The 55,935-nt window shown below is 72.9% G+C and carries 50 protein-coding genes and 3 pseudogenes (2 of these 53 only partly in view); 24 read left to right on the forward strand and 29 right to left on the reverse strand.

The window, feature by feature from the left end; all coding sequences use genetic code 11:
- Positions 1 to 344 carry the 5' portion of an ABC transporter ATP-binding protein gene (locus ACFVX6_RS02120; protein WP_389687020.1) on the reverse strand. 1,519 nt of this gene lie to the left of the window's left edge, so 344 of the gene's 1,863 nt are visible here — the first part of the coding sequence; its start codon is at positions 342 to 344; the stop codon falls past the left edge of the window.
- 308 nt (positions 345 to 652) lie between these two features.
- Between ACFVX6_RS02120 and ACFVX6_RS02125 the strand changes: the two genes are divergently transcribed.
- Entirely contained in the window at positions 653 to 1,867 is a 1,215-nt protein-coding gene (locus tag ACFVX6_RS02125) for a tryptophan 2,3-dioxygenase family protein (protein WP_389687022.1), read from the forward strand.
- Positions 1,868 to 1,990: 123 nt separating this feature from the next.
- The gene (locus tag ACFVX6_RS02130) at positions 1,991 to 3,295 is read left to right on the forward strand and encodes a sulfite oxidase (RefSeq protein ID WP_389687024.1); all 1,305 of its coding nucleotides are present in this window, start codon (positions 1,991 to 1,993) and stop codon (positions 3,293 to 3,295) included.
- A gap of 28 nt (positions 3,296 to 3,323) precedes the next feature.
- On the opposite strand, the gene ACFVX6_RS02135 is transcribed toward ACFVX6_RS02130, so the two are convergent.
- Entirely contained in the window at positions 3,324 to 6,272 is a 2,949-nt protein-coding gene (locus tag ACFVX6_RS02135) for an FAD-binding and (Fe-S)-binding domain-containing protein (RefSeq protein WP_389687026.1), read from the reverse strand.
- An 84-nt stretch (positions 6,273 to 6,356) separates the two neighbouring features.
- Positions 6,357 to 6,854, reverse strand: a complete 498-nt coding sequence (locus ACFVX6_RS02140; protein WP_389687028.1) for a MarR family winged helix-turn-helix transcriptional regulator — start codon at positions 6,852 to 6,854, stop codon at positions 6,357 to 6,359.
- Positions 6,855 to 6,961: 107 nt separating this feature from the next.
- Here ACFVX6_RS02140 and ACFVX6_RS02145 point away from each other — a divergent pair, with 107 nt between their 5' ends.
- Together ACFVX6_RS02145 and mltG are read left to right on the forward strand one after the other, a co-directional pair.
- On the forward strand, positions 6,962 to 8,911 hold the full coding sequence (locus ACFVX6_RS02145; protein ID WP_389687030.1) for an ABC transporter ATP-binding protein: 1,950 nt from the start codon (positions 6,962 to 6,964) through the stop codon (positions 8,909 to 8,911).
- Positions 8,912 to 8,974: 63 nt separating this feature from the next.
- Complete coding sequence (gene mltG / locus ACFVX6_RS02150) at positions 8,975 to 9,814, forward strand: endolytic transglycosylase MltG (RefSeq protein WP_389687031.1); 840 nt, start codon at positions 8,975 to 8,977, stop codon at positions 9,812 to 9,814.
- Positions 9,815 to 9,897: 83 nt separating this feature from the next.
- On the opposite strand, the gene ACFVX6_RS02155 is transcribed toward mltG, so the two are convergent.
- The 13 genes and pseudogenes from ACFVX6_RS02155 to ACFVX6_RS02215 all read right to left on the reverse strand — a co-directional run bounded on the left by ACFVX6_RS02155 (position 9,898) and on the right by ACFVX6_RS02215 (position 22,092).
- A complete protein-coding gene (locus ACFVX6_RS02155) occupies positions 9,898 to 10,971 on the reverse strand; it encodes an FAD-dependent oxidoreductase (protein ID WP_389687033.1) in 1,074 nt (357 codons plus the stop codon).
- A 92-nt stretch (positions 10,972 to 11,063) separates the two neighbouring features.
- Positions 11,064 to 12,124, reverse strand: a pseudogene (locus ACFVX6_RS02160) (LLM class flavin-dependent oxidoreductase); the annotation flags it as partial.
- A pseudogene (locus tag ACFVX6_RS02165) lies at positions 12,124 to 13,165 on the reverse strand (ABC transporter substrate-binding protein). The pseudogenes ACFVX6_RS02165 and ACFVX6_RS02160, both read right to left, overlap by 1 nt.
- Positions 13,166 to 13,229: 64 nt before the next feature.
- A complete protein-coding gene (locus ACFVX6_RS02170; protein ID WP_389687034.1) occupies positions 13,230 to 14,006 on the reverse strand; it encodes an ABC transporter ATP-binding protein in 777 nt (258 codons plus the stop codon).
- Positions 13,979 to 14,855, reverse strand: a pseudogene (locus ACFVX6_RS02175) (ABC transporter permease). Before ACFVX6_RS02175 ends, ACFVX6_RS02170 begins: the two are co-directional and overlap by 28 nt.
- Before the next feature lie 250 nt (positions 14,856 to 15,105).
- Positions 15,106 to 15,207: a putative leader peptide gene (locus ACFVX6_RS02180; RefSeq protein WP_389687036.1), complete on the reverse strand. Its 102-nt coding sequence runs from the start codon at positions 15,205 to 15,207 to the stop codon at positions 15,106 to 15,108.
- A gap of 68 nt (positions 15,208 to 15,275) precedes the next feature.
- The gene (locus ACFVX6_RS02185) at positions 15,276 to 16,643 is read right to left on the reverse strand and encodes a cytochrome P450 (RefSeq protein ID WP_389687038.1); all 1,368 of its coding nucleotides are present in this window, start codon (positions 16,641 to 16,643) and stop codon (positions 15,276 to 15,278) included.
- A 92-nt stretch (positions 16,644 to 16,735) separates the two neighbouring features.
- A complete protein-coding gene (locus ACFVX6_RS02190; RefSeq protein ID WP_389687040.1) occupies positions 16,736 to 17,413 on the reverse strand; it encodes an HAD family hydrolase in 678 nt (225 codons plus the stop codon).
- Positions 17,414 to 17,465: 52 nt separating this feature from the next.
- Positions 17,466 to 17,945 carry an Lrp/AsnC family transcriptional regulator gene (locus ACFVX6_RS02195; protein WP_249764881.1) on the reverse strand — a complete coding sequence of 160 codons (480 nt, stop codon included), beginning with the start codon at positions 17,943 to 17,945 and terminating at the stop codon, positions 17,466 to 17,468.
- Between the two features lie 37 nt (positions 17,946 to 17,982).
- Positions 17,983 to 18,729, reverse strand: a complete 747-nt coding sequence (locus ACFVX6_RS02200; RefSeq protein WP_389687223.1) for a DUF1295 domain-containing protein — start codon at positions 18,727 to 18,729, stop codon at positions 17,983 to 17,985.
- 56 nt (positions 18,730 to 18,785) lie between these two features.
- A complete protein-coding gene (locus tag ACFVX6_RS02205; protein WP_389687042.1) occupies positions 18,786 to 20,048 on the reverse strand; it encodes a class I SAM-dependent methyltransferase in 1,263 nt (420 codons plus the stop codon).
- Complete coding sequence (locus ACFVX6_RS02210) at positions 20,045 to 20,803, reverse strand: DUF1365 domain-containing protein (RefSeq protein ID WP_389687044.1); 759 nt, start codon at positions 20,801 to 20,803, stop codon at positions 20,045 to 20,047. The genes ACFVX6_RS02205 and ACFVX6_RS02210 overlap by 4 nt, the downstream gene beginning before the upstream one ends.
- Positions 20,800 to 22,092 carry an NAD(P)/FAD-dependent oxidoreductase gene (locus ACFVX6_RS02215; protein ID WP_389687046.1) on the reverse strand — a complete coding sequence of 431 codons (1,293 nt, stop codon included), beginning with the start codon at positions 22,090 to 22,092 and terminating at the stop codon, positions 20,800 to 20,802. Before ACFVX6_RS02215 ends, ACFVX6_RS02210 begins: the two co-directional genes overlap by 4 nt.
- Positions 22,093 to 22,269: 177 nt before the next feature.
- On the opposite strand from ACFVX6_RS02215, the gene ACFVX6_RS02220 reads away from it, so the two are divergent.
- From ACFVX6_RS02220 to ACFVX6_RS02230, 3 genes are all read left to right on the forward strand, one after another.
- Positions 22,270 to 23,775, forward strand: coding sequence for an SDR family oxidoreductase (locus tag ACFVX6_RS02220; RefSeq protein ID WP_389687048.1), 1,506 nt, complete (start codon positions 22,270 to 22,272; stop codon positions 23,773 to 23,775).
- 189 nt (positions 23,776 to 23,964) lie between these two features.
- Positions 23,965 to 25,425, forward strand: coding sequence for a cryptochrome/photolyase family protein (locus ACFVX6_RS02225; protein WP_389687050.1), 1,461 nt, complete (start codon positions 23,965 to 23,967; stop codon positions 25,423 to 25,425).
- A gap of 35 nt (positions 25,426 to 25,460) precedes the next feature.
- Positions 25,461 to 26,507, forward strand: a complete 1,047-nt coding sequence (locus ACFVX6_RS02230; protein ID WP_389687052.1) for a MerR family transcriptional regulator — start codon at positions 25,461 to 25,463, stop codon at positions 26,505 to 26,507.
- Here ACFVX6_RS02230 and ACFVX6_RS02235 read toward each other — a convergent pair.
- Positions 26,407 to 26,988 (reverse strand): RNA polymerase sigma factor, encoded by a 582-nt coding sequence (locus tag ACFVX6_RS02235; protein WP_389687054.1) that lies wholly within the window; start codon positions 26,986 to 26,988, stop codon positions 26,407 to 26,409. The two genes, ACFVX6_RS02230 and ACFVX6_RS02235, sit on opposite strands and share 101 nt — an antisense overlap.
- A 251-nt stretch (positions 26,989 to 27,239) precedes the next feature.
- On the opposite strand from ACFVX6_RS02235, the gene ACFVX6_RS02240 reads away from it, so the two are divergent.
- From ACFVX6_RS02240 to ACFVX6_RS02255, 4 genes are all read left to right on the forward strand, one after another.
- Entirely contained in the window at positions 27,240 to 27,833 is a 594-nt protein-coding gene (locus tag ACFVX6_RS02240) for a histidine phosphatase family protein (RefSeq protein ID WP_389687056.1), read from the forward strand.
- 45 nt (positions 27,834 to 27,878) lie between these two features.
- Entirely contained in the window at positions 27,879 to 29,477 is a 1,599-nt protein-coding gene (locus ACFVX6_RS02245; protein WP_389687058.1) for an APC family permease, read from the forward strand.
- A gap of 87 nt (positions 29,478 to 29,564) precedes the next feature.
- Positions 29,565 to 29,993: a universal stress protein gene (locus ACFVX6_RS02250; RefSeq protein WP_389687060.1), complete on the forward strand. Its 429-nt coding sequence runs from the start codon at positions 29,565 to 29,567 to the stop codon at positions 29,991 to 29,993.
- A 314-nt stretch (positions 29,994 to 30,307) separates the two neighbouring features.
- On the forward strand, positions 30,308 to 31,819 hold the full coding sequence (locus ACFVX6_RS02255) for an FUSC family protein (RefSeq protein WP_389687225.1): 1,512 nt from the start codon (positions 30,308 to 30,310) through the stop codon (positions 31,817 to 31,819).
- Here ACFVX6_RS02255 and ACFVX6_RS02260 read toward each other — a convergent pair.
- The gene (locus ACFVX6_RS02260; protein ID WP_389687062.1) at positions 31,793 to 32,818 is read right to left on the reverse strand and encodes a LuxR C-terminal-related transcriptional regulator; all 1,026 of its coding nucleotides are present in this window, start codon (positions 32,816 to 32,818) and stop codon (positions 31,793 to 31,795) included. The genes ACFVX6_RS02255 and ACFVX6_RS02260 overlap by 27 nt on opposite strands.
- A gap of 136 nt (positions 32,819 to 32,954) precedes the next feature.
- On the opposite strand from ACFVX6_RS02260, the gene ACFVX6_RS02265 reads away from it, so the two are divergent.
- The 3 genes from ACFVX6_RS02265 (at position 32,955) to ACFVX6_RS02275 (ending at position 35,800) form a co-directional block, all read left to right on the forward strand.
- A complete protein-coding gene (locus ACFVX6_RS02265; protein WP_389687064.1) occupies positions 32,955 to 33,239 on the forward strand; it encodes a hypothetical protein in 285 nt (94 codons plus the stop codon).
- A 259-nt stretch (positions 33,240 to 33,498) separates the two neighbouring features.
- Positions 33,499 to 34,656 carry a nitric oxide synthase oxygenase gene (locus ACFVX6_RS02270; RefSeq protein WP_389687065.1) on the forward strand — a complete coding sequence of 386 codons (1,158 nt, stop codon included), beginning with the start codon at positions 33,499 to 33,501 and terminating at the stop codon, positions 34,654 to 34,656.
- Positions 34,657 to 34,711: 55 nt separating this feature from the next.
- Positions 34,712 to 35,800, forward strand: a complete 1,089-nt coding sequence (locus ACFVX6_RS02275; RefSeq protein WP_389687067.1) for a lactonase family protein — start codon at positions 34,712 to 34,714, stop codon at positions 35,798 to 35,800.
- A 120-nt stretch (positions 35,801 to 35,920) separates the two neighbouring features.
- Here the strand turns inward: ACFVX6_RS02275 and ACFVX6_RS02280 are convergent, their stop codons facing one another.
- Positions 35,921 to 36,835, reverse strand: coding sequence for a sirohydrochlorin chelatase (locus ACFVX6_RS02280; RefSeq protein WP_389687069.1), 915 nt, complete (start codon positions 36,833 to 36,835; stop codon positions 35,921 to 35,923).
- Between the two features lie 120 nt (positions 36,836 to 36,955).
- The gene (locus tag ACFVX6_RS02285) at positions 36,956 to 37,642 is read right to left on the reverse strand and encodes a uracil-DNA glycosylase (protein ID WP_389687071.1); all 687 of its coding nucleotides are present in this window, start codon (positions 37,640 to 37,642) and stop codon (positions 36,956 to 36,958) included.
- A gap of 181 nt (positions 37,643 to 37,823) precedes the next feature.
- Between ACFVX6_RS02285 and ACFVX6_RS02290 the strand changes: the two genes are divergently transcribed.
- Positions 37,824 to 39,458, forward strand: coding sequence for a von Willebrand factor type A domain-containing protein (locus ACFVX6_RS02290; protein WP_389687073.1), 1,635 nt, complete (start codon positions 37,824 to 37,826; stop codon positions 39,456 to 39,458).
- A gap of 54 nt (positions 39,459 to 39,512) precedes the next feature.
- Here the strand turns inward: ACFVX6_RS02290 and ACFVX6_RS02295 are convergent, their stop codons facing one another.
- Positions 39,513 to 40,604, reverse strand: coding sequence for a WD40/YVTN/BNR-like repeat-containing protein (locus ACFVX6_RS02295; protein WP_389687075.1), 1,092 nt, complete (start codon positions 40,602 to 40,604; stop codon positions 39,513 to 39,515).
- Between the two features lie 241 nt (positions 40,605 to 40,845).
- Here ACFVX6_RS02295 and ACFVX6_RS02300 point away from each other — a divergent pair, with 241 nt between their 5' ends.
- Both ACFVX6_RS02300 and ACFVX6_RS02305 read left to right on the forward strand, forming a co-directional pair.
- Complete coding sequence (locus ACFVX6_RS02300) at positions 40,846 to 41,946, forward strand: NADH:flavin oxidoreductase/NADH oxidase (RefSeq protein WP_389687077.1); 1,101 nt, start codon at positions 40,846 to 40,848, stop codon at positions 41,944 to 41,946.
- A 120-nt stretch (positions 41,947 to 42,066) separates the two neighbouring features.
- Complete coding sequence (locus tag ACFVX6_RS02305; protein WP_389687079.1) at positions 42,067 to 42,414, forward strand: ArsR/SmtB family transcription factor; 348 nt, start codon at positions 42,067 to 42,069, stop codon at positions 42,412 to 42,414.
- A 21-nt stretch (positions 42,415 to 42,435) separates the two neighbouring features.
- On the opposite strand, the gene ACFVX6_RS02310 is transcribed toward ACFVX6_RS02305, so the two are convergent.
- Together ACFVX6_RS02310 and ACFVX6_RS02315 are read right to left on the reverse strand one after the other, a co-directional pair.
- On the reverse strand, positions 42,436 to 43,791 hold the full coding sequence (locus tag ACFVX6_RS02310) for an FAD-dependent oxidoreductase (RefSeq protein WP_389687081.1): 1,356 nt from the start codon (positions 43,789 to 43,791) through the stop codon (positions 42,436 to 42,438).
- A gap of 52 nt (positions 43,792 to 43,843) precedes the next feature.
- On the reverse strand, positions 43,844 to 44,497 hold the full coding sequence (locus ACFVX6_RS02315) for a DUF305 domain-containing protein (RefSeq protein ID WP_389687083.1): 654 nt from the start codon (positions 44,495 to 44,497) through the stop codon (positions 43,844 to 43,846).
- Between the two features lie 76 nt (positions 44,498 to 44,573).
- Between ACFVX6_RS02315 and ACFVX6_RS02320 the strand changes: the two genes are divergently transcribed.
- The gene (locus ACFVX6_RS02320; RefSeq protein ID WP_389687085.1) at positions 44,574 to 46,064 is read left to right on the forward strand and encodes an LVIVD repeat-containing protein; all 1,491 of its coding nucleotides are present in this window, start codon (positions 44,574 to 44,576) and stop codon (positions 46,062 to 46,064) included.
- Here the strand turns inward: ACFVX6_RS02320 and ACFVX6_RS02325 are convergent.
- The 4 genes from ACFVX6_RS02325 to ACFVX6_RS02340 all read right to left on the reverse strand — a co-directional run bounded on the left by ACFVX6_RS02325 (position 46,055) and on the right by ACFVX6_RS02340 (position 49,177).
- Positions 46,055 to 46,699 carry a TetR/AcrR family transcriptional regulator gene (locus tag ACFVX6_RS02325; RefSeq protein ID WP_389687087.1) on the reverse strand — a complete coding sequence of 215 codons (645 nt, stop codon included), beginning with the start codon at positions 46,697 to 46,699 and terminating at the stop codon, positions 46,055 to 46,057. The genes ACFVX6_RS02320 and ACFVX6_RS02325 overlap by 10 nt on opposite strands.
- A 37-nt stretch (positions 46,700 to 46,736) precedes the next feature.
- Complete coding sequence (locus tag ACFVX6_RS02330) at positions 46,737 to 47,489, reverse strand: phosphatase PAP2 family protein (RefSeq protein WP_389687089.1); 753 nt, start codon at positions 47,487 to 47,489, stop codon at positions 46,737 to 46,739.
- A 104-nt stretch (positions 47,490 to 47,593) separates the two neighbouring features.
- Entirely contained in the window at positions 47,594 to 48,532 is a 939-nt protein-coding gene (locus tag ACFVX6_RS02335) for a M56 family metallopeptidase (protein ID WP_389687091.1), read from the reverse strand.
- 84 nt (positions 48,533 to 48,616) lie between these two features.
- The gene (locus ACFVX6_RS02340) at positions 48,617 to 49,177 is read right to left on the reverse strand and encodes a DUF5134 domain-containing protein (protein ID WP_389687093.1); all 561 of its coding nucleotides are present in this window, start codon (positions 49,175 to 49,177) and stop codon (positions 48,617 to 48,619) included.
- Positions 49,178 to 49,311: 134 nt separating this feature from the next.
- Between ACFVX6_RS02340 and ACFVX6_RS02345 the strand changes: the two genes are divergently transcribed.
- Positions 49,312 to 49,851, forward strand: a complete 540-nt coding sequence (locus ACFVX6_RS02345; RefSeq protein WP_389687095.1) for a GNAT family N-acetyltransferase — start codon at positions 49,312 to 49,314, stop codon at positions 49,849 to 49,851.
- A 97-nt stretch (positions 49,852 to 49,948) separates the two neighbouring features.
- On the opposite strand, the gene ACFVX6_RS02350 is transcribed toward ACFVX6_RS02345, so the two are convergent.
- Positions 49,949 to 50,641 carry a glycerophosphodiester phosphodiesterase gene (locus ACFVX6_RS02350; protein WP_389687097.1) on the reverse strand — a complete coding sequence of 231 codons (693 nt, stop codon included), beginning with the start codon at positions 50,639 to 50,641 and terminating at the stop codon, positions 49,949 to 49,951.
- Positions 50,642 to 50,833: 192 nt separating this feature from the next.
- Complete coding sequence (locus ACFVX6_RS02355; RefSeq protein ID WP_389687099.1) at positions 50,834 to 51,448, reverse strand: helix-turn-helix transcriptional regulator; 615 nt, start codon at positions 51,446 to 51,448, stop codon at positions 50,834 to 50,836.
- Positions 51,449 to 51,497: 49 nt separating this feature from the next.
- On the opposite strand from ACFVX6_RS02355, the gene ACFVX6_RS02360 reads away from it, so the two are divergent.
- The 5 genes from ACFVX6_RS02360 to ACFVX6_RS02380 form a co-directional block, all read left to right on the forward strand.
- A complete protein-coding gene (locus ACFVX6_RS02360; protein ID WP_389687101.1) occupies positions 51,498 to 52,625 on the forward strand; it encodes an LLM class flavin-dependent oxidoreductase in 1,128 nt (375 codons plus the stop codon).
- 387 nt (positions 52,626 to 53,012) lie between these two features.
- Positions 53,013 to 53,438: an alpha/beta hydrolase fold domain-containing protein gene (locus ACFVX6_RS02365; RefSeq protein ID WP_389687103.1), complete on the forward strand. Its 426-nt coding sequence runs from the start codon at positions 53,013 to 53,015 to the stop codon at positions 53,436 to 53,438.
- A gap of 81 nt (positions 53,439 to 53,519) precedes the next feature.
- The gene (locus ACFVX6_RS02370) at positions 53,520 to 54,935 is read left to right on the forward strand and encodes a DUF6421 family protein (RefSeq protein WP_389687105.1); all 1,416 of its coding nucleotides are present in this window, start codon (positions 53,520 to 53,522) and stop codon (positions 54,933 to 54,935) included.
- A gap of 26 nt (positions 54,936 to 54,961) precedes the next feature.
- Positions 54,962 to 55,723: an SDR family NAD(P)-dependent oxidoreductase gene (locus ACFVX6_RS02375; protein ID WP_389687107.1), complete on the forward strand. Its 762-nt coding sequence runs from the start codon at positions 54,962 to 54,964 to the stop codon at positions 55,721 to 55,723.
- Between the two features lie 11 nt (positions 55,724 to 55,734).
- Positions 55,735 to 55,935, forward strand: the 5' end (the start) of a protein-coding gene (locus ACFVX6_RS02380; protein ID WP_389687109.1) for a threonine aldolase family protein. 888 nt of this gene lie beyond the right edge of the window; 201 of the gene's 1,089 nt are visible here — the first part of the coding sequence; its start codon is at positions 55,735 to 55,737; its stop codon lies beyond the right edge, outside the window.

A 55,935-nucleotide genomic window follows, 5' to 3' on the forward strand; every position in this document is an offset into this window, starting at 1 on the left:
GCGGTCTTGCGGGCGAGCAGCTGCTGGACGCGGGCGGCGGCGGTGATCCAGTTGGTGACGGCCGTACGGTGCAGCATCGCGTCGCCGACCGAGATCGCGACGCCGAGCAGCGCGATCAGGCCGCCGACCCACAGCAGCCGGTCGCCGTCGCCGTCCACGACCGCGTCGATGCCCAGGCCCACGGTGTACGGCAGTCCCGCGATGCCGCCGAAGTGCAGGAGCCCCCAACACAGGCTTTTGGCCTGTCCGCCGAGTTGGCCCCGCCCCAGCCACCAGAGGAAGCGGGGGCCGGAGCGAGCGTCGGGTACCCCTGGGTCCGGATACGGAAGATCGCTGATCTGCATGACGCCCCATGACTGGTCGAGTGTTCCAAACCGTGCAAGGTTCGCGTTCCGGACCGGTCCGGGGCAATCGATTTTCCGTTGGCCACAGCTCGTCGCAGCAGGGTCTGCTCACCCGGAGAGCGAGCCGGAAGTCGACGCGCCGTCCTCCCCCGGTCCGGCTCGGAGGTGCCGGATCGACGGCCGGGCGCGTCGAAGCGGGTTCGGCGTCCGCTGTCAAGGCACGAATTCCCGAGACATGACGTGCGGTCTTTCGATCATGCCTAGTGGAAAGCGACCCTTCACTCGGCATGACGGCTTGGGAGAGACGAATGGCGACGGACCCTGAGATCAAGCGCTGGGCGGCCGCTGAGCGAATGCCGGAGGAAGTCGACGGCATCTCCCTCGCCCGATCCGTGACGGAAATAGTACAGCGGACGGGGAAGTATTTCCTTTCGAAGGAAACGCTCCTTCGATTGAGTGCCATCAGGCGACGGCACGGGACGAACCGCCCGTTCCTCGCTGCTTTTCTCGACTGCGCCCTCGACAAACACCAGGGACGTTTCCAGAACCGGACCTACCTCGCACTGCCGGTCCTGGAGCTCCTCATGGACGATCGGCACGCCGCGCTGAGCGCGGACCGGATCTCGACCCTGCTGATGGCCGACGTGGTCCGTTTCGAGATCGACGCGGCAGCCGGGTCGCCCGAGGGGCCCGGACGGGACCGGCCGGATGCGTCGACGCTGAGCACGCGGTTGAGGCACGCCCTACGACTCGTGACGACGGGGCTCGGCCAGTCGGAGGCCGAAGACCTTCCTTCGCGGCTGGCGCACGCTCCCCGGTCCCACCTCGAAGGCCTTGCCGATCGCCTGCCCCGGCCCCCGGCGACGGATTGCGCCCGGTGGTTCGACGTCACCGTCCAGCCCGTCTCCGTCGTTCATGACGAATACTTCTTCATCCGCGTCCTCCAGACCCACGAAATGCATTTCACCGCAATAGCGGCGGCCATGAAGAAGGTGATCGGGTCGCTGCGCGCAGGGAATCCGGAAGGGGCCGTGGATCTGGTGGACCATGCGGTGGTGATGTTCGAGCGGGCCGCGACGCTCTTCCGCGTCGTGGCCACGATGAGGGCGGAGCAGTTCTCCGCCTTCCGGCAGTACACCCAGGGTGCCAGCGCCATTCAGTCCGAACAGTACAAACGGTTCGAGAGTCTGTGCGATGTTCCGGCCGTGCCGCGCCTGGAGTCGTCCGCATTCACGAGCGTGCCCGCCGTGCGGGCCGAGGTGGAGGATCCCGGCCACGACACCGTCACCCGGGCCTATCTCGACCTCCGGAAAGAGGGGCGTTTCGACCGGGCGCAGTGGAACCGGCTCGACATGGCGATCAGCCGTCTGGAGCGTGGGCACCAGCGGTGGAAGTCGGCACATCGCGGTCTCGCCGCACGCATGCTCGGCGACGCCCACGGTTCGGGCTACACCGACGGCGTTCCCTACCTGACGGAATGCCTGGAGAACCGACTGTTCCGGCAACTGGGCACCAGCCCCTGACGTGTGAACCGTCCGTCATTGCGGGCGTGTTGCAGGTTCGTGGCCATCGGGGCCAGGAGGTTCCCGCAGGTGGGGCCGGGCTTCTACGGTCCGTCGGGAATCACGACCAAGGAGTGTCCCGCCATGCCCCTCGACCTGTCGGACGAGAGCCAGTACGACCGTGCGCGCCTGCGGCAGTGGGAGCGCGGCCGCGCCCGCTCCTCCGGGGTGGACCGCCGCGACCTGCTGAAGCTGTTCGCTGCGGGGGCCGCGGCCGGCTCTCTGGGCCTGGGCGCCGCCGGAACCGCCGAAGCTTCCGCAACGGGCGCAGCCGGTAACGGAGCCACCGCCGCGACGACGCCCGCCGCCGCGCCCGGGACCGTGAAGCCGCTGCCGCCCGAGCTGTTCACCATCCGGGGCACCAACGCGGAGACGAACTTCGCCGCCCTGCACGGCACGGGGCCCCTGACCCCCCTCGACCGGTTCTTCGTACGCAACCACACCGTCACCCCGCGCCTGGACCCGCACGACTGGCGGCTGAAGGTGTGGGGCGACGCCCTGACCGGCGGCCCGGTCGAGTTCTCCTACGATCGGCTGCGCGCGCTGCCGGCTGTCGAGCGGACCCTGTTCATCGAGTGCGCGGGCAACGGCCGGAGCTTCTACACCACCCAGCAAGGACAGCAAGTGACCGGGACCGCGTGGACCCTCGGCGCGATCGGCGTGGCACGCTGGCGCGGCGCCCGGCTGTCCGACGTCCTGAGGCGGGCGGGTCTGGCCCGCGGGGCCGTGGACGTACTGCCCCGCGGGCTGGATGACGAGGTCGTCACGAACGGGGTGAACCTGGGCCGGGTGCGGCGCCCGCTGCCCGTCTCCAAGGCCCTCGACGACGTGATCCTCGCGTACGAGATGAACGGCGAGCCGCTGCCGCCCGACCACGGCGGTCCGGTCCGCGTGGTCGTACCGAACTGGATCGGGATCTCCTCGATCAAGTGGGTCGGGGACATCGAGGTGAGCGGGCAGCCCCTCTACACACCGTGGAACACCGACCTGTACCGGCTGTTCGGGCCCGACCAGCCACCGCATGGCAGTGCCCCGCTGACGCGCCAGACCCTCAAGAGCGCCTTCGAGCTGGAGCTCGGTGCGACCGTGCCCGCCCACCGGCCGCGGCTGCTGACCGGGCGCTCGTGGTCGGGCGCGGCGCCCGTGCACCGGGTGGAGGTCAGTACCGACGGAGGGGTCCGCTGGCAGCGGACCCGGCTGCACGACGCCCCGCGCCGGGGCAGCTGGGTGCGCTGGTCACTGCCGTGGACCCCGCGGGCCACCGGTCCGACCGCGCTGCTCGCGCGGGCCACCGACGCCACCGGACGGACCCAGCCGGCGACCACGGCCCACAACACGCAGGGCTACCTGTTCGACGCGGTGGTGCACCATCCGGTGACCGTGGTCTGACCGGAGCGACCGAGCGGATATCGGGCCCCTAGGGCCTGTCGTCGAACCGGGTGGCGCGCTCCAGTTCCAGCAGCGCCGAGTAGTAGCTGCGGCCCGTGGCCCGGTCCATGCCCACCTCGCACATCCGGTTCGCCGACAGGTGCGCGTCGAACTGCCGCGCCGTCACCTCGGCGGCCTCGCGCGCCGTGGCCGACTCCGTCAGCTCAGGGTGCAGCATGCCGCGGTCGCCCGCGAAGGCGCAGCACCCCGTGTCGTACGGGACCACCACCTCGTCGGCGCAGGCCTCGGCCACGGCCCGCAGGTGTGCCTCGTCGTCGAGGTGCCGCATCGAACAGGTGGGGTGGAGCACCGCCGAGCCCACCGTGCGCCGGACCTCCAGGTGCGGCAGGAGCTCCTCGGCGGCCCAGACGATGGAGTCGACGATCCGCAGCTCGGCGTGGAGCGAGCGGTTGTCGTCCGTCAGGTACGGGACCACCTCGTGGGCGATGCCCAGGGTGCAGGAGGACGCGTCGACCACGAGCGGCAGTCGCCCGCCGGCCGTCCAGCCCCAGGCGGCCTCCACGATCCGGTTGGCCATCACGCGGTTGCCGGCGTCGTACCCCTTGGAGTGCCAGATCGTCGCGCAGCAGGTGCCGCGGACGTCCCCGGGGATCCACACGGGCCTGCCCGCCCGCCCCGACACCGCCACCACGGCCTCGGGCAGGGAGGGCTCGGAGGTGCCGTCGGGGCCGCCGAAGATCCGGTTGACGCAAGCCGGGTAGTAGACCGCGGCGGCGCCCGCGCGCCGGGTGGCGGGCAGCTTGCGGGCCGCGGCGCCGGGGACCTGCGGCAGCCACTCCGGGACCAGGTCGGGTCGTACGATCCTGCGCGCGGCCCCCGTCACGGCCTCCAGGAGCCCGTCCCCGACGACGTCGGTGATCTTGTCGGCGGCGGCCACGGCCAGCCGCGCGGCCACTTCGACGGCGCCGAACCGCAGGGCCGCGAGCTCGGCCGCACGCTCCTCGCGCGGGCTGTGCCGGCGGTGGCGGAAGTCCCTCATCAGGGCGCCGGTGTCGATGCCGACGGGGCAGGCGAGTTTGCAGGTGGAGTCGCCGGCGCAGGTGTCCACGGCGTCGTACCCGTAGGCGTCGAGCAGACCGTCGAGCACGGGGGAGCCGGGCTGCTGGCGCATCATCTCCCGGCGCAGCACGATCCGCTGGCGCGGGGTGGTCGTCAGGTCCTCGCTGGGGCAGGTCGGTTCGCAGAACCCGCACTCGATGCAGGGGTCGGCGACGGCCTCCACCTGCGGGATCGTCTTGAGGCCGCGCAGGTGCGCCTTCGGATCGCGGTCCAGGAGGATCCGCGGGGCGAGCACCAGGTCCGGGTCGATGACCCGCTTGGTCCGCCACATCATCTCGGTGGCCCGGGGCCCCCACTCCAGTTCCAGGAAGGGGGCCATGTTGCGGCCGGTGGAGTGCTCGGCCTTCAGCGAGCCGTCGAAGCGCTCCACGGTGAGCCGGCAGAAGGCGTCCATGAACGCGGCGTACCGCTCCACGTCCGCGGGCCGGGCGGCGTCGAAGGCGAGCAGGAAGTGCAGGTTGCCGTGGGCGGCGTGCCCGGCGACGGCCGCGTCGAAGCCGTGCTCCGCCTGGAGTTCGAGGAGGGCCTCGCAGGCCTCGGCCAGCCGGGACGGGGGGACCGCGAAGTCCTCGGTGATCAGGGTGGTGCCGGAGGCGCGGGCGCCGCCGACGGCCGTGACGAAGGCCTTGCGGGCCTTCCAGTAACCGGAGATGGTCTTGGCGTCGCGGGTGAAGGCATTGGTCACCGAGGCCACCGGGGCCACCAGGTCCAGCCCGGCCAGCACCTCGGCGGCCCGCCGCTCGTACTCCGCGCGGCCGGCCTCGTCGGTTGCCCGGAACTCCACCAGCAGCGCAGTGGTGTCCTTGGGCAGAGCGGCCCAGTCCGCGGGGACGCCCGCGACGCTCACCGAGGCGCGCAGGGTGTTGCCGTCCATCAGCTCGACGGCCAGTGCCCCCGCCGCGTTGAAGAGCGGTACGGCGGCGGCCGCGGCGGGCAGCGAGGGGAAGAAGAGCAGGGCGCTGGTGAGCTCGCGGTCCAGCGGCAAGGTGTCGAAGACGACCTCGGCGATGAACCCGAGCGTGCCCTCGGAGCCGACCATCAGCCCGCGCAGGATCTCCACCGGGGTGGCGCCGTCGAGGTAGGCGTCGAGGCGGTAGCCGGTGGTGTTCTTGATCTCGTACTTGGCCCGGATGCGGGCGACGAGCTCCGGATCGGCCTCGATCTCCTTCTTGATCTCCATCAGGCCGTGGCACAGGGCGGGCTCGGCGTGCTCCAGCTCCTCGTCGGCGAGCGGATCGGCGGTGTCCACGACGGTGCCGCTCGGCAGGACGAAGGTGAGGGAGGACAAGGTGCGGTACGAGTTCCTCGTGGTGCCCGCGGTCATGCCCGAGGCGTTGTTCGCGACGACTCCGCCGAGGGTGCAGGCGATGGCGCTGGCCGGGTCCGGGCCGAGGACCCGGCCGTGCCGGGCGAGCGCGGCGTTGGCGCGCACGACGGTCGTGCCCGGCTGGATCCGGGCCCGCAGGCCCTCCTCGAGCACCTCGACCCCGGCCCAGTGACGGCGGACGTCGACGAGGATGTCCTCGCCCTGGGCCTGACCGTTGAGCGAGGTCCCGGCGGCCCGGAAGACCACCTCCCGCTGCTTGCCGTGGGCGTAGGACAGCACGGCGGAGACGTCGTCGATGTCCTCGGCGATCACGACGACCTGCGGCAGGAACCGGTACGGGGAGGCGTCGGAGGCGTAGCGGACCAGGTCGGAGACGCCCGAGAGCACCTTGTCGGCGCCCAGCAGCTCGCCCAGCTCGCTCCGCAGCGGCTCGGGGGTGCCCGTCGAGGCGCGGTCGGGCACCCGGTCGGGGGCGGGGCCGCTGAGGGTGCGCGGGCGCAGGGCCCCCGGCTTCGGTTCCAGCAGTGGCATCTGCAGCCCCTCAACTCGCGCCGTGTCGGTCGTTCTCACTCGTTCGGCGCAGCCCCGGCCCTGTCCCGGCCGGATCCTCGCCCGTCAGCAGCCGTGCTCCGCCGGAGCGTCCGCCAGAGCGTTCAGCAGACCGCCGAGCACCTCGCGCTGATCGGCGGTCAATGGAGCCAGGATCTCCTCTGCGGCTCCGGTTCGCGCGTTGCGCAGGCGGCGCAGCGTGGCGCGGCCGGTGTCGGTGAGTTCGATCCTTATGACACGGCGGTTCGCCGGGTCGGGCACGCGGCGGACGCACTCGGCGCTCTCCAGGCCGTCGACCAGCGTGGTCACGGCACGGGGCACCACCTCAAGGCGGGCGGCGAGGTCCGCCATCCGGGGCGGCCGCACCGTGGAGAGGTGGGCGACGGTGCGCAGCAGCCGGGACTGGGCCGGGGTGATGCCGAGCGGCTCCAGATGGCGCTTTTGGATGCGGTGGAGCCGCCGGGTCAGGCGGAGCAGCTGCTCGGCGAGGACACCGTCGGTCGTGTCGGCGCTGTCGGGGCCGCCGACGCCCTGGCTGCTGTCGGTCTCGGAAGCGGTGCTCATGCTGCGGTCCTCATAATGGGAACGATATCAGGACCAGATTCATTGTGAGTATAGGTAACAATGAGCTATGCTCATTCGAGTCTCGTCACCTGTCATGAAGGAGGCCCATGCGCCCCAAAGAACCCGAGTGGGAACCCTCGAAAGAATCCCTCGACCCCAGCGGCCCCGCGCCGGACGAGCGGCCGCGCGAGCTGCGCCGCATCGTCGGCCTCTTCCGGCCCTACCGGGGTCGGCTCGCCGTCGTGGGCGTGCTCGTGGCTGCCTCCTCGCTGGTCGGAGTCGCCACCCCCTTCCTGCTGAAGGAGGTCCTCGACGTCGCGATCCCGCAGGGCCGTACCGGGCTGCTCAGCCTGCTCGCCCTGGGCATGATCGCGACCGCGGTCGTCACCAGCATCTTCGGCGTGCTCCAGACCCTGATATCCACCACCGTCGGCCAGCGCGTCATGCACGATCTGCGCACCGCCGTCTACGCACAGCTCCAGCGGATGCCGCTGGCCTTCTTCACCCGTACGCGCACCGGCGAGGTGCAGTCCCGCATCGCCAATGACATCGGCGGAATGCAGGCCACGGTCACCTCCACGGCGACCTCCCTCGTCTCGAACGCGACGGCCGTCATCGCCTCCGTCGTCGCGATGCTCGCGCTCGACTGGCGGCTCACGCTCGTCTCGCTCGCCCTGCTGCCCGTCTTCGTGTGGATCAGCCGCCGCGTCGGCGGCGAGCGCAAGAAGATCACCGCGCAGCGCCAGAAGCAGATGGCCGCGATGGCCGCGACGGTCACCGAGTCCCTGTCGGTCAGCGGCATCCTGCTCGGCCGCACGATGGGCCGCGCCGACTCGCTCACCACCTCCTTCGCGGAGGAGTCCGAGAAGCTCGTCGACCTCGAAGTGCGCTCCAGCATGGCCGGGCGCTGGCGGATGTCCACCATCGGCATCGTCATGGCCGCCATGCCCGCGCTCATCTACTGGGCGGCCGGCATAGCCCTGCAGACCGGAGCCCCTTCGCTCTCGGTCGGCACCCTCGTCGCCTTCGTCACCCTCCAGCAGGGCCTGTTCCGGCCCGCCGTGAGCCTGTTGTCGACCGGCGTTCAGATCCAGACCTCCTTGGCGCTCTTCGCCCGCATTTTCGAGTACCTCGACCTGCCGGTGGACATCACCGAGCGCGAAGACCCCGTCCGCCTCGACCGCGCCAAGGGCGAGGTCCGCCTGGAGGACGTCCACTTCGCCTACGACGCCAAGAGCGGCCCCACCCTGACGGGCATCGACATCACGGTCCCGGCCGGAGGTTCCCTCGCGGTGGTCGGCCCGACCGGATCCGGCAAGAGCACGCTGAGCTACCTCGTGCCCCGGCTCTACGACGTCACCGGCGGCCGGGTCGCCCTCGACGGCGTCGACGTGCGCGACCTCGACTTCGACTCGCTGGCCCGCTCCATCGGCGTGGTCTCCCAGGAGACCTACCTCTTCCACGCCTCCGTCGCCGACAACCTGCGCTTCGCCAAGCCGGACGCCACCGACGAGGAGATAGCGGAGGCGGCCCGCGCGGCCCAGATCCACGACCACATCGAGTCCCTGCCCGACGGATACGACACCCTGGTCGGCGAGCGGGGCTACCGGTTCTCCGGCGGAGAGAAGCAGCGCCTGGCCATCGCGCGGACCATCCTGCGCGACCCGCCGGTGCTGATCCTCGACGAGGCCACGAGCGCCCTGGACACCCGCACCGAGCACGCCGTGCAGCGGGCCATCGACAACCTCTCCCAGGGCCGCACCACCATCACCATCGCCCACCGCCTCTCCACCGTCCGCGACGCCGACCAGATCGTGGTGCTCGACGGGGGCCGGATAGCGGAGCGCGGCACCCACGAGGAACTGCTGAAGGCCGACGGCCGGTACGCCGCCCTCGTCCGCCGCGACCGGGAGAGTGCACTCAAGCCGCAGGCTCCGGCGTCCGGCGGGCTCCTGGGAGCGCTCGGTTCCGAGATGCGCAAGGCGGATCTGCTCAAGCCCGGGACGTTCAAGCCGGACACCCTGCGCGGCACCGAGCCGACCCCGGTGAACGTGTGATCGTATGACCGGCACACGGGTGGGATGTCGGGAATCCGATGGTTCGCGGGTTAGCGTGCCCGCATGCGTCATGAGAACCGGCCGCCGTCACCGCGCCGTTCCCGGCTCACCCGCCGGGGCAGGCTGGCGCTCTTCCTCGGAACCGTCCTGGGACTCGGGGCAGCCCTCCTGATCCCCCTGTTTCCCGGGGAGCGAGCGCCCGAGAAGCCGCGCCAGTTGCTGATCCCCGAGGGCTGGCGGGCCCCACAGGTCTACGCCGCCATCGACCGCGAACTGAAGCTCCCGGCCGGCTCCGCCAAGGCCGCGGTCGCCACGACCGCCCTGCCCCTGCCCGCCGAGGCGAAGGGCAACCCGGAGGGGTACCTCTTCCCGGCCACCTATCCGGTGACCTCGCAGTCCACCCCGGCCTCACTGCTCACGTACATGGTCGAGACGGCCAACAAGAGCCTCGCCACCAAGGCCGTCGCGGACGGCGGCAAGGTCCACGGGATGACCCCGTACCAGACGGCCACCCTCGCGAGCATCATCGAGGCGGAGGCCGAGACCCGCGGGGACATGGGCAAGGTCGCCCGGGTGGTGCACAACCGGCTGGCGAAATCGATGCCGCTCCAGATGGACTCCACCATCAACTACGCGCTGAACCGTTCCACGGTGGACACCAAACTGAGCGAGACGAAGATCGACAGCCCCTTCAACACGTACGAACGCCAGGGCCTGACGCCCACCCCGATCGACAGTCCCGGCCTGCAGGCCATGGCGGCCGCGGTGGCCCCGACACCCGGAGACTGGCTCTTCTTCGTCACCGTGAAGCAAGGGGACACCCGCTTCTCGGCGACGTACGAGGAGCACAAGCGGCACGTGGCCGAGTTCAACCGGATCCGGTCGGCCTCGCGCGCGACCTGAACGCGCGCGACCTGAACGTGAGCGATCTGAACGCGCGCGACCTGAAGCGGCCCGGACGCAGGGCCGGATCCGAAAGGGACGGCCTAGTGGATGCCGGCCCCGGTGCGGGTGAGCAGGCGGTGGATCTCGCGTGCCGCGGCGCCGCCGGCGCGGTTGGCGCCGATGGTCGATGCCGACGGGCCGTAGCCGACCAGGTGGATCCGCTCGTCGCGGACCGCGCGGGTGCCGTCGAGCCGGATGCCGCCGCCCGGCTCGCGCAGGCGCAGCGGAGCCAGGTGGTCGATGGCGGGGCGGAAGCCGGTGGCCCACAGGATCACGTCCGCCTCCACCCGGCTGCCGTCCGACCAGGCCGCTCCCGTCCTCGTGAGGTGATCGAACATCGGCCGGCGGTCCAGGACGCCCGACTCCAGCCCGCCCCGGACCGCCTCGTTCAGGGGCAGCCCGGTGACGCTGACCACGCTCCGGGGCGGCAGCCCCTGCCGCACCCGTTCCTCCACCAGGGCCACCGCCGCACGGCCCTGTTCCTCGCCGAAGCTCCCGTCGCGGAACACCGGGGGCCGCCGGGTGACCCAGGTGGTCTCCGCCGCCACCTCGGCGATCTCCAGCAGGTGCTGCACCGCCGAGGTGCCGCCGCCCACGACGATGACCCGGGCTCCGGTGAACTCGCCCGGCCCGGGGTAGTTCGCGGTGTGCAGCTGGCGGCCCCGGAAGAGCTCCTGTCCCGGGTAGCGCGGCCAGAACGGCCGGTCCCAGGTGCCGGTGGCGTTGATCAGTGCCCGCGCAGACCAGGTCCCGGCCAGGGATTCCACCAGCAGCCGGCGGTCCGCCCCGTCGCGTACGGCGGTGACGTCCACGGGCCGGCGTACGTGCAGGTCGAAGCGGTCCTCGTAGGCGGCGAAGTACTCCGCGATCACCTCGGAGGAGGGCCGCAGCGGGTCGGCGCCGGTGAGTTCCATCCCGGGCAAGGCGTGCATGCCGTGGACCTTGCCGTAGGTGAGCGAGGGCCAGCGGAACTGCCAGGCGCCGCCCGGGCGCGGCGCATGGTCCAGGACCACGTGGCGTATGCCCGCCCGCGCCAGGTGGTAGGCGCCGGACAGCCCCGCCTGTCCGGCGCCCACGACGACCACGTCCACGTCCTGCACCGCGAAATCGTTCACGGTTCTACCAACTGGGGGAGGTGCCGAGATCTTCCCGGAACGCCATGCGCGGACCCGGCTCAGCGCGCCAGCAGGCCGCGCGCCGCGAGCTACGGAGTCACCCCCTCGCCGAACCAGTACGCCTCCTCCAGGTGCGGATAGCCCGACAGCACGAAGTTCTCGATCCCGAGCGCGTGGTACTCCTCGATCCGGTCCGCCACGTCCCCGTGGCTCCCGACCAGGGCCGTACCGGCGCCCCCGCGCACCAGGCCCACCCCGGCCCACAGGTTCGGGGAGATCTCCAGCTTGTCGCGCGAGCCGCCGTGCAGGGCCAGCATCCGCTGTTGGCCGACCGACTCGCTCGCGCCCAGCGCCGCCTGCGCCGTGGCGATGGACGCGTCGTCCAAGTCGCCGAGCAGCCGGTCCGCCGCCGCCCAGGCCTCCTTCGCCGAATCCCGGGAGATGGTGTGCAGCCGGATACCGAACTTCACCGTCCGGCCCCGCTCCTCGGCCAGCGCACGGATCCAGTCGATCTTCTCCTTCACCTCCTGCGGCCGCTCGCCCCACGTCAGGTACACGTCCGCGTGCTCGGCGGCCACCGGACCCGCCGCGGCCGAGGATCCGCCGAAGAAGATCTCCGGCAGCGGGTCGGGCGGCAGCGCCGTCAGCCCGCCGTCGATCCGGTAGTGCTCACCGTGGAAGTCGAAGGGCTGTCCGCCCCAGACGCCGCGGACGACCGAGAGGAACTCGGCCGTGCGTGCGTAGCGCAGATCGTGGCCGAGGTGGTCGCCGAACCGCCGCTGCTCCGCCGAGTCGCCGCCCGTCACCACGTTCAGCAGCAGCCGGCCGCGCGTGATCCGCTGGTACGTCGCCGCCATCTGCGCGGCCGGCGTCGGTGAGATCACCCCCGGCCGGAAGGCCACCAGGAACTTCAGCCGCTCGGTGTGCTGCGCGAGCGCCACCGTCGTCAGCCAGGCGTCCTCGCACCAGGTACCGGTCGGGGTCAGCACCGCCTCGAAGCCGAGCCGCTCGGCCGCTTTCCGGATTGCCGCGACTACTCGATGTCGGGCTCGCGCACCCCGGCGGCGGCATGGTTGTTGGCGTAGGCGTGCCGGTCGACCAGGGTGCGGCCGTCGCCGCCGGTCGGCAGGAACCAGTGCAGTCGTACCGTCATCAGGATTCCTTCCCGTACGTGCGGGGGGCGGTGGTGGAGGGCGGCAGGTCCCGGTTGAAGCGGGTGTCGACGAAGTCCTTGAAGACGACCTTGCCCGGGATCAGCTTCAGCTCGGTGAAGGTGTCGGCGATCTTCTGCTCGGAGGCCACGGCCGCGTCGTCCACGGCCACGGCCACCCGGGTGCCGTTGCTGCGCTTCACGGAGTCGAAGGCCACCTCGTACGGCAGCCCGGTCTCCTTCGACCAGACCTTGGCCCACTCCTCCGGGTGCTTGAACACCCAGTCCTGGGCGCGCTGGAGGCGCTGGAGGTAGTCCCCGATGGCCTTGCTCTTGCCCTCGTCCGCCAGCGCGCCGGGCGCGGCCACCTGGAAGCCGAGCCCGTTGACGATCCCCTCACCGCTGGTCAGGACGCGGGCGCCGGAGCGCAGCACCTGGGAGGTGTACGGGTCCCAGACCGCCCAGGCGTCGACCTTGCCGCTGTTGAAGGCGGCCAGCGCGTCGGCCGGCTGGAGCAGCGTGATCTGTACGTCGGCCCGGGGTCAGGCCGGCCTGCTGGAGGCTCGCGATGAGCTGGAAATGCGCCGAACTGCCCTGCGCCACCGCGACCTTCTTGCCGCGCAGCTCAGCGGGGGACTGGAGGGTGGAGTCCTTGGGTACGAGGATCGCCTCACCGGCGGAGGAGCCGTGCGTGGCTCCCACGACCGTGATCTTCGACTTGGCCGCGGCGGCGAAGACGGGCGGGGTGTTGCCTACGCCGCCGATGTCCACGGCCTTGGCGTTGACGGCCTCCAGCAGCGGGGGACCGGAGGTGAAGGTGGACCACTTGATCTCGTAGTCGAGCTCGTCCAGTTCGCCGGCGGCCCGCAGCAGCGACTCGTAACCGCCCTTCTGGTCACCCACGTTGAGGGTGACCCTGGCGCCGCTCTTGGCGCCGTCCTTCGCGCCGGCGCCGGTGTCGGCGGCCGAACTGCCGCCGCAGGCGGTCAGGACCAGCGACAGCGGAATCAGCGCGGCGATCAGGGGCAGGGTGTGACGTCTCATGTCGCTTCTCTTCGATCTCTCGTACGGGAACCAGGGCAGGGGAAGTGGAGGGGCCGGTCGGGGCTCAGCCGACGCCGAGCTCGGCCAGCAGCCGGGTGCGCAGCGCGGCGAAACCGGGGTCGCCGACCGAGCGCGGCCGCTCCAGGGGCACTTCGGTGTCGTGGGCGATGCGGCCCTCGTCCATGACGAGCACGCGGTCGGCCAGCAGGACCGCCTCGTCGACGTCGTGGGTGACCAGCAGCACCGCGCAGCCGCGCCGCTGCCACAGCTCGGCGACCAGCCGCTGGGCCTTGATCCGGGTCAGCGCGTCGAGCGCGCCGAACGGTTCGTCCAGCAGCAGCAGATCGGGCTCGCGGACCAGGGCGCGGGCCAGGGAGGCCCGCTGCGCCTCACCGCCGGACAGGGTCTTCGGCCAGGCGTCGGTGCGGTGCTCCAGTCCGACCTCGGCCAACGCCCGCTCCGCACGCTCGCGTTCGGGGTGCCCGGGCAGGCCGAGCAGCACGTTGCGCCAGACCCGCTTCCAGGGCATCAGTCGGGGAGCCTGGAAGGCCACCGCCCGGCGCTCGGGAACCAGGACCTCGCCCTCGATCTCCCGGTCCAGGCCGGCGAGCACCCGCAGCAGCGTGGACTTCCCGCAACCGCTGCGGCCGAGGAGCACGGTGAACTGCCCGGCTCGCAGGGTCAGATCGAGTCCGTCGATGACGGCCCGGCCGTCGAAGGACCGGCTCAGCCCCCGGACCCGTACCGCGGTATCGGCCGGGTCCGTCGTGGCGGTGGCGGCGGTGGCGGCGGTGGCGGTGGTGGCGGCAGCGGTCACTGGCCGGTGAAGGTCGGTCGCCATTGCAGCAGCAGCCTTTCGAGAGCGCGGACGATGAGGTCGGCGGTGAGGCCGAGGAAGGCGTAGACGACGAGGCAGACGACGATGACGTCGGTGCGGAAGAACTCGCGGGCCTGGTTCATCAGGAACCCGATGCCGGCGTCGGCGTTGATGGACTCCCCGAACACCAGGGCCAGCCAGCCGGTGGCCAGGGAGTACCGCAGCCCGGTCATGAACCCGGGCAGCGCGCCCGGCAGCACCACGTGCCGCACCAGGCCCCAGCGGCCCCAGCCCCAAGGCCTCTCCCGCTTCAATGAGTTGCTCGTCGACCCCGCGGATCCCGGCGTACACGTTCAGGTAGAGGTGGAAAGCCGTGCCGAGGGCGATGAGCGCCACCTTCGGCGCCTCCCCGATGCCCATCCAGATGATGAACAGTGGGATGAGACCCACCCAGGGCACCGTGCGCAGCATCTGCACGCTCGCGTCGATCAGGTCCTCGCCCAGCCGGGAGAGCCCCGACAGGAGCGCCAGCGCCGTCCCCACCGTGCCGCCCAGGACGAGCCCGATCGCCACGCGCTGGAGCGACACACCCATCGCCGCGGGCAGGGTGCCGTCCCCGATCAGGCCGGCGGCGGCGCTCGCGATGGTCGAGGGCGGAGCGAGCACATCGGCGGGCAACCAGCCCAGGCTGCTGGTCAGTTGCCACGCCGCGAGCAGGAGGAGCGGCCCGATGGTGCGCCGCACCCAGCGGGGCGGGGAGCGCCGTTTCGCCGAGGCGGGTACGACGGGCACGAGTGCGGGGGCGCTGCCGACCGCGTGCGCGAATGCTGTTTTAGGCGATATATCCGGCCGCGCATGGCTGGTGAGGGTCATGGGTGCTCCACGGAAGGGGAGGGCGAGGGGCGGGGCAGGTGGAAGCGCACGCCCGTCGGCCCCCACGCCGGTGCGAAGGCGGAGTACGGGGGCCGCAGAGCTCGGAGATCCGGAGCCGGGTGGATCCGGAGCAGCGGAGGACCCGAGCCGCGGAGGTCCGGGGCTCGGGGGATCGGCGGCTCAGGGAATCAGAGGGCTCAGGGCGTGCAAAAGGAGAGCGCGGAGCGCTCGTGTCACAGGTGAAAGGGCGTCAGCAGCCGCGACAACACGCGGCGGAGGCCACCCGCAGCAGGTCGATGTGACCGCGCGTGGTGAGCATGACGGGACGCAACATGCGGCGACACTTAGCCATTCACCCGCTCCCGGTCAATGGCGTCTCGATACCTGGGATTGCGATCTCTCCCATCGGGACGGCATCCGTCAGGAGCGGTGCGCACGGAGCGTGGCCAGGACCGGGTCCCGGGGTTGGAGGGTGAGCCCCGGGAGGACCCTCGCGCGGGTCGGACCGCTGTCCAGGTGGAAGCGCTGGGCCACGACGGCCAGCACGAGGGCGGCCTCGACCAGGGCGAACCGGGCGCCCAGGCAGGCGCGCGGGCCGCCGCCGAAGGGGAACCAGGCGTGTTCCGGGATCCGGTGGGCGGCGGTTGCGTCGGCGGACCACCGCTCGGGGCGGAAGGCCTCCGGCTCCGGGAACCAGCGCTCGTCCCGGTGCATCGACCACGGGCTGATCCACACCGACAGGCCGGCCGGGACCGGACGCCCGCCGAGCGTGGCGCCTTCCCTGGCCACGGCGGAGATCAGCCAGATCGGCGGGTAGATCCGCAGCGCTTCCTTGACCACCTGCTGGGTCCAGGGCAGCCGTGCGTAGTCCTCGTAGGTCGGCAGCCGGCCGCCGAGCACCCGGTCCAGCTCCTCCGTCAGCCGTCTCCGTGCCTCCGGTGCCCCCGAGAGCAGTTGCCAGGCCCAGGTCAAGGTGGTGGACGTGGTCTCGTGGCCGCCGATGTACAGCGTGATCGATTCGTCCCGCAGCTCCGTGCGCGACAGCGGCCCGCCGTCCTCGTCGCGGGCCGAGAGGAGCCTGCTGAGGAGGTCGTCCCGCTCCTCGCCGGCCGCCGAGGCCGCCTCGTGCTCGCGTATGACGTGCTCGATCTCGCGGTCGAGGACGTCCACGGCCGCGCGCATCCGGCGCCGTCCCGGAGTCTGCACCCAGGGTGGCAGGAACATCGTCACGCCCCGGAATTCGGCGCCGAGTTCGCGCTGTGCAGTGGCCATGGCCGCACTGATGGGTGCCTCCCGGCCGGCGGCATCGCTCCCGAACAGGGTGCGCACCGCGATGCGTTGGGTGAGTCCGGCCATCTCCCGGTGCACGTCGATCCGCGTGCCGTCGCTCCAGCCGGAGACCAGCGCGTCGGCGCACTCCACCATCGTGCCCGCGTACGAGCGCACTTGGCGCGGGCGCACCGAGGGCTGGACCAGCGCTCGCTTGCGCCGCCAGTCCTCGCCGGTGGCCACGACCACCCCGTTGCCCAGCAACTGCCGGAAGGCCCATCCCAGTTCGGTCGGACTGAAGGTGGACTCCACGGCGCCGAGGAGCTCACCGGCGTGCTCCGGCAGTGAGACCAGGACGTTGCGCTGCGGGCCGAGCGCCCAGGGCACCCAGTCCCCGTACTCGTCGCGCAGCGACTCGAAGAAGGCCAGCGGGTCGCGGGCGAAGGCGGGCAGGTTCCCCACCAGGGGCCAGCGGCGCGGTCCGCGCTCGGAGCCCGGGGGCGTCAGGGTGGCGGTCACCCCGGCATGGTGACAGGGCCGCCCCCAGGACGCCAGAGCATGCCGGACCCCGGGCCGCCGGAGAAGAGCCGAGCCCGGGGCGTCCGGACGGCTCAGGCCGCCTGCACGGCGGTGAGCCAGGTGTAGGCGCTCTCCGCGCTGAACTCCGTCTGCCCGGAGGGGAAGAGCAGCCCGGCCGCCGCGAAGGCCGGGTCGTCCGCGGTGGCCGCCACGTACGGGACGGCCACGCAGCGCATGCCCGCCGCGTGCGCGGCCAGGGCGCCCGGCGCCGCGTCCTCGACGACCACGCAGTCGGCGGGGTCCGCGCCCAGCCGGCGCGCCGCCTCGAGGAACACGTCCGGGGCGGGCTTGCCCTGGGCGACCTCCTCGGCGGAGACCACCGTGGTCAGCAGCGTGTCCAGCCCGGTGCCGGACAGGACCGCGTCGATCGCCTCGCGCGAGGAGCCCGAGGCCACCGCCATCGGGACGCCCTCGGAGTGCAGCCGCCGCACGAACGCGCTCATCTCGGGGTAGGCCTCGGTGTGGGTCCGGGCGAGCTCCAGGTAGGCGGCGTTCTGCTCGGCGAGCAACTGCTCCACCGGGGCCGCGATCCCGTACTCGTCCCGGAGGATCTCGAGGGTTTCCAGGGTGCCGATGCCGATGTACCGGGAGTGCTGCTCCCAGGTGAAATCGGGGACCCCGTGGCGCTCCAGGGTGCGCCGCCCGGACTCGTAGTAGTTCGGCTCGCTGTCCACGAGGGTGCCGTCGAGATCGAATATGACGGAGATCATCCGTTGTGCCCGTCCTGCCGGTGCCTGCCTTATTCCTGTCCCTACCATCTTGTCAGGGTTTGCGCGCCGCTCGTCCCACGGACTCGACCAGGGGAAGGAGTCGGTGCGCCACCCGCTCGCGCAGCGCGACCTCGGTCCGCGTGCGCACGACGCCGGGCAGCCGGATCAGCCGCTGGATGACGTCCTCCAGATGCGCGTTGTCCCGCGCGGCCACCCGGGTCAGCAGGTCCCCGCCGCCGGTGATGGAGAAGGCCTCGATGATCTCCGGTACGGAGGCCAGCGCATCGCCGACCTCGTCCAGGTGCCCCTGCGTGACCTCGATGTGCACGAAGGCCAGGACGGGATGCCCGAGCGCGGCGGGGGAGAGCACGGGGCCGGTTCCGGTGATCACCCCGGTGCGCTCCAGCCGGTCGAGCCGGGCCTGGAGGGTGCCGCGCGCGACGCCGAGGATCCGGGCGTACTCCCGGACGCTGGTGCGCGGCTGCTCGATCAGCAGGCGCAGGATCCGTGTGTCGAGCTCGTCCACCGCCATGCCGCGACTGTACCAATGCGTCATCATGCGTCCCGGATCAAACCCCCTGTGACCTGCGGTGGCGCCGCGCTCGCCAGGGCGGCAGGGGCAGGAATCCGCTGGTCCGGGCCCGGTACGCGGCGTAGCCGGGGCGCTCCGCCATGTGCCGCTCCAGCAGCCGCTTCCCGCTGCCGCCGATCAGCAGGTACGACATCACGAGAGGGGAGACCACCGACGCCGCCACCGCTCCGCCCGAGGTCCAGGCGGTCAGCGACAGCCCCCACCACACGCAGAAGTCGCCGAAGTAGTTCGGGTGCCGGGTCCAGGACCACAGGCCCCGGTCCATGATCCGTCCCCGGTTCGCGGGATCGGCCTTGAACCGGGCCAGCTGGTGGTCGCCGACCGCCTCGAAGAGCAGCCCGCACAGCCACAGCGCCGCGCCCGCCACCGCCAGGACCCCGGGACGCCCGGTCGCGTACGCCGCCGCCTGCACGGGCAGCGAGACCAGCCAGACCAGGCCCGCCTGGAGCAGGTAGACCATGCGCAGCGCGTACAGGTTCCGGTTGCCCGGAGCCTTGGAGAGCAGTCGCTCGTAGCGCGGGTCCTCGCCGTGCCCCCGGCCCCGCCACGCGATGTGCCCGGCCAGCCGCAGGCCCCACACCACCGCCAGGACCGCCGGCAGCGGGTGCCGGCCGCCCGAGAGTGCGTACGTGGCCACTGCGACGGAGACGAAGCCCAGACCCCAGGCCACGTCCACTCCGCGGTGCCTGCGCAGGCGGACCCCGACGGCGAAGGCGGCCAGCATGACGGCGAGGGCCGCCCCCGCCGAGACGGCCAGGTTGATTCCGAAGTCGCCCCAGTTCACCGGGGACCACCGCCCCGGGGCGGCGCCGCCGCGCTGCCGACGGTCTCGGCCGTCAGCAGGAACTGGTGCACGTCCAGGTAGCCGGAGGCGAACCCGGCCTCGCAGTAGGCCAGGTAGAAGGTCCACATCCGCCGGAACGTCGCGTCGAAGCCCAGCTCCGCCACCCGGTCGGCCCGCTCGGCGAAGCGCTCCCGCCACAGCCGCAGGGTCTGCGCGTAGTGGGCCCCGTAGGCCTCGGAGCGGGTCACGCGCAGCCCGGTGTGCGAACGCGCCATCTCCTCCACCACCCGCACCGACGGCAGCATGCCGCCGGGGAAGATGTACTTGTGGATCCAGGTGTACGTGTCCCTGGTGGCGAGCATCCGCTCGTGCGGCATGGTGATCGCCTGCAGCGCGACCCGCCCGCCGGGCGCCAACAGCCGGTCCAGCGTGGCGAAGTACACCGGCCAGTACTCGGCGCCGACCGCCTCGATCATCTCGACGCTCACGATGGCGTCGTAACTCCCCTCGGCCTCCCGGTAGTCGCACAGCCGCACCTCGACGCGGTCGGACAGCCCGACGGCCGCGATCCGGCGCAGGGCCAGCTCCCGCTGCTCCCGCGACAGGGTCAGGGTGACCACGTGCGCCCCGCGCCGGGCCGCCCGGACGGCCAGCTCGCCCCAGCCCGTGCCGATCTCCAGCAGCCGGGTGCCCGGACCGGTCCCCGCCAGGTCCAGCAGCATGTCGATCTTGCGGTGCTGGGCCTCGGCGAGCTCCTCCCGGCCGGCGGGCAGGGTGCGGAACACCGCCGAGGAGTAGGTCATCGTGGGGTCGAGGAACTCGGCGAAGAGCTCGTTGGACAGGTCGTAGTGGCGCTGGATGTTCGTCCGCGAGCCGTCCGGGGTGTTGCGGTCCGAGGCCGGGTGTCGGGAGGCCCACAGGCCGCGCAGCCGCTGGAGCGGAGCCGGTACCAGCCCCGTCACGTGCCCGGCCAGCACGGTCAGGACGGCGACCGGGTCGCGCGCGTCCCACTCCCCGGCCAGGTACGACTCGCCGAAGCCGATCAGTCCCTCCGCCGCGATCCGGCGTTCGAAGGCCTCCGGGTCGTACACCGCCATCGCGGGGCCGCCCCGCCCCAGGGTCCCGTCGGGGCCCATCCGGACCTGGAGCGGCAGCCGGTCCAGGGCCCGGCGGATCAGCAGCCGCCCGACGGCGGCCCTGGCCCGGGAGCAGGGCGGTACGGCCGGGGCGGCGGCGGTGGTGGTGGTCGACGTGCTCACTTCAGGCCCTCCTGGGGTACGTGTCGGGGTCGCGGGCGGACCGGCAGCCCGCGCAGCCACAGCCGGACGCCGTGGTAGCGGATGCCGACGCTGACGGCGGCGGTGGACCAGGGCCGGCGCAGCGCGGCGCGCAGCAGTCCGCGGGCGCCGGCGGGGCGGCGTGCGCCGCGGACGGTCGCGGTCAGGCGGGCGCCGTCCGAACCGCCGGCCAGCCGCACGGTCAGCGCGAGGTGTTCGCCCGGCTCGGGCAGCTGCATGCGGTAGGCGCCTTCCACCGCGAGGAAGGGGGAGACGTAGAACTCCTTGGGGACCGGGGCGACGTCGAGGTCGCCCCGGGCGGTCTCCGGAGGGAGCAGGTAGCAGTGCCGTTCGCCGTACGTGTTGTGCACCTCGGCGACCACCTGGCGCAGGGAACCGTCAGGTCCGTGACACCAGTACACGGTCAGCGGGTTGAAGACGTGGCCGAGCACCCTGGCGTGCGCCAGCATCAACACCCGGGAACCCGCGGGGAGTCCGGCGCCGCGCGCCGCGAGGAACGCATCCAGTCCGGCTCGGATGGAGGGGGCGCCGCCGCCGAAGTGGTCACGGGCCTCGAACCGGGCGAGCGGCTGCAACGGCCGGGGGAGGGGCGGCAGTCGGTCGAGGTCCACCAGCCACAGGTACGTCCGGTGCCGGAGCCGGTAGCTGCTCCCGCCCGACCGGACGTGCCGTACGTCGGCCAGGTAGAGACGGGGCTCCGCCGGGCCGGGACTCACCACGTCACCCCCAGCGCGGCGGCGGCCTCCACGCCCGAGCGGCAGCCGTCCTCGTGGAACCCCCACCCGTGATAGGCGCCGGCGAAGGCCGTCACGGGCCCCGACAGGGCGGGCAGGAGCCGCTGGGCCGCCACCGACTCCGTGGTGTAGACGGGGTGTTCGTACTCCATCTCGGCCAGGACCGACTCCGGCCGCACCTCGTCGTCCGCGTTCAGCGTGACCACGTACGGCTCCGGCCCGTCCAGCCCCTGGAGCCGGTTCATGTCGTAGCTGACCCGTACGTGCGCATCGGCCGGCCGGCACCCCGAGAGCCGGTAGTTCCAGCAGCCCCGGGCGCCGGGCGTGCGCGGCAGCACCGAGGTGTCGGTGTGCAGCACGGTCCGGTTGCGGGAGTAGCGGAAGGCGCCGAGCGCGGCGCGTTCCGCGTCCGTCGGATCGGCCAGCAAGCGCAGCGCCTGATCGGCGTGGACGGCGACGACCACCGCGTCGTAGAGGTCGGTGGCCCCGCCGGCGGTGGTGACCGACACGCCCTGCGGGGTGCGCGCGAGCGCCCGTACGGGAGCGGCGAGGCACACGGCGTCCAGCCGATCGCGGACCCGCTCGACGTAGCGCGCCGAGCCGCCCTCGACCGTACGCCAGTTCGGCGAGCCGCCCACCGACAGCATGCCGTGGTGTTCCAGGAACCGGAACAGGTAGCGGGCCGGGTACCCGAGCGCCGTGTTCGGCGGGCAGGACCACACCGAGGCGACCAGCGGGATCGCGAAGTGCGCGGTGAAGTAGGCCCCGAAGCGGCCCCGTTCCAGGAATTCGGCCAGGGTGATCTCGCCGGTCGCGGTCGCGGTCGCGGTGGTGGTGGCCAGCAGTCTCCTGGCCCGCCGGTGGAACGCCGGGATCCGTGCCAGCATCCTCAGGTACTCCGGGTTCACGGCGGACCGGCGCCGGGCGAACAGCCCGCGCGGCCCCCGCGCACCCGCGTACTCCAGCCCGCACCCCTCGCAGTGGACCGACAGGCTCATCGTCGTCGGCCGGGTGGCCACCCCCAACTCGCCGAAGAGCCGCAGCAGGTGCGGGTAGGTGCGGTCGTTGTGGACGATGAATCCCGAATCCACCGCGCGCACCACCCCGTCCGGCCCCTTGAGCTCGTGGGTGTGCGCGTGCCCGCCCAGCCGGTCGTCCGCCTCGTACAGGGTCACCTCGTGCGAGCGCGCGAGGACGTACGCCGCCGTCAGCCCCGACACGCCCCCGCCGATCACGGCCGTCCGCGGGCGCGGCGCCCCTCGCTCGGTCATCGTGTACCTCTCTCGTCACCCCGTCACCCGGGGCACCCCGGCACCCCTTCTTCGGAGCCGAGGGGGCTCTTGGATGTGCCGTCCGGGGGAATCCCGCATCCGATCCGGCGCGCCGCGGCGAATCGGAAGCAGGGGGCGGAGGTACCGAAGAGCAGGGCGCGAAGAGCGGAGACAGCCATGACGGGCAAGAACTGCCTGGTCACCGGGGCCAGCGGATACATCGGCGGACGCCTCGTACCCGAACTCCTGGACGCCGGGCACCGGGTCCGCTGCCTGGCCCGCACCCCCGAAAAACTGCGCGACCATCCCTGGGCCGGGGACGCCGAGATCGTCCGGGGAGACGTCACCGACCCCCCGTCCCTCGCGGGGGCGATGACCGGCATCGACGTCGCCTACTACCTCGTGCACTCCCTCGGCACCGGATCCGGCTTCGAGGAACGCGACCGGGACGCCGCCCGAGCCTTCGCGGACGAGGCCCGCGCCGCCGGGGTCCGCCGCATCGTCTACCTCGGCGGCCTCACCCCCGCGGACATCCCCGTCCGGAGCCTCTCACCGCACCTGCGCTCCCGCGCCGAGGTCGGCGAGATCTTCCTCGCCGGATCCGTTCCGGCGACCGTGCTGCGCGCCGCCGTCGTCATCGGGTCCGGGTCCGCCTCCTTCGAGATGCTGCGCTACCTGACCGAACGGCTGCCCGTCATGGTCACCCCCAGTTGGGTCGGCACCCGCTGCCAGCCCATCGCCGTCCGCGACGTGCTGCGCTACCTCGTCGGCAGCGCGGGCATGGCGCCCGAGGTGAACCGGGCCTTCGACATCGGCGGGCCCGACGTGCTCACGTACGAGGAGATGATGCGCCGCTACGCCGCCGTCGCGCGGCTGCCCGCCCGCCTCATCCTGCGGGTCCCGATGCTCACTCCGAGGCTGTCCAGCCACTGGATCGGCCTGGTCACCCCCGTGCCGAGGGCGCTGGCCCGGCCGCTCGCCGAATCCCTGCGGCACGAGGTGGTCTGCGCGGAGCACGACATCGCCGTCCACGTCCCGGACCCGCCGGGCGCGCCCATCGGCTTCGACGAGGCCCTTGCACTGGCCCTCCGACGCATCCGCGAGGCCCGGGTGACCACCCGCTGGTCCTCCGCCGCCGTTCCGGGCGCACCGAGCGACCCGTTGCCCACCGACCCCGACTGGGCCGGCGGCAGCCTCTACACCGATCGTCGGGAGCTGACCGTCGAGGCACCGGCCGCGGCGCTGTGGCGGGTGGTGGAGGGCATCGGCGGGGAGAACGGCTGGTACTCCTTCCCGCTCGCCTGGGCCGTACGGGGCTGGCTGGACCGGCTCGTCGGCGGAGTCGGCATCCGGCGCGGCCGCCGGGACGCCGCGCGGCTGCGGGTGGGGGACTCCCTGGACTTCTGGCGGGTGGAGGCGATCGAACCGGGCCGGCTGCTGCGGCTGCGCGCCGAAATGCGGCTGCCGGGGCTGGCCTGGCTGGAACTGCACGTCGATCCACCGTCCCCGGGGGAAGCCGGATCCCGATACCGCCAGCGGGCGCTGTTCCATCCGCACGGCCTGCTCGGCCATGTGTACTGGTGGAGCGTGTCACCGTTCCACGCCGTCGTCTTCGGTGGCATGGCACGCAACATCGCCCGCGCGGCGGAGCGCGCGGACGACGCCGACAGTGCTGCGGCGTAGCCCCGGCACACCCGCGGACGGGGTCCCACGCGGACGGGCCGGCGCGGCCGCACCCGGACAGGGCCGGAGCGCGGGCGGATCCGGAGCTCGGGCGGGGCCGAAGTCACCGCCCCCGCATCCGGGAGCGGGCCCGGCGGCGAAGTACCTCACGACAGTCCGTCCCCCCATCCCCCACGCGGAGCGAACCCCATGAACGTCGCGGTGGTCCTCTACACCTCCGACCTCCGGCTGCACGACCATCCGCCGCTGCGGGCCGCCCTGTCCTCCTCGGCGCAGGTCGTGCCGCTCTTCGTGCGCGATCCGTCGATCGCCGCCCCGCCCAACCGGCTCGCCTTCCTCGCCGACTGCCTCGCCGGCCTCGATGCCGGGCTGCGCTCCCGCGGCGGCCGCCTCGTCGTACGGTCCGGCGATCCGGTCGCCGCGACCATGGCCCTCGTACGGGAGGCCGACGCGGACGAAGTGCACATGGCGGCCGGAGTCAGCGCCTACGCCCATGCGCGCGAGGAGCGGCTGCGCGTGGCCCTCGAAGCGGAGGGCAGGCGGTTCCACGTCCACGACGCCGTGATCACCGCGGTCGCCCCGGGGGCCGTCACTCCCACCGGGTCCACCGGGTCGGACCACTTCGCCGTCTTCACCCCGTACCACCGCCGCTGGTCGGAGCACCCCCTGCGGGCCGCCGCTCCCGCGCCCCGCGCCGTCCCGGTGCCCGACGCGATCCGCTCCGAGCCCCTGCCCGAGCGTGCCGCCGTCACCGGCACCTCCCCGGGTCTCGCCCCCGGAGGGGAGTCCGAGGCGCGCCGACTGCTGGCCCGGTGGCTGCGCTCCGGCATCGACCGTTACCCCGAGACCCACGACGACATGGCCGCCGACGCCACCTCCCGGCTCTCCCCGCACCTGCACTTCGGCACGCTCTCGCCCGCCGAGGCCGTGCACCGCGCCCGCGCTGCCGGTGGCCCCGGCGCGGAGGCCTTCGTACGGCAGTTGTGCTGGCGCGACTTCCATCACCAGGTGCTCGCGGCCAGGCCCGAAGTCGCCACCGCGGACTATCGGGACCGCGGCGACCGCTGGCGCACCGGCCCCGACGCCGAGGAGGACACCCGGGCATGGAAGGAGGGCCGCACCGGCTACCCGGTCGTGGACGCGGCCATGCGCCAACTGGCCCACGAGGGCTGGCTGCACAACCGGGGCCGGCTGCTGGTCGCGAGCTTCCTCGCCAAGACCCTGTACGTCGACTGGCGCGTCGGAGCCCGCCACTTCATGGACCTCCTCGTCGACGGGGACCTCGCCAACAACCAGCTCAACTGGCAGTGGGTGGCGGGCACGGGCACCGACACCCGCCCCAACCGGGTCCTCAACCCGGTGCGCCAGGGCCTGCGGTACGACCCCGACGGCAGCTACGTCCACCGCTGGGTCCCCGAACTGGCCGGACTCCCCGCCCCGCGCGTGCACGAGCCCTGGCGGCTTCCCGGCCTGGAACGGGCGGGCTACGACTACCCCGACCCGCTGGTCGGCCTCGCCGACGGCCTCGACCGCTTCCGCACGGGCCGCGGGGCGGGGCCGGAAGCCGGGGAGGGGGAGGGGCAGGGGCAGAGGCCGGTGCCGGGATCTGCAGGACGCGCGGGCTCCGCAGGGCGCCCGGGCTCCGCGTGACCCCCCGCCCGCCCGCCGCGCCGTACGGTGGAGCGGTGGAGCCCGAACCCCCGCAGCCCCAGCTGCAGCCCCCGCCCGTAGCCCTCGGCACCGGGGCGGTCGCCCGGCGCCTCGGCGTCTCCCCGACCACGCTGCGTTCCTGGGAGCGCCGCTATGCCATCGGCCCGGACCGCCGCGAAGCGGGCCGGCACCGGCGCTGGACCCCCGCGGACATCGCCCGGCTGGAGCTGATGTGCCGCCTCACCGCCCAGGGCGCACCCCCGTCCGAAGCCGCCCGGGTGGCCCGGGGCGCCGCCCCGGACGGCCCGCCCGCATCGGATGCCGCCGCCCCGACCCCCGGAGGGCCCCGCGCGCTGCGCCTCGGGGACGTCCGCCCGGAGTGCAGGGGGCTCGCGCGGGCCGCCGTACGACTGGACGCGCCGGCCGTGGAGGACCTGCTGGCGGCCGTGCTCGCGGAGCTGGGCCCGGTCACCGCCTGGGAGGAGGTCATCGCGCCGACCCTGCACGCCGTGGGCCGCAAGTGGGCCACGGCGGGGGAGCGTTACGTCGAGGTCGAGCACCTCCTGTCCTGGTACGTCTCCGCGGCCCTGCACCGGATCCGGCCCGCCCCGGAGCCGTTCCCGGCCCCGCCCGTGCTGCTGGCCTGCACGCCCGGGGAGCAACACAGCCTGCCGATGGAGGCGCTGGCCGCCACTCTCGGCGAACGGGCCCTGCCGGTACGGATGTTCGGGGCGGCCCTGCCTGCCGACGCCCTGCGCGACGCAGTCCGGCGGACGGGTCCGCGGGCGGTCGTCCTGTGGGCGCAGTCCCGTACGACCGCGGACGCCTCCCTCGCCAGGTCGGTGGCGGACATCGAGTGGGGCCCGCGCGGCGCCCGCGGCCACTCGGCGCTGCTGCTCGCCGGGCCCGGCTGGGGCGCCGCGGCCGCGGCCCCGCCCGCCCGCGCCGAGCGGCTGTTCGGGCTCCGCTCGGGGCTGGCCGTCATCGAATCGGTTCTGGCACCCCGCGCTCGAGGGAATGCTCGAGGGAATGCTCCAGGGACTGCCGCAGAACCTGCAGCGCCCGCCGCATGTGGCTCTTGACGGTGCCGAGCGGGAGCCCGGTGCGGTCCGCGATCTGCGACTGGGTCAGGTCCGCGTAGAAGGCGAGCCGCAGCACCCGCTGCTGCGCCGAGGGCAGCCGGGCCAACTCGCCGAGGAGCACCACCCGTTCCACGGCCCGCTCCGGGCCCGGCTCCGACCGGGCCTGCACGCAGACGCGCGCGGCGGCTTGGACCACCCGGGCCCGCCGGGTGCGGGCCTCCAGGGCGTCGGCCACCTTGTGCCGTGTGATGCCGGTCAGCCAGGCCCCGAGGCCGCCCGGCCCGGGCCGGTATCCGCCGCGGCCCCGCCACGCGGCGAGGAAGACCTGCTGGGTCACGTCCTCGGCCTCCCGCTCGTCGCCGAGCGAGCGCCGGGCGAGGGCGTGCACCAGAGGCCGCCAGCGCCGGTAGACCGCCGCCACGCACTCCTCGTCACCCGCCGCGAACCCCGCCGCCAGCCGGGCGTCGTCCTGGTCGTTCATGCCCCCGAGCCTCGCGAGCGGGGCCGCGCAGGCCAACTTGCACCGCTTGCGCATCGATTTCGCCGAGGCACCGAGATGCCCCGGATCCGGACCCGACCTAGCCCCCGCCGCGCCGGATCCGGACCCGGCCCAGCCCCCGCCGCGCCGGATCCGGACCCGGCCCAGCCCCCGCCGCGCCCGGATCCTGCACCGCACGCCGCAGGGACCGTGCCGCGATGCCGCAGGGACGCGCAGGGACTAGGGTCCGGAGAGTGAGCGATCTGCTGCTGGTGAGGCACGGCGAGACCGCCTGGAGCGCGACCGGACGGCACACCGGGCGCACCGACGTCCCGCTGACCCCGCGCGGGGTCGAGGAGGCCATCTCTCTCTTCCCGTACTTCCGCGACCGCAGCCCCGCCCTGGTCCTGACCAGCCCCTTGCGCCGGGCGGCCGCCACGGCGGAGCTCGCCGGCCTGACCGGCGCGGCCACCGACCCCGACCTGTACGAGTGGGACTACGGCGGCTACGAGGGCATCACCACCGCCGAGATCCTGCGCGAGCGCCCCGACTGGTCCCTGTGGACCGACGGGGTGCCACCCGGCGACGAGGAGCACCCCGGCGAGAACGCCGCCCAAGTGGGGGCCCGCGCGGACCGGGTGCTCGCCCGGGCGGCCGAGGTGCTGCACGCCGACCGGGGCAATGTCGTCCTGGTGGCCCACGCGCACCTGCTGCGGGTGCTGACCGCCCGCTACCTCGGTCTGCCGCCCGAGGCGGGACGCCTCTTCCTGCTCCGTACGGGCACCTTCAGCATGCTGTCCACGGAGCACGGCCTGCCCGTGGTCGCGGGCTGGAACACCCGCCCCTGACGCCCCCGCCTCGCGCGCCGGCCCCGTCTGCGTGACGATGCGTACATGGCCCACCATGGCTCGGACGGCGTGCCCCCTGAGCCCCCGGAACCGGCGCCGGAACCGGGAGCGAGGGCCGTCACGGACTCCGCCGCCGGGGACTCCGCCGAAGCGGAACCGGGGCTCAAGGCCAACGCGATCGGCTTCCTCGACGCGCTCGTCATCGGCCTGAACTCGACCTCGCCCGCCTACTCCCTGGCCGCGGTCATCGGGCCGATCGTCGCACTCGCCGGCATCTACGCGCCCGGCGTCATGCTGGCCTCCTTCGTCCCGATGCTGCTGATCGCCGCCGCCTTCTACTACCTCAACAAGGTCGACCAGGACTGCGGGACCACCTTCTCGTGGGTGACGCGCGCCATGGGCCCCTGGGCGGGCTGGCTCGGCGGCTGGGCCATCGCGATGACCGGCGTCCTCGTCATCGGCTCGCTGGCCGACGTGGCCGTCCACTTCGGACTGCTCGCCGCCGGACTCGACAGCTGGGCCGCGAACGAGGCGCTGCGCCAGAGCCTGACCGTCGTCGTGATCCTGGCCATGACCGCGGTCTGCGTCATCGGCACCGAGATGTCGGCCCGGCTCCAGGACGTCCTGATCCTCGCCCAGGTCTTCTTCCTGCTGGTCTTCGCCGTGGTCGCCCTCTACCGCGTCTACGCCGGCACCAGCAGCCTCGACGGCACCAGACCCGCGCTCGAGTGGCTCAACCCCTTCGGCGCCGGCGGCGCCGCCCTCACCGGCGGGCTGCTGCTCGGCGTGTTCATCTACTGGGGCTGGGAGTCGGCGGTCAACCTCACCGAGGAGGTCGAGAACTCGGCCACCGCACCCGGCAAGGCCGGCATCTGGTCCACCGTCGTCCTGCTGGTGACGTACCTGTCCGTCGGCTTCGCGGTCGTCGGCTACGCCGGGACGAAGTTCCTCGCCGAGAACGCCGGCGAGGAGGAGGCCGTCTTCGCGGTCCTCGCGCACGAGGTCATGGGCGGCTGGGACTGGGTCGTCCTGCTCGCCGTCTGCACCTCCGCCCTCGCCTCCACCCAGACCACGATCATCCCCGCCTCCCGCACCGCCCTGTCCATGGCCCGCCGACACGCGCTGCCGCCGAAGCTCTCGCACATCCACCCCCGGTTCCGGACCCCGGACGTGAGCACCTGGTGGGTGGCCGGCATCGCCATCGCCTGGTACCTCGCGGTCAACCAGATCAGCGAGAACGCCCTCCTGGACTCGCTGACCGCACTCTCCTTGCTGATCTCCTTCTACTACGCGCTCACCGGCCTGGCCTGCGCCGTCTACTACCGGCGCCACCTGCTGGAGAGCGTGCACAACTTCCTGCTGATCGGCCTCGGCCCGGTGCTCGGCGCCGGCCTGCTGGCCTGGCTGCTCGTGCAGTCGGTCGACGACATGTCCGACCCGGAGAACTCGGCGAGCGGCGTCTCCTGGTTCGGGCTCGGCCCGCCGCTGGTCATCGGGATCGGCATCGCCGTCGTCGGCGTCCTCGTCATGTGTTTCTGGCGGATCAGGGACGGCCGCTTCTGGCAGGAGCGGCGCGGCGTCGCCGACCCGGCCCTCGTCCACGCGCCCAAGAAGTCCCGGAGCCCGGAAGTCCCGAAGCCCTGAACGCCGCAGCCCCGCAGTCCCGTAGCCCCGTAACCCGCAGTCCCGTGTCACCCCGCAGCACCGGCCGGAAGCCGGAGAGGAGCCCCGATGTCCGTCGTCCTCGGGTACGACGAGTCGCCCGGCGCCGAGCGCGCCCTGCGCGTGGCCCTGGAGGTGGCCACCGCCTTCGGCGAGCCGCTCGTCCTCGTCTACGGGGCCGCCGCCCCCGGCCCCACCGGCGAGGAGTACCGCGCGCACCGGGAAGCCGTCCGGGAGGCCGGCCGCAGCGCGCTCGCGAGAGCCGTGGAGGCCGCCGACGAGGCGGGAGTTCCGTCCACGGTCGTGGTGGCCGACGAGAAGCCGGCCCAGGCACTGCTCGCCGCCGCCGAACGGCACGACGCCCGGGTGATCATCGTGGGGAGCTGGGGCGACAGCCCGATCCGCGGCGCCCTGCTGGGATCCACCCCGCACAAACTCCTGCACCTCTCCCCGGTCCCGGTCCTGTGCGTCCCGACCGAGCACGCCCCCGGGGGCTGACCCGCCGCTCCGCCTTCGGGGACGCGAACAGCGGTACGCCGCCGGGCGGGTCCGTTGGTCTCCTCATGGCCGAAGATCACCGCCATCTGCTGTGCCAATGGCCCAGTGGGAGCGGGCTGAGTTGAGCCATTGCACCCGTGGGTGCTTATCTGTGTCGTATCCATGTATCTACGGCGCCACGCAGCGCCGGACGGCAACGAAGCCGCTCCGGACCGTGGCGCCTTCGCCGTGCCCGTCCACCGCCCACCACCCCCGGGCGGAAGCGGGCCCGGCGTGCTCCATCGCAAGGGGGGCGGCACACCGCCGTGAAGAGGATGTTCGTGGCTCCGGATCCGGGGCGCGCAAGGCTGAGGAACGCGTCCCGGGCCGTCGTCGGCGTCGCTCTCGCCGTGGCCGTGGCCGAGCTCTGCGGGCTCTCGCTCGTCGCGTCGATCACCGGGGGACTGGCGGCCCTGCTCGCCCTCTTCACGGTGACCGACTCGACCGTGCGCGCCCAGCGGGTGACCACCGCCCTCCTGCCGGCCGCCGGTTTCCCCGTGCTGGCCCTGGCCACCACCCTGCACGGCGTACCGCAGGCCCGCGACGCGGTGTTCGTCGCCGTGGTGTTCGCCGGGGTCTACGCCCGCCGGTGGGGGGCGCGCGGCCACGCCCTCGGGATCTTCGCGTTCATGAACTTCTTCATCACGCAATTCCTGCACGCCCGGCCGGGGCAGCTGCCCGAGCTCTACGCGGCCGTCGCACTGGCCCTCCTGTCGGCCGGCGCCGTGCGGTTCGTGCTGTGGCCGATCGAGCGCCGCGTACCGCCCGCCGCCGTACCGCCCGCGCCGCCCGGGACCGGGCTGGCCCGGCCGACCACCCGCCAGGCCTTCCAGGCCACCGCCGCCTGCGCGGTCGCGCTGGGCATCGGCCAGCTCCTGTCGGAGGACCGCTGGTACTGGGCTGTCGGCACCACCTGGTGGATCTTCGTCAACACCGCCTCGCGCGGCGAGACCCTGGTCCGCGGCTTCCGCCGGGTGCTCGGCACGGTGTTCGGGATCGGCGCGGGCCTGCTGATCGCCATCCCGCTGAACGGGGCGCCGGCGCCCACGGCCGCCCTGGTGGCGCTCTGCGTCTTCGGGATCTTCTACACCGCCGCCGTGTCCTACAGCTGGATGATGCTGGCCGTGACGGTGATGGCCGGCCTGCTCTACGGACTGCTGGGCGTACTCGATCCGGGTCTGCTCGTGCTGCGCCTGGAGCAGACGGCCGTCGGCGCGGTGTGCGCCGGGCTGGCCGTGATCCTGGTGCTCCCGGTGACCACCCACGCGACCAACGACATGTGGATCCAGCGCGCCCTGCGCTGCGTGCGCACCTGCACGGCCGAGGCCGCGGCCCGGCTCGCCGGCTCCCCGGTCGCCGACCCCGCGCCGCACGCCGCGGAGCTGGAACTGTTCCTGGGCCGGGTACGGCTCTCCCTGGCTCCGCTCGTCCACCCGCTGAGCCCCTACCGCGGCCGCAAGGCCAGGGCCCGCCGGGTGCTCGCGCTGCTCGACGAATGCGCCGTGGAGGTCCGCGGACTGGTCTCGGTGGCGGCGGACCCGGACGCGAGCCACGACGCCCGGCTCGCGGCGGCGTGCTGGCGCGTGGAGGCCGCGGTGGAAGCCCTGCTGGCGCCGGAAGCGGAACGTGCCGCGGAGGCGGAGCTCCGGCCGGCCGCGGCGGCCGTGAACCCCGCGCGGGCCGCCTCGGGGCCCGCGCTGGCGCACCTGCACGGTCTGGAGCGGCTTCTCGCCCAGCTCGACGGACCCCTGCGCAGCGCGTCACGCTCCCGGCTGGTGGGCGCCTGACCCCGGGGTGCCGGGCGCGTCCCGGCCGGTGTCGAGGACTCCGGCCTTCGCGAGGCTGAAACCGAGTTCGGCCCTGCTGCGGCTTCCGAAGCGGGTCGAAGCGCGTTTGATGTGCGCGCCGATGGTGCGGGTGCTCAGGCCGAGCCGTTTGGAAATGGCCTCGTCCGTATGCCCCCTCACCATGAGTTCGAGAATCGCGTGCTGGATTTCGTCGGTGAGCCGGGGAGGGCGTTGTCCCGTCGTGTCGAACTCGACGGGGACGGCCCGTTCCCACACGGCCTCGAAGGTTTTCGTGAGGTATTGGATCAGGCCGGGTTCGCGGATTTCCAGGGCGTACGCCTCCTTTCCGCTCTCGGTGAGGACAGCGATGAACGCGGCCGACCGGTCGCACACGATCAGCCGCTCGAACCTTTCGCCCACCGTCCGTACCTCGGCGCCCTCTTGGGTGACCCGTTCGATGTGGGCGAGCGTCGGGCCGTGCGCCCGGACGGTGTGGCCGTAGATCGTGCGCTGGCGAACTCCCCGGCCGGCCGGGGAGAGATCGCGGGGCAGCGCGTCGGCCAGCGCCCCGGAGGGACGGCCGCCCTCGGGGTGCGCACTGAGCAGTTCCTCCGAGCAGGTCTCCAGGGCTCCCTGAACGGCGGTGTCGATGACCTCGCGGCCGATCAGCGGCTGTACGTGGGCCTTGTGGCGCTGGCGTTCGTGCCGGTAGACGGCGTCCAGCGGGGAGAGTGAGGCGATCAGCGTGTCGAGCGCGGCCCGCTGGTCCAGGATGGCCCGTTTGATCGGCCGCGCGAGGGTGATCGCGGCGACCGAGGGCGGTACCGGGAGGTGCTCGGTGGAGCCCTCCAGTTTCCGCAGCAGCCCGAAAGCGATCAGGCACCTCGGAACGGTCCCCGATAAGCCGCCCTCGCGTAATGCCCTTCGGTAACCGGCCGCGCAGTCGCCGCAGACCGACGTGCAGCCGTCCATGTCGGGATGTGCGGTGTTGGTGTTCATCTGGACCCCCTTCTTGTTCCGGCAATGCAAGATCAGGATGCCCCGGCCCGTTGGCCGCGGGGGAGGGGAACGGCAGGATCCTTCCTGCCTGGTGATCGCGAAATGACCCACATGACCGGTGGCGGGAGTGGCGACGGTGAAGCGAAACATTCGTTCCGAGCGCAGGATTCCGCCGGCGGAACTGACCGAGGCGCTGGACATGCTGGCCCGGGCGCGCAAAGCCGTGGACGACGCATACGGCTCCGACGAGCAACTCGCCCGGGTGGCTTTGCACTTGATCGACTGCGCCGCCGACGCCTCGGCCCTGCTCTCCCGCGAAGGCGGCCTGGAGGCGGCCCGCGAGGCGCTGGGCTCCGCCCGCTCCGCGGTCGTCGCCGCCACCGCAGCGGTCCGCGTGATCCACGACGAGGCGCGCCTCTGAGCGGTCGGGCGACCGGGCGACGCGGAAGGCGCCTCGGCGTGCGGTCCGGCACTGTCGCGGATGGTACGACTCCCCATGTCCCGTGCGCAGGCCGATCGATGAAGATCACACGGAGGAGTGTTCCGGGCGCGCCTTCCGCACACCGCTGACCTGCGGCGTGTACAACGGGTGATTGTTCATTGCACATTCATCCGGCTGGCGTCCCTATACGGCGCGCGGGGTGGACCTGGTCGGATCGGACAGGGGGTAACCGCCCGGAATGGAAATACTTCAAGAGTGCTCCAGCACCGCTCAGGTGTGGGAAGCGGCCGAGGAGTTCATCCGACTGTTCCACAGGGAGCACGCCGGCAGTGCGGACGCGGGTGATCCGCGCGAGCGGCTCGCCGCCGTACGGGCCGAGCTCGCCGAGACGGGTACGTACCGGCACACTCCCGAGGAGCTGGAGCACGGCGCCCGCGTCGCGTGGCGCAACAGCAACCGCTGCATAGGCAGGCTGTACTGGAACTCGCTGCGCGTACGCGACCGCCGCGGGCTCACCGACGCCGACGGGATCGCCGAAGAGTGCTTCGAGCACCTGCGCGAGGCCACCAACGGCGGCCGGGTCCGGCCCACCATCACGGTCTTCGCCCCCGACACCCCGGACCGTCCCGGCCCGGTCATCTGGAGCGAACAGCTGGTCCGGTACGCCGGTTACGGCGACCACCCCTCGATAACCGTCGGCGACGCCCGCAACGCCGAGCTCACGAGCGCCTTGCTCGCCCTCGGCTGGTCCCGCGGCCCCGGCACCCCCTTCGACCTCCTCCCGCTGGTCGTGCAGGGGGTCGACGACAAACCCCGCTGGTTCGACGTCCCGGCGGACGCCGTGCTGGAGGTGCCCATCGAGCACCCCGACGGAGCGGCGGGCGGTGACGGCTGGTCGGACTGGGGCCTGCGCTGGCACGCCGTACCCGCGATCTCCAACATGTGCCTGGAGATCGGTGGCATCCACTACCCGGCGGCGCCCTTCAACGGCTGGTACATGGGCACCGAGATCGGCGCCCGCAACCTCGCCGACACCGATCGCTACAACCTGCTGCCCGCGGTCGCCCGCCGCATGGGCCTCGACACCGCCAGCGACCGTTCCCTCTGGAAGGACCGCGCCCTCGTCGAGCTCAACCGGGCGGTGCTGCACTCCTTCGACCGGGCCAAGGTCACCATCGCCGACCACCACACGGAGTCCCGGCGCTTCCTGACCCACCTGGAGAAGGAGGAGCGCAAGGGTCGTGACGTGGGCGCGGACTGGTCCTGGATCGTGCCGCCCATCTCCGGGTCGGCGACCCCGGTCTTCCACCGCACCTACGAGGACCGGCCGAGCTCGACCGCTTACGTCCACCATCCCGGCGCCCAAGAACGGGCCCAAGGGCGGGATTTGGTCTAGACCTTCTGTTACCGTCGCTCAGGAACGGATCCGGAACGGCGGAGAGGGGCCTCCCGTGGGCGACGCGGACAGTGGTGTGGGCGGTACGGACCGTACGGCCCACGGCGGCGAACACCGGGCCTGGATCGGCTCGTTCACCTCGGGGGGCGGCCGCGGTGTCACCACCGCGGCCGTGGATCCGGCCACCGGAGCGCTGACCCCGCTCTCGGCCACGGACGCCGTCGCGGACCCCTCGTACCTGGCGCACGACCCCGTCGCCGGCGTGCTGTACGCCGTGAGCGAGGCCGAGGAGGGCGCCGTGGGCGCCTTCCGGACCGCCGCCGCGGGGCTCGTCCCCCTCGGCGAGGTCGTCCGCGTCGGCGGCTCCGGCCCCACCCACCTCAGCGTGGCCGGGCGCCGGCTGCTGACCGCCAACTACACCTCGGGCAGCGTCAGCAGCCTCCCGCTCGCCGCCGACGGCTCGATCGGGGAGCCCGCCGCCGTACTGGCCCACCAGGGCTCGGGCCCCGACTCCGGCCGGCAGAAGGGCCCGCACGCCCACCAGGTGCTGCCCGCCCCCGGCGGCCGCTGGGTGCTCAGCGTCGACCTCGGCACCGACTCGGTACGGGTCTGCGCGCTCGACCCCGTCACCGGAACCCCGGCGCTCCACGCCGAGACCGCGCTGCGTGCCGGGACCGGCCCCCGGCACCTCGCCTTCCACCCCTCCGGCCAGGTGGTCTACGTACTGCACGAGCTGGAGCCGCAGCTGACCGTCTGCCGCTGGAACGGGGAGTCGGGCGAGCTCCAACCGGTCGGCGAGGTTCCGATCGCTTCCACGGGCGCTCCAGGGGCCGCAGCGGCCTACCCCTCGGCCGTCGTGACCTCGTCCGACGGCCGTTTCGTCTGGGCGGCCGTCCGTGGAGCCGACACCATCGCCACCTTCTCCCTCGCCGACGGCGCGGAGAAACCGCTGCTCACGAGCACCGTGCCGTGCGGGGGCAACTGGCCGCGCGATCTCGCCGCCGACCCCTCGGGGCGCCGGCTGTACGCGGCCAACGAGCGCTCCGGCGATGTCACCTGGTTCGACGTGGACCGAGTGACGGGCGAGCCGCGCCGGGCCGGCTCGGTGGCCGTGCCCGCCGCCACCTGCGTGGTCTTCGGCTGAGCCTCCAGAGGCACCGGACGGCGCCGTACCGCCGCACGTAGGAGGGCCCGCGCCCCGGCCCGTTCGATTCAGAACAGTCCGGGGCGCGGGCCCTCGTACGTACGGCATGAGCCGGGGAGGTCAGTGGGCGGCGGCGCCCTGGGTGATCCCGAGGGCGGCGGAGTACTGCGCGACGGCCAGCTTGCCGAGCGCGGGGTACGCGCCGAGCACGTCGGCGGCGCTGCAGCCGGCCTCCTTGCAGGCGGTGTCGAGGAGTCCCTCGGCGGCTTCCGGGCCGACCAGGTACGGGGCCAGCGCGAGCTGGGTCGAACCCTCGCGGCGGAGCTGGTCGGCGATCGCGGCCACCGAACCCTCCTCGTCCAGCGCGGCGGCCATCACCGGCACGGCGAGGCGGGCGGCCAGCAGCATGCCGGTGATGCCCGCGGCCTGCACGGCCTCCTCGCCACCGGTGGTGGCCAGGACGATGCCGTCGGCGGCCGTGGTCACGCTGAAGAGCCTGGCCCGGTCGGCGCGGGCGAGACCGGCCTCGGACAGCCGCACGTGCAGCCCCTCGGCGAGCAGCGGGTGCGGACCGAGCGGGTCGGCGAGTTCGGCGGCGGCCGAGGAGTCCATCAGGGCCTGGCGCATGCGGCGCAGCAGATCCCCGTCGGGGCCGGCCAGCAGGGGAACGGCCACGGCGTCCGGGCCGGTCGGCGCGGGCACCTCCTGCCCGGCGGCGCGGGCGGCCTCGGCGCGCGCGGCGCGATCGCGGGCGACGGCGGTCAGCACGCCGGACAGGGACGGGAACTCGGTGGCGTCGTCACCGTCGAGGAAACCGACCCGGGCGTCCAGGCCGGGCAGCTCGGAGCGGCCGATGCTGATGATCTCTTCCGCGATCCCCCGCGAGGCGGCCGAGGGGGCACCGGGCACGGCGAGCACCAGCGCGGGCGCGCCCTCGGGCGCCACCGCGGGCTCGGGCCGGCGGTGCCGTCCGGTCTGGCGGGGTCGCGGCATTCGTACGGGCAGGCCATTTGCGGGCCCAGTGGGGGAGCTCATGGCGCCGCATGCTACTGGTTTATCGAAACCGGGTGTTCGGGCAGGGCCTTCTCCGGCGGCATCTGTCCGTATTTATCCAAGGAATGTCAGATACCGTTCGGCTCCTCGGTCACCCTGGGGTCACCCCGTGGCGGGAAGCCGCCAGTCCACCGGCTGCGCGCCCTGGCGGACCAGCAGGTCGTTGGTCCTGCTGAACGGCCTGGAGCCGAAGAACCCGTTGTCCGCGGACATCGGCGAGGGGTGCACCGACTCCACGGCCGGCAGATCGCCCAGCAGCGGCCGGAGGTTGCGCGCCTCGCGCCCCCACAACACCGACACCAGGGGCTTGCCGCGGGCCGCGAGCGCGCGGATGGCCTGCTCGGTCACCGCCTCCCAGCCCTTGCCGCGATGGGCGTTGGGCTTGCGCGGTGCCGTGGTGAGCGAGCGGTTCAGCAGCAGGACGCCCTGCCGGGTCCACGGGGTCAGATCCCCGTTCCGGGGCCGGCCCGTGCCGAGATCGGCGTGCAGTTCGCGGAAGATGTTGTCGAGGCTCGGGGGCCACGGGCTGACTTCGGGGGCCACGGAGAAGGAGAGGCCGATCGCGTGCCCCGGCGTCGGGTACGGATCCTGCCCGACGATCAGCACCTTCACCTCGTCGAAGGGCTGTTGGAACGCGCGCAGCACGTTCGCCCCCGCGGGCACGTAGGTCCTGCCCGCCGCGATCTCCGCGCGCAGGAAGTCGCCCATCGCGGCGATCTGCGCCGCCACCGGCTCCAGAGCCCGGGCCCAGCCCGGCTCGACGATCTCGTTCAACGGTCGTGCTGCCACGGTCGATCACTCTACTGGCCCAGTCCGCCGCCCGGTGCCACCCCTCGAGCGGGCGCGGGGTCCCGCGGTGCCTCGCCGGCCGCCCGTTGTCGCTTCGATACCTGTTCGCAACTGGTTCGATTGCTCCAACTCTCCGTCCCGGACGTCACATTCAACACCGATGACGTTCGAGGGAGACGGTATGGAGCCCCATGAGGACCGCACGCCCGGCACACCCCGCACGCGCACCACGCTCCGCACGCCCAGCGCCTCCGGCGCATCCCGCAGGACCCGTCCGGCCCGGCGGAGAACCCACGGCAGACTGACCGCCGCGCTCCTCGCCGGCGGCCTCCTGCTGACCGGCTGCGGAAGCGGCGGCTCGAACCGCAGCGCCGACGGGGAGTGGAAGGGCGGCGACTCCGGGCCGCGGCCGTCCGCCACCCGCCCCGGCGGAGAGAGCGCGGAAGGGGAGAGCGACGGGCGGCGCCCCACCGCACCGCCCGCCGACTACCTCTCCACCTTCGCGCTCGACGTGGACACCGCGAGCTACGGGTACGCCCGCCGCACCCTCGCGGACGGCAAGCTCCCCGACCCCGCCACCGTGCGCCCCGAGGAGTTCGTCAACAGCTTCCGGCAGGACTACCGGGAGCCCGACGGCGACGGCTTCTCCGTCACCGTGGACGGAGCCCGCACCACCGAGGCGAACTGGTCGCTGGTCCGCGTCGGCCTCGCCACCCGGGTCGGCAACGGCGGGGCGGACGGCGCCGAGGCCCGCCCGCCCGCGGCGCTCACCTTCGTCGTGGACGTCTCCGGTTCCATGGCGGAGCCGGGCCGCCTCGACCTCGTCCGCACCTCCATGGGCCTGATGACCGACGAGCTCCGCGAAGACGACTCGGTCGCCATCGTCACCTTCAGCGGCAAGGCCCAGACCCGGCTGCCGATGACCCGTGTCGAAGGCCACCGCGAGCGGATCCACGAGGTGATCGCCGCACTGCGCACCGCCGATTCGACCAACGTGGAGGCCGGGGTCACCCGCGGGTACGAGGTCGCGGTCGAGTCGCTGCGGCCCGGGGCCACCAACCGGGTCGTCCTGCTCTCCGACGCCCTGGCCAACACCGGCGCCACCTCCGCCGACACCATCCTGAACCGGATCGGCGAGGCCCGGACCAAGCACGGGATCACCCTGTTCGGCGTGGGCGTGGGCAGCGAGTACAACGACGCCTTCATGGAACAGCTCGCCGACCGGGGCGACGGGCACACCACCTACGTCTCCGACAAGGAGGGCGCCCGCAAGGTGTTCTGCGAGGACCTCCCGGCGCAGGTGCAGCTGCGGGCCCGCGACGCGAAGGCGCAGGTCGCCTTCGATCCGCAGACCGTCGAACGGTTCCGGCTGATCGGCTACGACGACCGCCGCGTCGCCGACGGAGACTTCAGGAACGACACCGTGGACGGGGGAGAGGTCGGCTCCGGCCACTCCGTGACCGCCCTCTACGCGGTACGGCTGCGCCCCGGCGCCACCGGACACCTGGCGACGGCTACGGTGCGCTGGCTGGACCCGCGCACCCGCGCGCCGCACGAGGAATCCGGCAAGATCGAGGCGGCGGCCCTGTCCGGCGACGTGTGGACCGCGGCGTCCACGCGCTTCCAGGTCACCGCGGTGGCCGCCTACTTCGCCTCCGCCCTGCGCGAGCGCGACGGCGGCTGGGAGCGGGTGCCGGGCGCGGCCCCGCTGGGGAGCCTGGCCGGGCACGCGGACCGGCTGGCCGGGAGCACCGAGGATCCGGCCGTACGCCAGCTCGCGCAGGCCGTGCACCAGGCCCGGGGGCTCACCGGCTGAGGGCCCGGACCCGGGTGCGAACGCGGGTGCGCACGCGGATGCGGGCCGCCGCCGCTAGCCGTGCAGCACGGCGGCCCGTACGCACAGGACGTCGGGGAGGTGCTCGGCCAGCAACTGCCAGCTGTCCCCGTCGTCGTGGCTGGCGTACAGCTCGCCGTTGCGGTTGCCGAAGTAGATCCCGGCCGGGTCCGCGTCGTCCGTGCAGAGCGCGTCGCGCAGCACCGTGCCGTAGTGGTCCCCGGCCGGGAGGCCCTTCGTCAAGGGCTCCCAGGTGGCGCCCGCGTCCTGCGTCCGGAAGACCCGGCAGCGGTGCTCCGCGGGGACGCGGTCGATGTCGGCGTTGAGCGGGAAGACGTAGGCGGTGCCGGGCCGGTGCGGGTGGGCGGCCACGGCGAAGCCGAAGTCGGAGGGCAGGCCTGCGCCGATGTCCGTCCAGCGGGTCCCGGCGTCGTCGCTGCGGTAGACACCCCAGTGGTTCTGCAGGTACAGCCGATCGGTGTCCCCCGCGTCCTGGGCGATCTTGTGCACGCACTGGCCGAATTCGGGGTCCGGCTCGGGCAGGAACACCGCCGAGACCCCGTGGTTGGACGGGGCCCAGCTCGCCCCGCCGTCCGTGGTGCGGAACACCCCGGCCGTGGAGACCGCGACCGTGACCAGGTCCGGGTCGCGCGGGTCGGTGATCACCGTGTGCAGGCCCTCGCCGCCGCCGCCCGGGACCCACTTGTCCCGGGTCGGGTGCTCCCACAGGGGGCGGACCAGCTCGAAGGACTCGCCGCGGTCGGCGGAGCGGAACAGCGCGGCCGGCTCGGTCCCGGCGTAGACCACGCCGGGGGCCTCGGGGCCGGCCGGATGGAGCTGCCAGACCCGCTCCAGGGAGGCACCGGTGTCCTCGGGGAACTTCACGGCGGCCGCGGCGGGCTCCCGCCAGGTCGCGCCCAGGTCGTCGGAGCTGAAGACGGACGGCCCCCAGTGCGTGCTGTCCCCGGCGACCAGGAGCCGGGGCGCGCCGCCGCGCCGGTCGATGGCGACGGCGGAGACCGCCTGGGCGTTGAAGTGCGGCTCTCCGAACTCCCAGGTGCCGCCGGAGCCCCGGCGGCCGATGAACAGTCCCTTGCGGGTCCCCGCGAGCAGTACCACGTCGGTCATGGCCGACACCTCCGGACGTCTTTGTCCTGCACGGCAGCTTCTCAGCCAGTCTGCACCCGGCCACTGACAGCGGCCGGGTGCCGCGCGCGAGCCCGCGCCACGCCGCCCGGCGCTCGCCGCCCGCCCCTCGCCGCCCGGTCATACGAAGGGTCTCGTACTACGAGAGATTTCGTAGTACGGTGAATCTCGTACTTAGCGACCGACTCCCCGGTGCGCTTCCAGTCGCCTCTGGAGACCCCTCATGAGTGCTGCACCCGTTTCCTTCGCCGCGCTGTTCCAGCCGTGGACCATCCGCTCGGTCACCGTGCCGAACCGGGTGTGGATGGCCCCGATGTGCCAGTACAGCGCCGGGGCCTTCGGCCCGGACGCCGGCGTGGCCAACGACTGGCACTTCGCGCACTACGCGGCCCGCGCCACCGGCGGCACCGGCCTGATCATCCAGGAGGCCACGGCCGTCGCCCCCGAGGGGCGGATCTCCCCGTACGACCTCGGCATCTGGAACGACACCCAGGTCGAGGCGCTGCGCCGGATCGTCTCCTTCGTCAAGAGCCAGGGTGCGGTCCCCGGAATCCAGCTCGGCCATGCCGGCCGGAAGGCCTCCACCGACCGCACCTGGAAGGGCGGGCAGCCCGTCGGCCCCGAGGCGCACGGCTGGCTGCCCAGTGCCCCGAGCCCCGTGCCGTTCTCCGAGGACCACCAGGTCCCGCACGAGCTGACGGTCCGGGAGATCCGGGACGTCGTGGAGCAGTTCGCGGCCGCCGCCCGGCGCTCGCTCGCCGCCGGCTACCAGGTCGTCGAGATCCACGGCGCCCACGGATACCTGATCGGCGAGTTCCTCTCCCCGCACAGCAACAAGCGCACCGACGAGTACGGCGGCTCCTTCGAGAACCGCACCCGCCTCGCCCTCGAAGTCGTCGACGCCGTACGGGCGGTGTGGCCCGAGGAACTGCCGCTGTTCTTCCGGATCTCCGCCACCGACTGGCTGGAGGGGGACGGCTGGACCGCGGACGAGACCGTCCGGCTGGCCGGGCTGCTGGAAGCGCACGGCGTGGACCTCCTCGACGTCTCCACCGGAGGCCTCGCCCCCGGTGTGACGATCCCGGTCGGCCCCGGCTATCAGGTGCCCTTCGCGGCCCGGGTCAAGGCCGAGACCACCCTCCCGGTCGCCGCCGTGGGTCTGATCGCCGAGCCGGAGCAGGCCGAGAAGATCCTCGCCAACGGCGAGGCCGACGCCGTCCTGCTGGGCCGCGAGCTGCTGCGCGACCCGTTCTGGGCCCGCCGCGCGGCCGCCGAGCTCGGCGCGGAGATCCGTACGCCCGAGCAGTACCACCGCTCCTGGTGAACCGGTGCGGCGCGGGGACGGGGGTCCCGCGCCGCACCCCGCCGTTCGGCTCCACTCCTACGATGGTTCTCGTACGATGGAGGCGAAGACCAGGGATCACCCAGCGAGTGGAGTACGGACATGACGGAACGTGACGCGGCCCGTGTCCTCGCCCACCCCGAGGCCGCCGAGATCCGGCTCGAAGGGATCCTGCACGCCCTCTCCGACCCGGTCCGGCTGTCCATCGTCCGCGATCTCGCGGCCACGGACGCCGAGTTGGCCTGCTCGTACTTCGAGCTCCCGGTCACCAAGTCCACGACCACGCACCACTTCCGGGTCCTGCGCGAGAGCGGTGTCGTGCGCCAGTGCTACCGAGGCACGGCCAAGCTGAACGGGCTGCGCCGCGCCGAGCTGGCGGAGCTGTTCCCAGGGCTCCTCGACGGCGTCCTCGCGGCGGCCGCCGCCGAGCAGGCGCGCGACGGCGGCTGAGGCGGACCCCGACTCGGCGGGTCAGTCGGTGCCGCCCGCCGCCGCCAGCAGGCCCTCCCAGTCCGGGATCTTGACGGAGCGCCGGCCCAGGGACCGCCCCAGTTCCGCCTCCGCCGTCTCGATGGCCAGCCACCCGGGCCACCGGACGGGTCGCAGCCCGGCCTCCTGCAGGGCCTCCAGCGGGTCCCGCTCCCGTTCGCGCCGGGCCAGTGCCCCCGCGTCCTGGAGCAGGGAGGAGGCCGTCTCCTTCGCGCAGGGCCGGTTGGTGCCGATGACCCCGGTCGGGCCGCGCTTGATCCAGCCCGCCACGTATTCGCCGACGGAGGCGCGGCCCTCCCGGAGCACCCGGCCCGCCGCGTGCGGGACCGTACCGCGCCGCTCGTCGAAGGGCAGCCCGTCCAGCGGGACGCCCTGGTAGCCCACCGAGCGCAGGACCAACTGCGCCGGGACGTCCTCGTAGACCCCCGTACCGGTGACCCCGCCCAGGCCGTCGGGGGCCGTCCGCTCGAACCGCATCCCGGTGACCCGGCCGTCCGGGCCGCCGAGCACCTCCACCGGGCGCAGGAAGAACCGCAGCGCGATCCGCCGGTCCCCGCCGCTCGCCGGAGCCGCCGCCCAGCCGCGCAGCACCTCCACGTTGCGCCGGTTCACGGCGGGCAGGGCCGCGCCCGGGTCCGCGTACGCCGGGTCGAGGGCCAGTTCCGCCGGGTCGGCCAGGGTGTCCACGCCCGGTAGCGTGCCCAGCTCGCGCAGCTCCTTGGTGGTGAACTTGCCCTGGGAGGGCCCGCGCCGGGCCACCATGTGGACCGCGCGCACCCCGCTGGCGCCGAGCGCCCCCAGGGCCGGCTGCGGCATGTCGGTGGGGGCCAGCTCCGGTACGCCCCGGGCCAGGATCCGCGTGACGTCGACCGCCACGTTCCCGGCGCCGACCACGATCGCCGAGTCCACCCCGGGCAGCCCGAAGGCCTCGGCCGCGGCGTCCGGATGGCCGCTGTACCAGGAGACGAAGGCCGTGGCGGAATGCACCCCGACGAGGTCCTCGCCGGGGATGCCGAGCATCCGGTCCCTTGCCGCGCCGACGCAGTAGACCACCGCGTGGTACAGCTCCAGGAGCCGGGCGGTGGGCAGGGCGTCCCCGCCGACCTCGACGTTCCCGAGGAAGCGGATCCGCTCGTCCTCCAGCACGGTGCGCAGGCTTCCCTGCAGGGACTTGATCTTCTCGTGGTCGGGGGCCACCCCGTAGCGCACGAGCCCGTACGGAGCCGGCAGCCGGTCGAGCACGTCGACCCGGATCCCCGGCACCTCACGCTGTTGTACGAGTGTCTGTGCGGCGTAGACCCCGCTGGGGCCCGATCCGACGACGGCGATACGAAGCACGGCGGAGCTCCTCCCGCAGGTGTTCCCAGCATGACACCGGGTGCCGGGGCCGTCAGCCCATCGCGCGCATCCGGTGGATCTCGGCGCTCTGCGTGGCCGCCACCTCGTTGGCCATCTCCTCCACGGCGGCGTTGTTGCCGGCGGCCAGGACCTCGCCGGTCATCTTCAGGGCGCCCTCGTGGTGGGCTGTCATCAGGGTGAGGAAGAGCCGGTCGAACTCCGGCCCCCTGGCCGCGGTCAGCTCCTTGAGCTGCTGCTCGGTGGCCATGCCGGGCATCGCCGCGTGGTCGTGGCCTCCCGGGGCGGCGCCGGGCGCCGGGTTGCGGGCCGCCCACCCCTCCATCGCGCCGATCTCGGGCTTCTGCGCGGCCGCGATGCGCTCGGCGAGCCGCTTGACCCCCTCGGCGGAGGCCCGGTCGGGGGCCAGCGCACTCATGGTCAGGGCCTGCCCGTGGTGTTCGATCATGTTCCGCACGTACGCTCGGTCCGCCGAGTTGGGGGTGTCGTCGGGCAGCTCCTCGGCCGCCTGTTCGGGGGAGATGGTGCGCGCCTTCTCGCCGGGTTTGCCGGGGGCGATCACCGCCGGCTTGCCGTCCGCCGCGCCGTCCGTGCCGCCGTCGTCCCGGCAGCCGGCCAGGGGGAGCAGGAGCCCGAGGGTCAGGGCCGCTCCGACGATTCGCCCGAGTGAGACTTTCGCCATGTCCATGCAAAGGACCATACTGCCGGGGTCCGCGTTCCGTTCCCACCACGGGCGGAACCGATCGGACCCATGGGAGGGCACAGTGACCTCGATGCACACCAGCAGAGCGCGGCGCAGATCCCTGGGAGTGGCCGCAGCCGCGGCCGGACTCCTCACCACGTTATTGGCGGCCGGACCCGCGGCCGCCACCCCGGATCCGGGAGACCTGCTCCCGGGCGCGGGTGCGCCGCAGAGCGCCGCCACCGCGGCCGGCGCGGGACGGGAGTTGGCACCCGGCGAGATCCCCGGCCAGGACGAGATCGTCCACAGCCGCAACATCAAAGCCCTGGCCAACATCCCGAGCACCGATCCGAACCAGATCAACTCCGACATGGCATTCCAGGGCAAGTACGCCTACGCGGGCAACTACAACGGCTTCGTGATCTATGACATCGGCAACCCCAAGGCGCCGAAGAAGATCACCGAAGTGCTCTGCCCCGGCGGGCAGAACGACATCTCGGTCGACGGCGACCTGCTCTTCCTGTCCACCGACTCCTCGCGCAGCGACGACTCCTGCAGCAGCGTCTCGCAGCCCGCCACGGAGAAGTCCTCGTGGGAGGGCATCAAGATCTTCGACATCAAGGACAAGAAGAACCCCAAGTACATCAAGTCCGTCGAGACGCCGTGCGGCTCGCACACCCACACGCTGGTGCCGGGCGGCAGGGACGCCTACCTCTACGTCTCCTCGTACAACCCGAACGACGCCTTCCCCGACTGCAAGCCGCCGCACGACGGCATCTCGGTCGTGAAGGTCCCCAGGAAGAACCCGACGCAGGCCGCGGTCGTGGCCTTCCCGATCCTCTTCCCGGACGGCGGCAACCCGGGCGGGCCCACCAACCCGGGCGTCTCCAAGACGACCGGCTGCCACGACATCACCGTGCTGCCCTCCAAGGGCCTCGCCGCGGGCGCCTGCATGGGCGACGGCATCCTCTTCGACATCAGCAAGCCTGAAGAACCGCGCGTCATCGACCGGGTCCAGGACAACGTCAACTTCGCGTTCTGGCACTCGGCCACCTTCAACGAGCGGGCGAACAAGGTGGTGTTCACCGACGAGCTGGGCGGCGGTGGCGGCGCCACCTGCAACGAGGCCACCGGCCCCACCCGGGGAGCCGACGGCATCTACGAGATCACCGGCCGCGGCGACCAGCGCAAGCTCGTCTTCAAGAGCTACTTCAAGATGCCCCGCCTGCAGGCCGACACCGAGAACTGCGTGGCCCACAACGGCTCGCTGATCCCGGTCGGCGGCGGCCGCGACATCATGGTCCAGGCCTGGTACCAGGGCGGCATCTCCGTCTGGGAGTTCACCGATTCCACCAGCCCGAAGGAGATCGCCTACTTCGAGCGGGGCCCGCTGACCACCGACAAGCTCGGCCTCGGCGGCTCCTGGTCCGCGTACTACTACAACGGGCACATCTACTCGAACGACATCGTCAAGGGCCTCGACGTGCTGCGGCTCGACGACTGGCGCACCGACAGTGCCAAGTGGGTGCGGCTGGACCGGCTCAACGTGCAGACCCAGCCCGACTACCGCTGACGCGGAGAGGGAAACGTTCCGCCGGGCGGCCCACCGTCCGGCGGAACACCCAACTCCCAGTCCAGCCCGTAGCGCTGGAACAACTCGGCCCGCAGCCGGGCAGCCGGCATCGGCGCGCCCGGCAGCAGCACCGCCACCACCGCGCCCATCAGCAGCGCCCGCAACAGCGGATAGTCGGTGTCCACCTCCGCCGATCCGTACCGGATGACGGTGTCGCGCAGCAGCTCCGCGAGCCGCTGCTGCTCGGCGCACTGGACGAAACCCTCCGCCTGCAGGATCCCCGCCATATGGGTCCGCATCAGCCGGGGCTGGTCCATGGCCAGCCCGAGGATCGCGTCGATGGCCCGGGCAAGGAGCTCCCTGCCGGCGTCGGGTCCGACGGGCCGGGGCTCCCGCTCCAGCGCCGCTTCCAGCGTGAGGTGCATCAGCCGGTGCACGGCGGACTGCAGGAGCTGGCGCTTGCCCGGGAAGTAGTAGGACACCAGACCGCGGGCGGCTCCCGCCCGGTCGGCGATGTCGCCGAGGGTGGTGGCCTCGAAGCCGCGCTCCGCGACGAGCTCGACCGTGGCGTGCAGCAGCCGTTGCCGGGAACGCCTGCGCAATTCTTCATTGACCGATGCGCTGCGCGGGGACATGCTTGCTCCTGCGTTGACTGGCTCGCGGCCAGTATACTCAGCGCGCCGGACCGCCTGCTCTGGGCGACACGGGGGATCGCCCAGAGCAGGCACCGTCCCAGACCGCGAACGCCACGATCACCGCACCGAGCAGCCAGCCCGCCAAGACGTCCGAGAACCAGTGGACGCCCAGGTAGATCCGGGTGAAGCCGACCCCGAGGACCGAAACCGCGGCCAGGAGCAGCGCCACGGCCGCGAGTGACCGCGCGGGCGGGCGGGAGAGCGGTTGGGAGAGCCGGCGGGAGGACCGGTCGGAAAACGGCCGAGACGGCCCGCGTGCAACCAGCCGCACGAGCAAGCCGCAGACCACCATCGCCGTCATGGCGTGCCCCGACGGATAGGCGGCGTAGTCCGCGGAGACGACCGGATCCGGCCATACCGGCCGCTCCCGCCCCACCCAGACCTTCAGCCCCTGACTCACCACCGAGGCCGCGAGGGTGGCCAGGGCGATCCGCAGCGCGCACCGGCCGCTGCCCCGCCACCACAGCCACAGGCAGGTCGCGCCGGCCAGGGCCCGCATCGTCCACGGGTCCCAGACCCAGTCGCTGAGCACCCGCACCATCCGGGTGACCCCGGGACGGGCGACGGCGTAGGAGTGCAGGGCCCGCGCGATCCGGCCGTCGAAGGACAGCAGCGGAGCCCAGCCGGTGGCCACCAGGACCGTCAGTGCGATCGACGCGAGCGCCACGATCGCCGCGGCGAACGGCGCGCACGCCCGTGGGGTCGGCAACCGTACGTGAGCGTTCCGCATCCGCCGATCCTCGCACCCGACGGCGTCGATGCCCGGTAAGGGCGGCCGCCCCGCGATCCCCGGCGGCCACCCTTCGGGCGACGACGGGAGTTCGACGACAGGCCCTAGGTCAGCGCGCTGAGTCCCGGTCCGAAGGCCACCAGCACCGGCACCGCCGGAGCCAGCATCGCCAGGGCCGTCAGCCGCATCCGGCGCACGGCCGACAGGCGCGGCGCGGCCGCCAGCAGCCGCCGGACCCGTTCGGGGACGTGCGCGTGCGGCGCGGGGGACGGGCCGAAGACCCCGCGGTCCTCGTTCAGGCCGATCAGGGCCAGGGCCGTGGTCAGGCGCCCGTACCGGCGCGAGGCCACGTCATCGGCCGCCAGCTCCACCAGCCGGTGCATCTGCGCCTCGAACGCGGCGAAGACCGGGACCTGGGGGAACCCCCCGGACAGCGCCCGCGAGCAGTGCAGCAGCCAGTCGTGCCGGGCCGCCGCGTGCCCCTGCTCGTGGGCCAGTACGGCGTCCAGCTGACTCCCCTTGAGCCTGCCCAGCGCCGCCGTCGTGACCACCAGCTGCGGGACCGGACCCGGCAGCCACCAGCTGTCGGGCCGCCGCCCCTCGAGGACCACGAGCCGCGCCCCGGTGGCCTGCTCGCCGGGCAACAGCGGGGCCCGCAGCAGCAGTTCGGCGCCCTGTGCACGCCGCCGGGCGCGGGCCCGCAGGATCTCCCGGGCCAGCATCGCTCCGGTCCACAGCCCGCCGCCCGCCAGCGCGACGGCGGTGCCCGCGGCCCAGAGCCCGCCCGATGCGTCCAGCGCGTAGGCGTCGACCACGCCGTGCGGAGCCGGGGCGAACAGCCTGCCCCGCACGGCCTGCCAGGCGGCGGCCGCGCTCAGCAGCATCGACAGCGCGAAGCACAGCAGCACGGCGCCGACCACGCACTGCCACACCCACAGGGCCACGACGGGTTCGCGCTCGGGCCATTGGGCCCGGGCCAGCAGGCGGGGTGCGAGCACCGCGGTCAGGGCGCCGAGCAGCAGGAGAACGGCGGGGACCATCATGGGCCTCAGCCTAGGAGCGTGCGACTACCTGCGGGTATGGTCCGGGCCAAGGGTGATGCAGGACACGTTTGCCCGTCCGCGGCCTCACATCGTGAGCAGCATCGCCAACATCCCCATTCCCATGGCCAGTCGGCAGGCCCGGATCACTTCCGCCGGTCCGGCGGGCGCTCCGCCGGCCCCCGCCGCGCCGACGGTGACCAGCCGGGCGCCGCCCAGCACCACGTACCCGGCGTAGTAGAGGAGCAGCAGGCCGGTGAGCAGCGGCAGCCCGGATCCCTGCACGTGGGCGTGGCCGACGGACCCCGATGCGGCGCCCGCGCCCGTACCGGCGGCCAGCGTCATGTAGACCATGGTCAGCGAGCCCACCAGATGGTGCGCGTGGTGCGGGCCGCCGCGCAGCAGCCACAGTGCGTGCAGCGCCGCCCCGCAGAAGACCGCGCCCAGCACGGGCGCCTGCCAGCCGCCGCCCAGCCGCAGCGGCACCGCCATCAGGGCCATGCCGAACCCCATCGCCGCCTCCCCGGCCGCCGGTCCGCCGCCGGCTCTCCCCGCGCGCCGCAGACAGTACGCCCCGCTCACCGCGCAGAGCAGGACGAGGAGCCAGGCGGAGACGGAGGTGGAGAGGGACGTGGCGGGACCGTGCACGGCAGAACCTCCCGGTTCGTCGGCTTCACCGGAAGAGATGCCCCCTTCACACGGCCATCACGCCGGGCGAGGTTAGGCTCTGTGTGACCACCGGACGATGCACGTCGCAGACCTCGCGCAGAACGGAGCCCTCGATGCCGAGCGCCGCCCCCCACGCCTTGACCTACCGCAGTGCCGTGGAGGCGGACATCCCGGCGCTCGTGGCGCTCGTGGAATCGGCGTACCGCGGAGACGCGAGCCGTGGGGGCTGGACCACCGAGGCGGACTTCCTGGACGGACAGCGGACCGACGCCGAGGACGTGGCCTGGAAGGTCGCGCACCCCGAGGGCATGTTCCTCGTGGCGGAGCGCGCCGGAGAGATCGTGTCCTGCTGCCACCTCGAACACCGCGGTGATCACGTCTACTTCGGCATGTTCGCGGTCCGCCCCGGTCAGCAGGGCGGCGGGCTGGGCAAGGCGGTGATGCTGGAGGCGGAGCGCCGCGCCCGCGAGCAGTGGACGGCCAAGGAGATGCGGATGACCGTGATCACCGTACGGGAGGAGCTCATCGCCTTCTACGTGCGCCGCGGTTACGAGCGCACCGGCGAGATGAGCCCCTTCCCCTACGGGGACGAGCGGTTCGGCGTTCCGCTCCGCGACGACCTGGCCTTCGAGTTGCTGGTCAAGACGCTGTAGTCGCGGGGGCGGACGGGGCGGGGCGGGGTGGTGCCCGCAGGTCCATCCGCCGGCCCCGACCCGCAGTCCGCCGACCCGCCGTCCGCCGTGCGCGGCCTCAGGCGGTGAAGCGGCCCGTGGAGCGGATCTCGGGGAAGTCGGTGAGCACGCCGTCGAGTTCGAGGGCCCGCGCCAGCCGCAGCCGCGCCAGGGTGTTGACCGTCCACCCCGTCACGCGCAGTCCGGCCTCGTGCGCCGCCTCCACGGTGTGCAGGGTGAGGTGGCCGATGTTGAGCGCCACCGTCTCCGCGCCCGCCAGGGCGGCCCGGGCGACGACCTCCCCGGCGTCCGCCGGGGTCTGGTTCGCGTAGAGCACGGTCCGTACGCCCGGCACCAGCCGGGCCGCCTCCACGAGCACCTCGTCGCGGAAGGACGCCACTTCCACCCGGCCGGTCAGATCGCGGCGCACCAGCAGATCCGCGAAGGCGCCGACGGCGGCGAGGTCGTGGACCTGGATCCGGAGCGGGGCGCGGACCGCGTCGACGACCTCGTCCAGGACCGGCACGTGCTCGCCGTCCCCGGCGTCCAGCTCGCGCAGTTCGGCCAGGGTCAGATCGGCCACGGCTCCCGAACCGTCGGTGGTCCGGTCCACCTCGGCGTCGTGCAGGACGACGAGGGCGCCGTCCTTGCTGAGCCGCACGTCCAGCGCGACGACGTCCATGCCGGAACGTTCCGCGCGGACGAACGAGCGCAAGGTGTTCTCCGGTTCGACACCCATGACCCCGCGGTGCCCGATGGTGAGGAAAGTCAAGGTTCTCTCGCTTCCGTCGACGGCGGCTCCCCGCGCGGTCGCGGTGTCCCGACCGGCCGCGCGCGATGTGAGGCGCATGCTAGTGCGCCCCGCATGCGATGAAACCGCCTTTGCGGGGGCTCCGCAACGCCGTCGGGCCGCCTCCCGACGGGCTTGCCGGGGGCCGGGGAGCCCCCGGCGCGGCCCGCGTGGTCACCCGGTGGTGGGCGCGTCCCCACCGGCTTGACGTTCCTGCCCGCCCAGCCCCTCGAGGTCCGCCAGCAGCGCCCGGGTCAGCTCCAGTTCGGCCAGGTGCTGGCGCTCGCTCCAGCGCAGGGCGAGGACCGGGAACGCCCAGTCCGGCTCGGCGGCCGCGTGCGCCATGGCCTCCCGTACGGAGGCCAACTCCTCGGTGGTGCGCTCCAGATGCTCCGTCACCATGTCGCGCAGCCGCTCCGGCTCGGCCAGGTGCCCGAGCCAGACCCGCAGCAGCAGACCGTGCTTGAGCACCGGGGGGCCCGCCTCGGCGACGTCGGAGGCCCAGCCGGCCAGCGCCTCGCGCCCGGCGGGGGTGATGCCGTAACGGCGCTTGGCCCGCGCCTCTTCGGGCCCCGAGCGCACGGAGGCCGCGTAGCCGAGCTCCTCCAGGCGGCGCAGTTCGGCGTAGATCTGGCTGATGGCCGGGGACCAGTAGAAGAAGCGCAGCGAGGAGTCCGCCCACTTCTTCAGCTCGTAGCCGGTCCGCTCCCCGGGGAAGGAGAGCAGGCCGAGAACCGCCCACGCGGTCGGTGGGAGCTCTTGCTTCTTCGACGTCTGACTACTAGTCATATTTCGAATAGAAGTGAGACCGGGTACGGGACGCAACCCTGGAGGCATCGTGAAATTCTCCGTGATCTTCGAAGCTCAGCTCGCCGACCCGACCGTGGAACGGGAGCACCAAGTCATCCGGGACTGCGTCGAGCAGGCGGTGCTCGCCGAGCAGATGGGGTTCGACCGGATCTGGGCCGTGGAGCACCACTCCTTGAAGTGGTACGCCCACATGAGCGCCCCCGAGATCTTCCTGACCTGGGTGGCGGCCCGGACCAACACCATACGCATCGGGCACGGAGTCGTGTGCATGCCCTTCGCCTTCAACCACCCCGTCCGGGTCGCCGAGCGGGCCGCGATGCTCGACCTGCTGTCCGGCGGGCGGGTCGACCTCGGGGCCGGGCGGGGCGGCACCGTGCAGGAGACCTCGCTGTGCGGGGTGGACAAGGACCGCACCACGGCGGAGGTGGAGGAGGCGCTGCGGATCATCGGGAAGGCCTGGCAGGAGGAGGAGCTGGAGTACCACGGGGAGCTCATCGACATCGATCCGCACCCCATCCTGCCGCGGCCGAGCCAGCGGCCCCATCCGCCGCTTTTCCTCGCGTGCAGCCGGGCCGAGACCCTGGTGCAGGCCGCGGAACTGGGCGTGGGGGCGCTGGTGATGGGATTCGCCGGGCCCGAGTCCATCGCGGGGATGCGCTCGGTCTACGACGCCGCGATCGCCGGCCGGGACGGCGACCGCTTCGTCTCGACGGCCGTCAACGACCACTTCTCGGTGCTCTGCCCGACGATCGTGCTCGACGACCCCGAGGAGGCCCGCCGGATCGGGATCCGGGGGCAGCGGTTCTTCGCGCAGTCCATCGGCCACTGGTACGGCGGGGCGGGGGTGCCGGACGAGGCGGTGGTCGCGGGCGCCGACGAGGGGGCGGAGATGCGCAGGGCGGCCGAGCAGGTGGTGGCCCGGCTGCACGAGCAGGACATCCCGGTGCGGCCCACCGCCACGGCCACCTTCAACGCGGACCACGCCTACGGGAGCGCCGACGAGGCGATCGCGTACGTGGAGCGGCTGCGGGAGGCGGGGGCCGACGAGATCATGTGTCTGATCCAGATGGGCACCGTGCCGCAGGAGGCCTGCCTGGAGACCCTGCGGCAGTGGGGCGAGAAGGTCATCCCGCACTTCGCGAACCAGCGGGCGTAGGGGCCGCCGCCGTGACGGACGTGACTGCTGGGGCTGCTGCGGCCGACGGGAGGGGTGACCGGCTCGATCCCGCCACCCGTCCCCACGCCGACGCGCCGGCCTCCCCCTTCCCCGACCTCGGGGGGCGGGTCACCGATGCCGACGAGGCCCGCCGGATCCTCGCCGCCGTTCCCGCGACGGCCCTGCCGGCCGTCGTGGGCGCCGTGGAGGACCGGGAGGTCCCCGGGTCGACCGGGGCGCCGCCGGTCCCCGTGCGCGTCTACCACCCCGACCCGGAGCGGTGGCCGGGGTCCCGGCCGACGGTGGTGTCCTGCCACGGCGGCGGCTGGGTCCTGGGCGACCTCGACAGCTACGACGCCACCGCGCGGGCCCGCCGTCGCGCTCCAGGTGCTGATCTACCCGTGCCTGGACGCCGCCCGGGACACCGGGTCCTACCGGAGCAACGCCGAGGGGTACTTCCTGACCGCGGCGCACCTGCGCTGGTTCTGGGAGCAGCACCTCGGCCCCGGCGGCGACGGCGGCCGTCCGCCGGCCTCCCCGCTCGCCGGTGACCCGCGCGGGCTGCCGCCCGCGTACGTGGTGCTCGCCGGCTGCGATCCGCTGCGGGACGCGGGGGTGGCGTACCACCACCGGCTGCTCGGGGCCGGGGTCCGTTCGGCCCTTGACCTGCACCCCGGGATGTTCCACGGGCTCCTCGCGCTGGCCGGAGTGCTCCCCGAGGCCCGTCAGGCCTTGGCACGACTGGGCGAAGTCATCGACTCCATGCGCAAGAACGGGAAGACTTCCGGTGAAACCGGGGGTGATGCAGGATAATTTCCCGGATCTCCTCTTGAGTGGGAGAGCCTCACCCGTTTACGCTGTGCCGACGTGAGGTTCTCCTGTGGAGGAAGTGACATGACGGAAACTCTTGTGCCGGGCATCGGCGGTGCCGTGATAGCCGCTGGTGTACGGGTGGTCGACCACCCGGCGTGGCCCGAGCTCAAGGCCGCCGTGGAGGAGATCCGGCCCTGGCAGTCGGCCGACGGCTCCATCGACTTCGAGCGCGAGGGGCACCACGCCCGCATCGCCGCCCCGGCCGCGGTCGAGCGCGTGATCGAGGGCATCGAGGCGCTGTCGCCGCTGCTCCCGCACGGCGCCGCGTACCACCGTGCCCTCATCGGCGACCTGCGCAAGTGGGCCGACGGCGGCTTCGGCGTGCCCGACTTCCTCGACTCCCTGCTGGCCTTCGCACCGGCCGCCGAGCGCGCCGACGGGCTGCAGCACCTCGTGGTCTTCCCGATGTACACGCAGAACGGCAACCCGGACCGCAACCTCGAAGCCGTCGTGCTGAAGATGGTGTGGCCCGAGTGGCTCTCCGAGCTGGAGCGCACCCGGTACGACAACCCGCTCTTCCTCGGCATCACCTTCGAGGACTTCACCCCGGGCTACGACACGCACTCCGCCGTGCTCTTCCCGGAGACCATCGCGGTGCGCGAGGCCCCCGAGCGCTTCACCTGGGGCGGCATCTTCTGCGACCGCGAGGCCGCCCGCTACCGCAAGGTCACCGAGGCCGCCGTGGACATCCTGGGCATCGAGCTGCCCGAGGACATCGCCCGGATGGTCGAGGACCAGGAGCGCTGCGAGAAGGCCTTCGTCCTGTGGGACATGGTCCACGACCGCACCCACAGCCACGGCGACCTGCCGTTCGACCCCTTCATGATCAAGCAGCGCCAGCCGTTCTGGATGTACGGCCTGGAGGAGCTGCGCTGCGACCTCACCGCCTTCAAGGAGGCCGTGAAGCTGGAGTCCGAGGGCAACGAGCACGGCCGCGACGTGCAGTACGCCGTCCTCTTCGACCGGATGTTCCGCTTCCCGGTGTCCGGCGACCGCACCCGGAACTACGATGGCCTCGGCGGCCAGCTCCTCTTCGCGTACCTCCACAAGCACGACGTCGTGCGCTGGACGGACAACAAGCTGAAGATCGACTGGATGCGCGCCCCGCAGGTCACCAACCAGCTGTGTGCCGAGATCGAGGGCCTTTACCGGGCCGGCATCGACCGCCCGAAGCTCGTCCACTGGTTCAAGGCGTACGACCTGGTCGCCGAGTACCTCGCCCCCCACCCGGGATCCAAGTGGGCCAAGGGCCCCGACGCCCTGGACCTGACGCAGCCGCCGCGCAAGCTCGTGGACGACGTGCTTCCGGACGAGTTTCCGCTGAGCATGTTCTATGAGGCCCTGGCCAAGAAGCTCAAGGGCGTGATCGCCTCGACCAAGGGCATCACGGCAGGGAACGCCGCGGACCGCGAGACCGCCGCGCGGGTCGCCGCGTGAGCACTCGCCCACAGGAGGCTGCACAGATGAACGGTTCCGGTAACGGGAACGGGAAGCTCCACGGGGCGGTAGTGGCAGTGGCGGGAGCCGGCGGGCCCGCCGGCCGCGCCACCCTGCTCCGCCTCGCCGAGGCGGGCGCCACCGTCGTCGCCTCCGACGCCGACGCGGCCCGACTCGCGGAGGCGGTGGACGCGGCGCGCTACGCCCACGGCGGCGCCACCATCACCGGTGACACCGTCGACCTGCTCGACCTGGACGCCACCAAGGCCTGGGCCGAGCAGACCGAGAAGGAGTTCGGCCGCATCGACGGCCTGGTCCACCTCGTCGGCGGCTGGCGCGGCAGCACCACCTTCACGGACACCGACCTCGCGGACTGGGCCTTCCTGGAGAAGCTCCTCATCCGCACGGTCCAGCACACCTCGCTCGCCTTCCACGACGGGCTGCTGCGCAGCGACCGCGGCCGCTACGTCCTGGTCAGCCAGTCCGGTGCGCACAAGCCGGTCGCCAACAACGCCGCGTACAACGCGGGCAAGGCGGCGGCCGAGGCTTGGACGCTCGCGATGGCGGATTCCTTCCGCAAGGCGGGTGGCGAGGACGGTCCGGGCGCCGCGGCTGCGATCCTGGTGATCAAGGCATTGGTGCACGACGCGATGCGCGCCGAGCGTCCCACTGCGAAGTTCGCGGGCTTCACCGACGTCAAGGAGCTGGCCGAGGCCATCGCCGGCGTCTGGGAGCGGCCCGCCACCGATGTGAACGGACAGCGCCTGTGGCTCACCCCCCAACCGTGAAGACCGGTGTCGTGAAGACCGCGATACGCAAGTCCGCGGCGAAGACCGACGCCCGCCGGCACCACGACCCGGCGGTGCGCGGTTTCGCGAGCGACAACTACGCCGGGGTGCACCCGGAGATCCTCGCGGCCGTCGCGCTCGCCAACGGGGGCCACCAGGTCTCGTACGGCGACGACGAGTACACCGAGCACCTCCAGCAGGTCTTCCGCGGC

The sequence above is a fragment of the Streptomyces sp. NPDC058289 genome (genome assembly GCF_042880975.1).
GTDB classification, from domain to species: Bacteria; Actinomycetota; Actinomycetes; order Streptomycetales; family Streptomycetaceae; genus Streptomyces; species Streptomyces stoeckheimensis.

What these genes read in the sequence shown, in the direction of transcription:
- ACFVX6_RS02225 (WP_389687050.1), top strand. Translation starts at nt 23,965, where the DNA reads ATGAACGTCGCGGTGGTCCTCTACACCTCCGACCTCCGGCTGCACGAC.
- ACFVX6_RS02345 (WP_389687095.1), top strand. Translation starts at nt 49,312, where the DNA reads ATGCCGAGCGCCGCCCCCCACGCCTTGACCTACCGCAGTGCCGTGGAG.
- ACFVX6_RS02140 (WP_389687028.1), bottom strand. Translation starts at nt 6,854, where the DNA reads ATGAGCACCGCTTCCGAGACCGACAGCAGCCAGGGCGTCGGCGGCCCC.
- ACFVX6_RS02235 (WP_389687054.1), bottom strand. Translation starts at nt 26,988, where the DNA reads ATGAACGACCAGGACGACGCCCGGCTGGCGGCGGGGTTCGCGGCGGGT.
- ACFVX6_RS02135 (WP_389687026.1), bottom strand. Translation starts at nt 6,272, where the DNA reads ATGCCACTGCTGGAACCGAAGCCGGGGGCCCTGCGCCCGCGCACCCTC.
- ACFVX6_RS02215 (WP_389687046.1), bottom strand. Translation starts at nt 22,092, where the DNA reads ATGACCGAGCGAGGGGCGCCGCGCCCGCGGACGGCCGTGATCGGCGGG.
- ACFVX6_RS02250 (WP_389687060.1), top strand. Translation starts at nt 29,565, where the DNA reads ATGTCCGTCGTCCTCGGGTACGACGAGTCGCCCGGCGCCGAGCGCGCC.
- ACFVX6_RS02130 (WP_389687024.1), top strand. Translation starts at nt 1,991, where the DNA reads ATGCCCCTCGACCTGTCGGACGAGAGCCAGTACGACCGTGCGCGCCTG.
- ACFVX6_RS02260 (WP_389687062.1), bottom strand. Translation starts at nt 32,818, where the DNA reads ATGAACACCAACACCGCACATCCCGACATGGACGGCTGCACGTCGGTC.
- mltG (WP_389687031.1), top strand. Translation starts at nt 8,975, where the DNA reads ATGCGTCATGAGAACCGGCCGCCGTCACCGCGCCGTTCCCGGCTCACC.
- ACFVX6_RS02335 (WP_389687091.1), bottom strand. Translation starts at nt 48,532, where the DNA reads ATGATGGTCCCCGCCGTTCTCCTGCTGCTCGGCGCCCTGACCGCGGTG.
- ACFVX6_RS02370 (WP_389687105.1), top strand. Translation starts at nt 53,520, where the DNA reads ATGACGGAAACTCTTGTGCCGGGCATCGGCGGTGCCGTGATAGCCGCT.
- ACFVX6_RS02295 (WP_389687075.1), bottom strand. Translation starts at nt 40,604, where the DNA reads ATGACCGACGTGGTACTGCTCGCGGGGACCCGCAAGGGACTGTTCATC.
- ACFVX6_RS02355 (WP_389687099.1), bottom strand. Translation starts at nt 51,448, where the DNA reads ATGACTAGTAGTCAGACGTCGAAGAAGCAAGAGCTCCCACCGACCGCG.
- ACFVX6_RS02305 (WP_389687079.1), top strand. Translation starts at nt 42,067, where the DNA reads ATGACGGAACGTGACGCGGCCCGTGTCCTCGCCCACCCCGAGGCCGCC.
- ACFVX6_RS02245 (WP_389687058.1), top strand. Translation starts at nt 27,879, where the DNA reads ATGGCCCACCATGGCTCGGACGGCGTGCCCCCTGAGCCCCCGGAACCG.
- ACFVX6_RS02315 (WP_389687083.1), bottom strand. Translation starts at nt 44,497, where the DNA reads ATGGACATGGCGAAAGTCTCACTCGGGCGAATCGTCGGAGCGGCCCTG.
- ACFVX6_RS02200 (WP_389687223.1), bottom strand. Translation starts at nt 18,729, where the DNA reads ATGCTGGCCGCCTTCGCCGTCGGGGTCCGCCTGCGCAGGCACCGCGGA.
- ACFVX6_RS02280 (WP_389687069.1), bottom strand. Translation starts at nt 36,835, where the DNA reads ATGAGCTCCCCCACTGGGCCCGCAAATGGCCTGCCCGTACGAATGCCG.
- ACFVX6_RS02290 (WP_389687073.1), top strand. Translation starts at nt 37,824, where the DNA reads ATGGAGCCCCATGAGGACCGCACGCCCGGCACACCCCGCACGCGCACC.
- ACFVX6_RS02325 (WP_389687087.1), bottom strand. Translation starts at nt 46,699, where the DNA reads ATGTCCCCGCGCAGCGCATCGGTCAATGAAGAATTGCGCAGGCGTTCC.
- ACFVX6_RS02190 (WP_389687040.1), bottom strand. Translation starts at nt 17,413, where the DNA reads ATGATCTCCGTCATATTCGATCTCGACGGCACCCTCGTGGACAGCGAG.
- ACFVX6_RS02270 (WP_389687065.1), top strand. Translation starts at nt 33,499, where the DNA reads ATGGAAATACTTCAAGAGTGCTCCAGCACCGCTCAGGTGTGGGAAGCG.
- ACFVX6_RS02125 (WP_389687022.1), top strand. Translation starts at nt 653, where the DNA reads ATGGCGACGGACCCTGAGATCAAGCGCTGGGCGGCCGCTGAGCGAATG.
- ACFVX6_RS02255 (WP_389687225.1), top strand. Translation starts at nt 30,308, where the DNA reads ATGTTCGTGGCTCCGGATCCGGGGCGCGCAAGGCTGAGGAACGCGTCC.
- ACFVX6_RS02195 (WP_249764881.1), bottom strand. Translation starts at nt 17,945, where the DNA reads ATGGCGGTGGACGAGCTCGACACACGGATCCTGCGCCTGCTGATCGAG.
- ACFVX6_RS02375 (WP_389687107.1), top strand. Translation starts at nt 54,962, where the DNA reads ATGAACGGTTCCGGTAACGGGAACGGGAAGCTCCACGGGGCGGTAGTG.
- ACFVX6_RS02220 (WP_389687048.1), top strand. Translation starts at nt 22,270, where the DNA reads ATGACGGGCAAGAACTGCCTGGTCACCGGGGCCAGCGGATACATCGGC.
- ACFVX6_RS02180 (WP_389687036.1), bottom strand. Translation starts at nt 15,207, where the DNA reads ATGGCTAAGTGTCGCCGCATGTTGCGTCCCGTCATGCTCACCACGCGC.
- ACFVX6_RS02170 (WP_389687034.1), bottom strand. Translation starts at nt 14,006, where the DNA reads ATGGCGACCGACCTTCACCGGCCAGTGACCGCTGCCGCCACCACCGCC.
- ACFVX6_RS02330 (WP_389687089.1), bottom strand. Translation starts at nt 47,489, where the DNA reads ATGCGGAACGCTCACGTACGGTTGCCGACCCCACGGGCGTGCGCGCCG.
- ACFVX6_RS02145 (WP_389687030.1), top strand. Translation starts at nt 6,962, where the DNA reads ATGCGCCCCAAAGAACCCGAGTGGGAACCCTCGAAAGAATCCCTCGAC.
- ACFVX6_RS02300 (WP_389687077.1), top strand. Translation starts at nt 40,846, where the DNA reads ATGAGTGCTGCACCCGTTTCCTTCGCCGCGCTGTTCCAGCCGTGGACC.